The 52,532-nt window shown below is 65.8% G+C and carries 36 protein-coding genes, 2 pseudogenes and 1 other annotated feature (1 of these 39 running past the window's edge); of the genes and pseudogenes, 20 read left to right on the top strand and 18 right to left on the bottom strand.

Annotated elements, in window-relative coordinates:
* Nucleotides 1-82: 82 nt before the first annotated feature.
* From OKA11_RS02250 to OKA11_RS02230, 5 genes and pseudogenes are all read right to left on the bottom strand, one after another.
* Nucleotides 83-759 (bottom strand): annotated as a pseudogene (locus OKA11_RS02250) (DDE-type integrase/transposase/recombinase); the annotation flags it as partial.
* Between the two features lie 131 nt (nucleotides 760-890).
* A protein-coding gene (locus tag OKA11_RS02245; RefSeq protein WP_120249343.1) for an IS3 family transposase occupies nucleotides 891-2,119 on the bottom strand; the annotation gives its coding sequence in 2 pieces (ribosomal slippage) (nucleotides 891-1,831 and nucleotides 1,831-2,119; 1,230 coding nt in all).
* Nucleotides 1,722-1,838: a sequence feature (AL1L pseudoknot), on the bottom strand. Its footprint overlaps the gene before it by 117 nt.
* A 50-nt stretch (nucleotides 2,120-2,169) precedes the next feature.
* Nucleotides 2,170-2,754: a hypothetical protein gene (locus OKA11_RS02240; protein ID WP_267218599.1), complete on the bottom strand. Its 585-nt coding sequence runs from the start codon at nucleotides 2,752-2,754 to the stop codon at nucleotides 2,170-2,172.
* 524 nt (nucleotides 2,755-3,278) lie between these two features.
* On the bottom strand, nucleotides 3,279-3,530 hold the full coding sequence (locus tag OKA11_RS02235; protein ID WP_267218625.1) for a hypothetical protein: 252 nt from the start codon (nucleotides 3,528-3,530) through the stop codon (nucleotides 3,279-3,281).
* 16 nt (nucleotides 3,531-3,546) lie between these two features.
* A pseudogene (locus tag OKA11_RS02230) lies at nucleotides 3,547-3,951 on the bottom strand (transposase); the annotation flags it as partial.
* 203 nt (nucleotides 3,952-4,154) lie between these two features.
* Between OKA11_RS02230 and OKA11_RS02225 the strand changes: the two are divergent.
* The 4 genes from OKA11_RS02225 (at nucleotide 4,155) to OKA11_RS02210 (ending at nucleotide 9,776) form a co-directional block, all read left to right on the top strand.
* A complete protein-coding gene (locus OKA11_RS02225; RefSeq protein WP_267218598.1) occupies nucleotides 4,155-5,432 on the top strand; it encodes a phosphatidylinositol-specific phospholipase C1-like protein in 1,278 nt (425 codons plus the stop codon).
* A 333-nt stretch (nucleotides 5,433-5,765) separates the two neighbouring features.
* Nucleotides 5,766-6,974, top strand: a complete 1,209-nt coding sequence (manD, locus tag OKA11_RS02220) for a D-mannonate dehydratase ManD (RefSeq protein WP_267218597.1) — start codon at nucleotides 5,766-5,768, stop codon at nucleotides 6,972-6,974.
* A 126-nt stretch (nucleotides 6,975-7,100) separates the two neighbouring features.
* Nucleotides 7,101-7,853 carry a FadR/GntR family transcriptional regulator gene (locus tag OKA11_RS02215; protein WP_267218596.1) on the top strand — a complete coding sequence of 251 codons (753 nt, stop codon included), beginning with the start codon at nucleotides 7,101-7,103 and terminating at the stop codon, nucleotides 7,851-7,853.
* Between the two features lie 954 nt (nucleotides 7,854-8,807).
* On the top strand, nucleotides 8,808-9,776 hold the full coding sequence (locus OKA11_RS02210) for a glycoside hydrolase family 43 protein (RefSeq protein ID WP_267218594.1): 969 nt from the start codon (nucleotides 8,808-8,810) through the stop codon (nucleotides 9,774-9,776).
* 74 nt (nucleotides 9,777-9,850) lie between these two features.
* Here OKA11_RS02210 and OKA11_RS02205 read toward each other — a convergent pair whose 3' ends face one another.
* Nucleotides 9,851-12,733 (bottom strand): TonB-dependent receptor, encoded by a 2,883-nt coding sequence (locus OKA11_RS02205; RefSeq protein WP_267218593.1) that lies wholly within the window; start codon nucleotides 12,731-12,733, stop codon nucleotides 9,851-9,853.
* A gap of 331 nt (nucleotides 12,734-13,064) precedes the next feature.
* On the opposite strand from OKA11_RS02205, the gene OKA11_RS02200 reads away from it, so the two are divergent.
* The 6 genes from OKA11_RS02200 to OKA11_RS02175 all read left to right on the top strand — a co-directional run bounded on the left by OKA11_RS02200 (nucleotide 13,065) and on the right by OKA11_RS02175 (nucleotide 22,147).
* The gene (locus OKA11_RS02200; protein ID WP_267218592.1) at nucleotides 13,065-14,279 is read left to right on the top strand and encodes a rhamnogalacturonan acetylesterase; all 1,215 of its coding nucleotides are present in this window, start codon (nucleotides 13,065-13,067) and stop codon (nucleotides 14,277-14,279) included.
* 55 nt (nucleotides 14,280-14,334) lie between these two features.
* Nucleotides 14,335-15,822 carry a rhamnogalacturonidase gene (locus tag OKA11_RS02195; protein WP_267218623.1) on the top strand — a complete coding sequence of 496 codons (1,488 nt, stop codon included), beginning with the start codon at nucleotides 14,335-14,337 and terminating at the stop codon, nucleotides 15,820-15,822.
* 109 nt (nucleotides 15,823-15,931) lie between these two features.
* Nucleotides 15,932-16,225: an L-rhamnose mutarotase gene (locus OKA11_RS02190; RefSeq protein ID WP_379489415.1), complete on the top strand. Its 294-nt coding sequence runs from the start codon at nucleotides 15,932-15,934 to the stop codon at nucleotides 16,223-16,225.
* A 4-nt stretch (nucleotides 16,226-16,229) separates the two neighbouring features.
* Nucleotides 16,230-19,244 carry a glycoside hydrolase family 35 protein gene (locus tag OKA11_RS02185; RefSeq protein ID WP_267218591.1) on the top strand — a complete coding sequence of 1,005 codons (3,015 nt, stop codon included), beginning with the start codon at nucleotides 16,230-16,232 and terminating at the stop codon, nucleotides 19,242-19,244.
* 62 nt (nucleotides 19,245-19,306) lie between these two features.
* Entirely contained in the window at nucleotides 19,307-20,422 is a 1,116-nt protein-coding gene (gene bglB, locus OKA11_RS02180) for a beta-galactosidase BglB (RefSeq protein ID WP_142638489.1), read from the top strand.
* Nucleotides 20,423-20,572: 150 nt separating this feature from the next.
* On the top strand, nucleotides 20,573-22,147 hold the full coding sequence (locus OKA11_RS02175) for an MFS transporter (RefSeq protein ID WP_267218590.1): 1,575 nt from the start codon (nucleotides 20,573-20,575) through the stop codon (nucleotides 22,145-22,147).
* Between the two features lie 883 nt (nucleotides 22,148-23,030).
* Here the strand turns inward: OKA11_RS02175 and OKA11_RS02170 are convergent.
* Complete coding sequence (locus tag OKA11_RS02170) at nucleotides 23,031-23,813, bottom strand: IclR family transcriptional regulator (RefSeq protein ID WP_142638491.1); 783 nt, start codon at nucleotides 23,811-23,813, stop codon at nucleotides 23,031-23,033.
* Between the two features lie 135 nt (nucleotides 23,814-23,948).
* Nucleotides 23,949-24,809 carry a LysR family transcriptional regulator gene (locus OKA11_RS02165; RefSeq protein WP_267218588.1) on the bottom strand — a complete coding sequence of 287 codons (861 nt, stop codon included), beginning with the start codon at nucleotides 24,807-24,809 and terminating at the stop codon, nucleotides 23,949-23,951.
* A 91-nt stretch (nucleotides 24,810-24,900) separates the two neighbouring features.
* Between OKA11_RS02165 and OKA11_RS02160 the strand changes: the two genes are divergently transcribed.
* Nucleotides 24,901-25,905: a bile acid:sodium symporter family protein gene (locus tag OKA11_RS02160; protein ID WP_267218587.1), complete on the top strand. Its 1,005-nt coding sequence runs from the start codon at nucleotides 24,901-24,903 to the stop codon at nucleotides 25,903-25,905.
* Here OKA11_RS02160 and OKA11_RS02155 read toward each other — a convergent pair.
* The 4 genes from OKA11_RS02155 to OKA11_RS02140 are packed head-to-tail and all read right to left on the bottom strand — an operon-like array spanning nucleotide 25,896 to nucleotide 31,627.
* The gene (locus OKA11_RS02155) at nucleotides 25,896-27,197 is read right to left on the bottom strand and encodes a TolC family outer membrane protein (protein ID WP_267218585.1); all 1,302 of its coding nucleotides are present in this window, start codon (nucleotides 27,195-27,197) and stop codon (nucleotides 25,896-25,898) included. The two genes, OKA11_RS02160 and OKA11_RS02155, sit on opposite strands and share 10 nt — an antisense overlap.
* A complete protein-coding gene (locus OKA11_RS02150) occupies nucleotides 27,190-29,610 on the bottom strand; it encodes an ABC transporter permease (protein ID WP_267218584.1) in 2,421 nt (806 codons plus the stop codon). The genes OKA11_RS02155 and OKA11_RS02150 overlap by 8 nt, the downstream gene beginning before the upstream one ends.
* 11 nt (nucleotides 29,611-29,621) lie before the next feature.
* On the bottom strand, nucleotides 29,622-30,299 hold the full coding sequence (locus tag OKA11_RS02145) for an ABC transporter ATP-binding protein (RefSeq protein WP_267218583.1): 678 nt from the start codon (nucleotides 30,297-30,299) through the stop codon (nucleotides 29,622-29,624).
* A gap of 14 nt (nucleotides 30,300-30,313) precedes the next feature.
* Complete coding sequence (locus tag OKA11_RS02140) at nucleotides 30,314-31,627, bottom strand: efflux RND transporter periplasmic adaptor subunit (RefSeq protein ID WP_267218582.1); 1,314 nt, start codon at nucleotides 31,625-31,627, stop codon at nucleotides 30,314-30,316.
* A 24-nt stretch (nucleotides 31,628-31,651) separates the two neighbouring features.
* On the opposite strand from OKA11_RS02140, the gene OKA11_RS02135 reads away from it, so the two are divergent.
* From OKA11_RS02135 to OKA11_RS02125, 3 genes are all read left to right on the top strand, one after another.
* Complete coding sequence (locus tag OKA11_RS02135) at nucleotides 31,652-32,995, top strand: sigma-54-dependent transcriptional regulator (RefSeq protein ID WP_267218581.1); 1,344 nt, start codon at nucleotides 31,652-31,654, stop codon at nucleotides 32,993-32,995.
* A gap of 37 nt (nucleotides 32,996-33,032) precedes the next feature.
* Nucleotides 33,033-34,169: a sensor histidine kinase gene (locus OKA11_RS02130; protein ID WP_267218580.1), complete on the top strand. Its 1,137-nt coding sequence runs from the start codon at nucleotides 33,033-33,035 to the stop codon at nucleotides 34,167-34,169.
* A gap of 106 nt (nucleotides 34,170-34,275) precedes the next feature.
* A complete protein-coding gene (locus OKA11_RS02125; RefSeq protein ID WP_267218621.1) occupies nucleotides 34,276-35,613 on the top strand; it encodes an MFS transporter in 1,338 nt (445 codons plus the stop codon).
* A gap of 118 nt (nucleotides 35,614-35,731) precedes the next feature.
* On the opposite strand, the gene OKA11_RS02120 is transcribed toward OKA11_RS02125, so the two are convergent.
* Nucleotides 35,732-36,655, bottom strand: a complete 924-nt coding sequence (locus OKA11_RS02120) for a LysR family transcriptional regulator (RefSeq protein WP_267218579.1) — start codon at nucleotides 36,653-36,655, stop codon at nucleotides 35,732-35,734.
* A 26-nt stretch (nucleotides 36,656-36,681) separates the two neighbouring features.
* On the bottom strand, nucleotides 36,682-37,611 hold the full coding sequence (gene kdgD, locus OKA11_RS02115) for a 5-dehydro-4-deoxyglucarate dehydratase (protein WP_267218578.1): 930 nt from the start codon (nucleotides 37,609-37,611) through the stop codon (nucleotides 36,682-36,684).
* Nucleotides 37,612-37,961: 350 nt separating this feature from the next.
* On the opposite strand from kdgD, the gene OKA11_RS02110 reads away from it, so the two are divergent.
* From OKA11_RS02110 to OKA11_RS02090, 5 genes are all read left to right on the top strand, one after another.
* Nucleotides 37,962-39,113 carry a mannonate dehydratase gene (locus OKA11_RS02110; protein ID WP_267218577.1) on the top strand — a complete coding sequence of 384 codons (1,152 nt, stop codon included), beginning with the start codon at nucleotides 37,962-37,964 and terminating at the stop codon, nucleotides 39,111-39,113.
* A 64-nt stretch (nucleotides 39,114-39,177) separates the two neighbouring features.
* Nucleotides 39,178-41,961 carry a TonB-dependent receptor plug domain-containing protein gene (locus OKA11_RS02105; RefSeq protein ID WP_267218576.1) on the top strand — a complete coding sequence of 928 codons (2,784 nt, stop codon included), beginning with the start codon at nucleotides 39,178-39,180 and terminating at the stop codon, nucleotides 41,959-41,961.
* Nucleotides 41,962-42,240: 279 nt separating this feature from the next.
* Nucleotides 42,241-43,911, top strand: a complete 1,671-nt coding sequence (locus tag OKA11_RS02100; RefSeq protein ID WP_267218575.1) for an alpha-N-arabinofuranosidase — start codon at nucleotides 42,241-42,243, stop codon at nucleotides 43,909-43,911.
* A gap of 35 nt (nucleotides 43,912-43,946) precedes the next feature.
* On the top strand, nucleotides 43,947-45,107 hold the full coding sequence (locus tag OKA11_RS02095) for a glycoside hydrolase family 43 protein (RefSeq protein ID WP_267218574.1): 1,161 nt from the start codon (nucleotides 43,947-43,949) through the stop codon (nucleotides 45,105-45,107).
* A gap of 80 nt (nucleotides 45,108-45,187) precedes the next feature.
* A complete protein-coding gene (locus tag OKA11_RS02090) occupies nucleotides 45,188-46,183 on the top strand; it encodes an alpha/beta hydrolase (RefSeq protein ID WP_267218573.1) in 996 nt (331 codons plus the stop codon).
* A 313-nt stretch (nucleotides 46,184-46,496) separates the two neighbouring features.
* Here OKA11_RS02090 and OKA11_RS02085 read toward each other — a convergent pair whose 3' ends face one another.
* The 4 genes from OKA11_RS02085 to OKA11_RS02070 all read right to left on the bottom strand — a co-directional run bounded on the left by OKA11_RS02085 (nucleotide 46,497) and on the right by OKA11_RS02070 (nucleotide 51,381).
* Nucleotides 46,497-46,916, bottom strand: a complete 420-nt coding sequence (locus OKA11_RS02085) for a hypothetical protein (RefSeq protein ID WP_267218572.1) — start codon at nucleotides 46,914-46,916, stop codon at nucleotides 46,497-46,499.
* Between the two features lie 126 nt (nucleotides 46,917-47,042).
* Nucleotides 47,043-47,720: a DUF6250 domain-containing protein gene (locus OKA11_RS02080; protein ID WP_267218571.1), complete on the bottom strand. Its 678-nt coding sequence runs from the start codon at nucleotides 47,718-47,720 to the stop codon at nucleotides 47,043-47,045.
* Entirely contained in the window at nucleotides 47,717-50,494 is a 2,778-nt protein-coding gene (locus tag OKA11_RS02075; protein ID WP_267218570.1) for an exo-rhamnogalacturonan lyase family protein, read from the bottom strand. The genes OKA11_RS02080 and OKA11_RS02075 overlap by 4 nt, the downstream gene beginning before the upstream one ends.
* A 230-nt stretch (nucleotides 50,495-50,724) precedes the next feature.
* Entirely contained in the window at nucleotides 50,725-51,381 is a 657-nt protein-coding gene (locus OKA11_RS02070; protein ID WP_267218569.1) for a FadR/GntR family transcriptional regulator, read from the bottom strand.
* Nucleotides 51,382-51,531: 150 nt separating this feature from the next.
* On the opposite strand from OKA11_RS02070, the gene OKA11_RS02065 reads away from it, so the two are divergent.
* Nucleotides 51,532-52,532: the 5' portion of an ornithine cyclodeaminase family protein gene (locus OKA11_RS02065; protein WP_267218568.1), read on the top strand. The gene runs 4 nt beyond the window's last position; 1,001 of the gene's 1,005 nt are visible here — the first part of the coding sequence; it begins with the start codon at nucleotides 51,532-51,534; its stop codon lies beyond the right edge, outside the window.

Raw genomic sequence — 52,532 nt, 5'->3', positions numbered from 1 at the left:
AGCTTGTGCTTCCGAGCCATTCCATTCCTCCTTCGTGGTCCAGACTACGATAGTCGATGGGCCACTCAGAAGGGGGCAGATCATATTCCGCCAGTTTGCCGGCGATGTACCTGGGGCCATTATCGCTAAGCAGTCTGGGCTTGTGCAGCACCGTGGCGCTGTCGCAGCGGGAAGCCGCCAGGGCGAGGTCCAGCGTATCGGTGACATCCTCGGCCCGCATGTTGGTGCACAGCTTCCAGGCGATGATGTAGCGCGAGAAGTCGTCGAGTACGCCTCGAGATAGTGGTCATACCAGCGGTAGAAGGTCCGACGGGCGATGCCCAGCTTGTCGAGCGTCCGCTTGGCGGGCAGGTGCGACTGCTCGACGAACCGGATGATCTCGAGCTTCTCGGATGCGGGATACCTCATTCGTGGTCGCGCCCCTCCGTGATCACGCTTTTTTCTCAGCAGACGGTTTTCGAGCGTCAGGTCGGCAACGCATTCCTTCAGGGCACCGGCTTCGCGGCGCAGATCCTGCACTTTGCCGCTGGTCGCAGCACGGGCGGTGTCGCCAGCCAGGCGGCGCTTGCCCGCCTCCATGAACGCCTTCGACCAGGTGTAATTCAGGCTCTGGGCAATGCCTTCCTTGCGGCACAACTGCGCGATGCGGATCTTGTCCTCGGCCGAGAAATGCCGGCGGGTCTGCCGCCGGATGTTCCTCACCACCCGATCCGCAGAGGCCTTGGTTGCCGATTTTTTCAAGGAGGGTTGGGCCTTCATCTTCGTTCGTTCGTCACTACGACGAAGCCCCAACCCTCCCTAAATAACAACCTCAAATCTGTGCCACTGGGGCTGACGACGGACAGTTATCCTGAACCGCACCGGGTCTGCCGGAGGCATTGGGTTGTGAGTCACGCTGCCATATCGATGTTGGCCGCGGCAGCATAATATTGTTCTTCGGCTTCGGCAGGAGGGATGTTGCCGATGGACTCCAGCAGCCGACGATGGTTGAACCAGTCGACCCATTCGAGCGTGGCATATTCGACTGCTTCGAAGCTGCGCCATGGTCCACGCCTGTGGATCACCTCAGCCTTGTAAAGGCCATTGATCGTCTCGGCCAAAGCGTTGTCATAGCTATCGCCGACGCTGCCGACTGAGGGTTCTATCCCGGCTTCGGCGAGACGCTCGGTGTACTTGATGGAGACGTATTGCGACCCGCGATCGCTATGATGGATGAGGCCGCCCCGATGGGCCGGCCGACGATCGTGAAGCGCCTGTTCCAGAGCATCGAGCACGAAGCTGGCATGGGCCGTTCTGCTGGCCCGCCAACCTACAATCCGCCGAGCATAGGTATCGATGACGAAGGCAACGTAGACGAACCCCGCCCAGGTCGCGACGTAGGTGAAGTCCGACACCCACAGCATGTTCGGCGCTGGCGCGTAGAACTTGCGGTTGACGTGATCGAGAGGGCATGGCGCCGCCTTGTCACTGATAGTTGTGCGCACCGGCTTGCCCCGGATCACCCCTGCCAAGCCCATCTCCCGCATCAACCGCGCGACTGTGCAGCGGGCGACCGGAAAGCCTTCCCGCATCATCTGCCGCCAGACCTTGCGCACGCCGTAGACCGCGAAGTTCTCGGCGAATACGCGCGCGACCTCGGGCTTCAGGGCGACGTCCCGCTGCGCCCGCGCCGACAGGCGTGTCGGATCCTGCCGCTTTGCGACGCGCTCGTGGTAAGTGGATGGGGCGATCGGCAGGACACGGCAGATCGGCTCGACCCCATAGGCATCGCGGTGATCGTCGATGAAGGCGATCATCGCCGGAACGGGCGGTCGAGCTCCGCCTGGGCAAAATATGCCGATGCCTTGCGCAGGATCTCATTGGCCTGTCGCAGCTCGCGGACCTCGCGCTCCAGTGCCTTCATCTTGTCGGCTACCTCGGTCGGGACGCCCGCGCGCTTGCCGCTGTCGACCTCAGCCTTCTTCACCCACTCATGCAGCGTCTGCGGAACGCAGCCGATCTTCTCCGCAATCGAAACCACCGCTGCCCAGCGAGAGGGGTAATCACGTTCGTGATCGATCACCATACGCACCGCGCGCTCGCGGACTTCCGGCGCAAACTTGTTCGTTGTCTTGCTCATACAGGCTCCACCTTCTCAGGAGTTGGAGCCTCCGGCAAACCCGGGGCGGTTCATCCTGACACGCAATCGGCGAGCCTCTCAAAGGCAATACGCCCTTCATCGTTCACAGCAATCGTTTGAACCACCGCACTATCCGCATTCCTGATGGTCACGGTCAGGGCATTAGACAGCAGATGGGCAAGCCTTCGTCCCTCCTCATTGGGCATTATCCAAATGTACGTGTGGCCACCACGTTCAGGAAAGGGGAAAGCAACAACGTCAGAAGATAGATCGTTCGTCGTATAGTCTTGCATGAGTATTCTCATGTTCATGGAATTTGTTTCGTCAATAGGGGCGGTCGGAGACGCAAATGATAGAGATGTCATCTGCATCGTGCCCATAAACATAGTAATTATAGCTGGCTGGTTTTTGATGCCAATCATGGCGCTATAAGAAGAGAGTTTAGTGTATACGGAGCATTTTACTCCGCTGCCAACGTCTTTTTTATTCGAAATATGCTCACGCCCAACGGCCCAGCTATTTCCGAACCAAAATGGTTCTTCACTTTCCTGGGCTACGGCAAGCGTGCTAAGCCCGAAAAGAAAAAAGGCAATGAATAATCCCCAAAGTTTGCGCACTAAATCTCTCTCGGACATTAATACCAGATTATCTTATAATGTGTCCCACGTCGTTATCGGCCACTTCGCTTAAATTTAAGGTAGGTTGACAGAACGGCAGTAGGAATATCCATTGATGGGTTGCGGGCGCAATATAGTTTTATTTCCCCAAAAATTCCATTGGCGCTGGTGGTTGCGCCAACATCTACGCCAGGCAATGAATTATACGAGTTGGCTGCGTTAAATCCGCTCCAATATCCCAGAACGTACTGTCGTATTTGGTTGCTGTCATTGACATTGCTGGCTGTTAAATCAGCACACACAAACGTCTGCCCATTCTTCAAAGGGCTATAAACTATGGGGTCCTCAGCAATTGCGGACGAACCTATCAAACCCGCCAGAAGTGCTGCATATTTTAACATACTTCCCCCAAAGACAAAATCAGACGGCTCAGTTGCGACCGCGCAGTGCCAGCCTGTTACATGAGATTTCCTAAATATTTAATCGTAACGTCTTTACCGGCCAAAATCATGGTATGTTAACTGCCAACGAAAGAGCAAGGATCAATGCCGTGTGATATCGGGCAACACCTTGTCGGATTCTGCCTGGATAACCCGAGACCATAGCGCCGTCTTGGTGAACAGCTTTTCTGTCGGATTGGGCTTGCCGTGGCGGGTTTCGTCCAGCAATCCGAGCCAGCGTAACGGGCTTAGGACGTGAACGTACGCCAGCACATACGCGCGAAAGTCCTCCGGCCCAGCCCCGAACAGCACGTTGGCAAAACACTCGCCGGTCAGGCCGGTATGTGCCTCCACGTTGATGACTGCGTAATCGTGCCACAGTATCGTCCGGCCGGCGACTGACGTAGCGCACGCTCGTTCGATCCACGCCCAGAGCCTCGCAAGCCCGGCGCTGGCTCGCCTCGAAGACTTCCTGGAGGTGAGCCGCCGCCTGACGCTTCGCTCCAGGCGTCAGAACTTTTTCAGACCGATCGCCTTGAGCATGGCGTTATCAGCATCGCGTCGGCCAGAAGGCGCTTGAGCCGAGCGTTCTCCTCTTCCAGCGAACGCAGCCGCCGGGCCTCGGATACCTTCGGCCACCATACTTGGCCTTCCACGTGTAAAACGTCGCTGAGCTGACCCCGTGGCGGCGGCACACATCCGCCGTCGCTATTCCAGCCTCCTGCTCCTTCAACACCGCGATGATCTGTTCATCGCTGAACCGGCTCCGCTTCATATTCATCCGACTCCTGCAAGGGCCGGACTCTACTCAAACCTGGAGGAAATCCACGGGCTCAGGCCACGGAGAGACCGCCGGGGGCAGACCAGACCCGATGCAGATGCTGGCGATCGTGGCCGCCGGGCGTCCTGTCATCGCCGCGTCAAATAGTTCTGCCCTTCGGGTTCCACCATCGGGCACGCTATTACCGGAGTCGTTTCATGTCGCCATCCATCCGCACTTTGTCCCTCGTCCTGTTGCTGGCGGGGGCCGCCTTGCAGGCGGGAACGGCGCAGGCCGGTGCTGCCGCCTCGAAGCCCCGCTCCTGCCGCCTGGATGCGCCCGATGCCGCCTCTGCGGGTGAAGGCTGCGCCAGGGCGTGGATGGACCGCAATCTCAAGATGAACGACGTGACCACGGTGGGCACGCACAACAGCTACAAGCAGGCGATCCCGCCAGCGGACTATGCGCTCTTCGCCAAGGCCGCACCGAAGATCGCGCAGGAACTGGACTATGCGCACAAGTCCCTGACGGCGGAGCTGGACGCGGGCGCGCGCCAGTTGGAGATCGATGTCGTCTTCGATCCGCAGGGAGGGCGCTATGCCCACCCCGCAATCGCGCGCCAGACCGGCACGACGCTGCCCGCAGCTTGGACCCGGCTGATGGAACAGCCCGGCTTCAAGGTGCTGCACGTGCCCGATCTCGACTTCCGATCGAGCTGCGTGACGTTCCGTCGCTGCCTTGGCGAGATCAAGGCCTGGTCCAAGCGCCATCCCGATCACGCACCGATCATGATCCTCGTCAATGCCAAGGACGGCAATGCTGTCCCCGGCGGGGTGCCGCTGATCCCGTTCGACGAGGCCGCCTTCGATGCCTTCGACGCCGAGATCCGCTCGGTCCTGCCGGCGCACATGCTGGTCACGCCGGATGACGTGCAAGGCCGGTATCCCACGCTGCGCGAGGCGGTCCTCGCCGGGAACTGGCCGAAACTGGGCGAAACCCGCGGCAAGTTCTACTTCGCGCTCGACGAGAACGAGGCAAAGGTCGCGGCCTACCGGGGCACGCGCAAGACGCTCGAGGGCCGGGTCGCCTTCGTCAATATCGACGAGAATTCGCCCGCCGCAGCCTATCTGACGCTCAACAACCCGGTCACGCAGGGCGCGCGTATCGCTGCCGACGTCAAGGCGGGTTTCATCGTGCGGACGCGCGCTGACGACAGTACCTGGCAGGCCCGTTCGAATGACGTCGCCCATCGCGCCGCGGCGCTGGCCAGCGGGGCTCAGGCGGTCTCGACCGATTACTTGTGGGCCGATCCGCGCTTCCCCGGCGGCTTTGCGGTGCGGTTGCCCGGTCATGTGGCGGCGCAATGCAACGTGATGAGAACGGCAAACCGCTGCGCCGGCCTGCCGGTGGAGGAAGCCGGCGCCAGCGATCTGGCCGCAGCCCAGGCGGCACCGATGCTGTGGCCCGCGCCTCGCGTGGCCGAAAGGCAGCCGTGACCGGTTTTTCGGCGATCGTGTCGGAATAGAGATTGCTTGTATCCTCTCCCGGTCGCCCATTCATGCCGAAAGCGTTGCCGAACCATGTCGGGGCGCTTTGTCCATGTAGACTGACAATCGGCTTTTGCCGCTGCTTGAGGCAGCAGCGGGTCGTATTGCGATGGCTCCCTTGCGCGGGTGCAAGGTGGTGATGGATAGGATCGCCCCCTAAGGTTTACGCTTATGCGATTAAGTCATCTGATCTATTGCCATCATTTGGTAAGGCCAATAATACGGTCGCTGCAATGATAGAGCGGCGGGCGGGTGCCTGCAGGCCCCAAGGGAGATGAAGCCGTGAAGATTACTTCCGCCAAGGTTATCGTGACCTGTCCCGGGCGAAACTTCGTTACCCTCAAGATCATGACCGATCAGGGCGTGTACGGGATCGGCGATGCCACGATGAACGGGCGAGAAAAGGCGGTGGTCGCCTATCTCGAAGAGCACGTGATCCCCTGCATCCTCGGCATGGACCCGCGCCGCATCGAGGACATCTGGCAATACCTCTACAAGGGCGCCTACTGGCGTCGCGGACCGGTGACGATGCGCGCGATCGCGGCCGTCGACGTGGCCCTGTGGGACATCAAGGCCAAGATGGCGAACATGCCGCTCTACCAGTTGCTGGGTGGCCGAAGCCGGGATAGCGTCATGGTCTACGGCCACGCCAACGGCAGCGATATCGCTGAGACGGTTGATGCCGTGGGCCACTATATCGAACTCGGCTACAAGGCCATCCGGGCGCAGACCGGTGTGCCGGGGATCAAGGACGCTTACGGCGTTGGGCGCGGCAAGCTCTATTACGAACCGGCCGATGCCGCGCTTCCCTCGGTCACCGGGTGGGACACGCGGCAGGCGCTCAACTATGTCCCCAGGATGTTCGAGAAGTTGCGCGAGACTTACGGTTTCGGCTACCATTTGCTGCACGATGGCCATCATCGCTACACCCCGCAGGAAGCGGCGAACCTGGGCAAGATGCTGGAGCCCTACCAGCTTTTCTGGCTGGAGGACTGCACGCCAGCGGAGAACCAGGAGGCCTTCCGTCTCGTGCGCCAGCACACAGTTACCCCGCTCGCGGTGGGCGAGATCTTCAACACGATCTGGGATGCCAAGGACCTGATCCAGAACCAGCTGATCGACTATATCCGATGCACCATCGTCGGCGCCGGCGGGGTCACGCACTTGCGCCGTATCGCCGATCTCGCCGCGCTCTACCAGATCCGCACCGGCAGTCACGGCGCTACCGATCTCTCGCCGGTGACCATGGGGACCGCGCTGCATTTCGATACCTGGGTGCCCAACTTCGGGATCCAGGAGTACATGCGCCACACCGAGGAGACCGATGCGGTCTTCCCGCACGACTACCACTTCGCGAAGGGCGAACTGTTCTGCGGCGAAACGCCCGGTCACGGTGTCGACATAGACGAGCAGTTGGCGGCGAAGTATCCCTACAAGCCGGCCTTCCTCCCGGTCGCCCGTCTCGAGGACGGCACGATGTGGAACTGGTGAGGTCAGCGGGCGGTCTCTGGCGCGGCGCACTCTCGCCGTTGGATGGGCAGGTGATGCTGGGTTGGCATGGCGAGCAAATTGGTAAGGTGTCTTGCCGTTGCGTGCCGCTTGTGACAATGCCTTCGCATGACAGGGCGTGTAAAACTTTACCAGCGAGTGGCCTGCGAACTTGAGCAAGGGATGCGGGACGGGCAATTTTCGGCGGGTTCGCGCCTTCCACCGGAGCGGGACCTGGCAGAGCGTTTCGGCGTCAGCAGGCCGACCGTCCGGGAGGCGATGATTGCGCTCGAGATCCAGGGCCTCGTCGAGGTCCGTCATGGCTCGGGGGTGTTCGTTGCGGAGCATGTGCCCCTGTCCCGGCCCAAGGATGAGCTCGACGTCGGTGCATTCGAACTGATCGAGGCGAGATTGATGTTCGAGGGCGAGGCCGCCGCTCTCGCCGCAACCGTGATGAGCGATCACGAATTGGCCAATCTTGGGCAGCTTCTCGAACGCATGGAAGCGCTGGACCCGGCATCCCCCGCGGAACTGGATCTGGACCGGCAGTTCCACCTCGCCATAGCCGAGGCGACGCAGAGTTCTTTGGTTTTTCAGGCGATCGAACGCCTGTGGGACTTGCGGGAAAAGTCGCCGCTAAGCCGGCGTATGTTCGAGCAGGCGAGGCTAGCCGGGATCACCCCGCGGTCGGATGAGCACCGCAAGATTTATGATGCCCTGGCCGAGCGCAATGGAGAGCGCGCGCGACAGGCGATGCGGGCACACCTCATCCGGGTTTCGGAGGATTTGCTGGCCGTTACCGAACTGGAGTTGATCGAAAAGGCCCGGCGTGAAATTGGCGACAAGCGTCGCCGTATCGTCGGCGTGGGATCTACGACCTAGGGCGCGTGGACAAATTCGAGCGGCCGTTTACGCCGCTGTTGCGGACGTCAGAAACCAGCGGTAGCATCTGTCCGTGCAACCGTTCTATCTGCCAGCCTTCATGATGCTACAGGCAGTCCAACCATCGACGGCTGTCAATTGCATTGACCTCCCTGTGGCCACGGACCTACAAAATCGAGAAATCGAATTGGATGTCTCAGTAGTCCAGATCGGTGTTCACGACAGCATCGAAGTGCAGCAAGACGGCTGTAGTGTCCCGATCATCCTATATGAGGGTGGCCCGGCCTTGCTCGACCTTGCAGCCGCGTATGTAGATCGTGCTCGGGGTGCAGTTGCTCATGCACGCATCAGAGGTAGAATGGAAATACCTCAAGAGCCGCCATCTGGGGCACTGGCCAGTCATTTGAACTTCCGGCATATCAAAGTCGTTCGAGCGTGGAATGAAGCACCATCTCCGAACGGCAGCTAGCCATCCAAATCAGACCACGCCCGCTCAGCCTGAGCTTGTCGAAGGCCTGAACCGGGGCGCTGAGCCCCCATGCTTCGACAAGCTCAGCATGAGCGGGGTGGTTGGGGCAGCGTCCGCTTCCGCTTCCTCTTCCGCTTCCGCTTGCCACCCAACTAGGTCGCGCCGCTCCCCGCTGAATTTGTCCTCGCGACCTAGGTGTTCGGCCCCGGCGAGCGCGCTGCGGGGCGCTTGGCGATGCAGGCCTTGCGCGCGTCGCTTCGGGATTTCCCCAAGATGCTCCATCAATGCGCCAAGAGGCCTTGAATTATGGATATATTTCGGCACCTTCTTTCCCGGTGCTGTGTCAAGTTTTCCCAAGCCGCGATGGCAGCGATCGTGATACCACGACCAAAGTGATGTCCCGTGAGTAAAGATCGCGCTGCAGTGTCTGTAGACCCCGGTGCCCCGGCACAGGCCCGGCCCATGAACTCGACGGACGGACGGTGATGACGTTTTGCATTGATCGGCGTGCGCTTTGCCTTGGCGCGACGGCATTGGCGGGCTGTGCCTCCGCGCGTCTGGGCGCGCGGCCGGCGGATGGCCCGCTGCTCTTTGCCTATTTCAGCACCGGCAAAGGGGAGGCGGACGGGCTGAAGCTGGCGCTCAGCGATGACGGTTTCGCATTCAGGACGCTCGGCGGCGGCAGGCCCTTCCTGGTGCCGCATGTCGGCGAGAAAAACCTGCTGAGAGACCCCTTCCTCTGGCGCGGGGAGGGGGCTGATGCGCCTTGGCACTGCATCTGGACCACGGCTTGGCAGGGGGTGACGATCGGCCATGCGACAACCCGGGATTTCATCAACTGGACGCCGCAGCGGGCACTTCCGGTCATGGCTTCGGTGCCGGGCACGCGCAATTGCTGGGCGCCCGAAGCGATCTTCGATCCCGCTTCGCGCCGAACGGTGATCTTCTGGTCGAGTACCGTTGACGGCCGCTTCACGGAAACCGCGAGTACGTCGGAAGACGGGTACAATCATCGGCTGTGGTACACGACCACGGCGGATTTTAAGACGTTTGCTCCGCCGCAAGTGCTTTACGACCCCGGCTTTAGCGTGATCGACGGCACGTTTGCACATGCGCCCGATGGCGGGCTCTGGCTGGTTGTGAAGGACGAAACCGTCATGCCGCCCCGCAAATGGCTGCGTGTCGCTTCGGCGCGCAGTCCGCTCGGCCCTTTCGCACCGCCCGGTGCGCCATTCACGCCGTCCTGGGTGGAAGGCCCCATGACCGCGCGGATCGGTGATGAATTGATCTGCTATTACGATGTTTACCGCGACGGCCGCTGGGGCGCGGTATCGACACGCGACATGATCCATTGGCAGGATGTCGGGGAGCGCCTTGTCATGCCGCAAGGCGCCCGTCACGGTTCGCTCGTGCGCATTGCGCCCGATCTTGCCGCTTCGCTTGAAAAGGCCTGAAAAGACGGCTCCCGGATGGAGGATCCGGGAGCCGTGAGTGCCGGCGCGGGAGGGCCCCGCCGGGAACTTCGAGGTCAGAATTTCACATTGACGCCAGCCGAGATCGTGCGTCCGACGCGGGTCTGGAACAGGGTGTCCTGCCGCTGGCTGTCGGTGTAGAGGCTGTTCTGTTCGTCGGTGAGGTTGGTGCCTTCGACGATCAGCTTCACGTTGTCGGTGAGATTGTACGAAGCGGAGGCGTCGACAAACGTGGTTGCCCGGTTACCGACCAGATCACTGCCGGGCGAGGCAGGAATGCCGCGAATGAACGGTCCGCGGTAATTGATCGTGCCGCGGATCGAGAACTTGGCGTTCTCCCAGTAGAGCGTGCCCGAAGCGGTGTCCTTCGACAGGCCGACAAGGTCGTCCTTGGTCGTCACCGTGCAGACGCCGCCGGAACTGGTGAGGCAATAGTTGATCTTCGACATGACGTGCGTGTAGTTCGCCAGCACGCCGAAGTGGCTGAAGAAGCCCGTCATGAAGTTGAACGGGATCTGGGCGTTAAGCTCGATGCCCTTGAGCGGGCCGCCCGGCGTGTTGGTAGGGGTGGCGATGTTGAACAGTTCGTCGGGCGTGGTGTTGCTGCCGGTGAGCAGGGCATCGGGCAGGCCGAGCGAACTGAACGGCACGAGCGAGTTCACGCTCTGCACATATGTCTTGATGTCCTTGTAGAAGAACGCCGCCGACAGCAGGGCACCGGGGCGGAAGTACCATTCCACGGCTGCATCGAAGGTGGTCGCACGGATCGGTTCGAGCAGGGGATTGCCCAGCGATCCGGAGCGGGTCACCGGGTTGATCGTCACCGTTGGCGCCAGCGCGGTCAGCGCGGGGCGCGACATGACCTTGGCGGCGGAAAGGCGGACCAGGAGGTTCTGCATCGGTTCGATGACGAGGTTGGCGGAAGGCAGCCAGTCGTCATAGCTGCGCGAAACGGCGCGGAACTGGCCGGCCAGGCCGGTCGGCGAGGTCGCGTCGGCCAGGTTGAGGTAGCCGGTCGAACGCTGCCAGGTGTGGATGTAACGCAAGCCGACGTCGCCGCGCAGGCCAAAGCCCACCGTATCGCTGAAATCGAACGTGCCCATGAGGTAGGCGCTCGATTCCTCTTCCTTGACGCCCGGATTGATCTCGCCGCAGCCGGTGCAGGTGCGGGCGTCGAACAGGTTGAAGGTATCCGCAAGCTTGCGCCAGTCGAGCGTGGCCCAACTCGACGGAGCGCCATGGCCCCAGAGACTGTCCACACCGGTGATCTGCTTGGTGAGATCAGCCAGCGAAGTGCCGGCCGGCAGGTTTTGGACCAGTGTATCGGCCGTGTAATAGGTCGTCAGGCGCTGCTTGAAGTCGCTTGAACGGTATTGGCCGCCAAGATGAACCTTGAATGCGTCCGAGACTTCGTAATGCGCGTTGATCTCGCCCAATACGCCGTTGGTGGTGTTGGTGGCGGGTTTGCCCTGAAGGCTGAACCCGCCGGTGACGACGCCGGCGCCCGGCGAAACGCCGTAACGGAACTGCGTGGGATCGGAGACGTCGAAACCGAAGCCCAGGACCGGCGTCTGGCCGCCATCCCTGTAGTCGATCGAGAAGTTGTCGGTATCGAGCGCATCCATGTAGTACTGCATGCGGACCTTGTCGCGCCAGACGGAGCGGTTGAGGCCCACCTTGCCGTCCACCGTCAGTCGGTCGCCGAAGCGGTGCATGAAGTTGAGGTTGGCCTGCTTGAACGTGGTCGAGTATTCGGAGTGCAGGCCTTCCGAACGCACGTCGACGCCGTCGAGCAGGGCATATTCCACCGATCCCAGATCGGAAAGCTGGACATCCTTGAGCGACATCATCGGGTAGCCCTGGTTCGATGCCGAACGGCCGAACGATATTGCCTCGATGTAATTATCGTCGCGCGTGACGTTGAAGCGGGAATACAGCAGGTCGAGCGAGATGTCGGTGTCGTCGTCTGGCTTGTACTGCAGCGTCATCGTTCCGCCGATGCGCTCCTGCGACTGCTGCGAATTGATGTAGCGGGGAATGCGCGGGAAGAAGGCGCCGCTGCCGGGGGTATTCGGCAAATCGTCGCGGCGGGCGTCATAGACGGTCTGGTAGGCCGCAGGATCGCTGGTGCGCGGATTGCCGGTGGAGCAGTTCGCGGCGCTGGCGCCGGTCGTCGCACTCGTGGCCGGGGTCTGCGGGGTAAGGCCCAGCGGCGAGCAGAACATGCCGTTCTGGTTGGCCGAGAGAATGTCGACCGCCGAATAGCCTACTTCGCGCGTATGGCGTTTCTGGTAGGCGATCGAACCCAGCACGCCGAAGCCGCTGTCGCCGAACTGCTTGGAGACCAGCGCGGACGCGCGCGGATCGACCTGCTTCGACAATTCGTTCCAAACTCCGCGTGCGGTGGCCGAGAGGACGAAAGCCTTGGCGGAATCGAACGGCCTTGGCGCGCTGAGATCGACGGTCGCCCCCAGCGAGCCTTCCTCGACATCCGCCGATGGCGTCTTGCGCACGGTGAGCGCGGAGAAGATCTCGGTGGGGAAGACGTTGAAGTCGAAGCTGCGCCCATTGTTGCCGGCCCCGTAGATGTCCGAGCCGCCGGTCTGGGCTGCGGATTCCATGCCGTTGATGCGCACGCGGGTGAAGTCGGCGCCAAGGCCGCGCACGGAGATGTTCTTGCCTTCGCCGCCATCGCCGCGCTGGAGGGCGACGCCGGGAATGCGCTGCATCGATTCGGCCAGATTGGAATCGGGAAACTTGCCCAGGTCTTCGGCCTTGATCGTGTCGATGGCGGCAGTCTGATCGCGCTTGTCGGCCAGCGCCGCGTTCAGCGAGGCGCGGAAACCGGTGACTATGATGTCCTCGGCGCTGGGTGGCTGCTGGGCGGTACCGTCTTGCGCTGCGGTTTCCTGCGCACACGCCGGAAACGACACTGTCATCATCGCCGCCATCGCCAGCAGCGATGCCGACGCCTGGTTGCACCTGATGGACCTGGAGGTTGCCCTTCCCATTATCACACTCCCGTTATCGTTATATAATGTCCCATTATGTGGGATCACGTTTTACCATATATCCCAAGTTCGCTCATTTCCAGTCAAAATCGCTGCCGATCGATCTTCCTCGATAATTTCCCCGCAGAAACGGAGCGTCTCGTCGCGGGGAAACGATGTCACTTGGATTGACTTCCGTTCGTCCCGTTATATGCCTAAATGGTCCGTCATATGGGATTGGCCCGTTAGCAAGGCGGTTCACGAAACGGAGAGGATGACGATGTCCCTGACCACGGCGCTGGCATTGGCCGTCGCGTCCGCAACCAGCGGCGCGCCGATCGTCGACATCGATCTGGCCGGCAAGGCGCCCGAGGAAATACCCGGTTACCAGCCGGGCGGAAGCGGGGCCGAGCGGCGCGATCCTTCCGGTGAATTCCTGTATTCCGTGTCGCTGCCGCAGGGCACATACCGCGTCACCCTGACGCTTGGCGACAAGCGCAGCGCGGGCCGAACCACCGTCAAGGCAGAGAGCCGCCGCCTGTTCCTGCGTGACGTTGCGACCCGGCGCGGACAGTTGGTGACGCGTACGTTCCTCGTCGATGTCCGCGACGCCCGGCTGCCGCGCCAACCGGCTGGGGCACCCCGGTTCGGGCAGGCCGTACTGCTGGACGAGCGGGATCTCGCCAGCTTCAGTTGGGACGACAAGCTGACGTTGGAATTCCTTGGCCAGCCGCGCGTCGCAGCCATCCATATCGAACCCGCTGATGCGCCGCGGTTATTTCTTGCCGGCGATTCCACCGTGGCAGACCAGTATACCGAGCCTTTCACCAGTTGGGGGCAGATGCTGCCGGCAATGCTTGACGATCACCTGGTAGTGGCCAACCATGCCAAGTCCGGGGCGACGATGAAATCCTTCATCGCCCAGCTGCGCTTTTCCAAGATGTTGACCCAGATGCGGGCGGGCGACTGGCTGTTCATCCAGTTCGGCCACAACGATCAGAAGTCCGAATGGCCGATGACCTACCTCGATCCGGAGCTGACTTATCCCGCCTACTTGCGCAGTTACATCGCCGAAGCGCGCCGTCGCGGTGTGCATCCGGTGCTGGTCACCTCACCCGAACGGCGCAATTTCGACGATAGCGGCAAGATCAAGGACACGCTTGGCGCCTATGCCGCTGCCGTGCGCAAGGTCGCGGCGGATGAGAATGTCCCGTTGATCGACCTTAACCGCGACAGTATCGCGATCATGCAGGCGCTCGGCCCCGATGTCTCGCCGCAGGCCTTTGCCGATAACGGCAAGGACCGGACGCACAACAACAACTACGGCGCCTGGCTTTTCGCCGCGGCGATTGCGCGGCAGGTGGCCGAGAAGATCCCCGAAATCGCGCCTTACGTGGTGCTTCGGAATTTCGATCCTTCGCACCCGCCTTTGCCGGGTGCCGTGCCGATCGCGGCGAGCATTCCGCTGGATGAAGGCAAGCCGGAAGGGAGCTGACGCGGTGAATCTGCCTCGCCGCCGGTTTTGCGCGTTCAGCATGATAGGTTCCGTGATGCCGCGATCCGTGCTTGCCGCGCAAGGGCGCTTTGATGTTCGCCATTTCGGCGCCACCGGCGACGGCGTGGCCATCGACAGCCCTGCCTTCAACGCGGCGATCGCCGAAGCTGCGCGCGTCGGCGGTACGGTTGTGGTGCCGAAAGGGCGCTACCTGTGCTTCTCGATCCGCCTCAGGAGCCGGATCCGGTTGCTCTTCGATCATGGGGCAACGATCATCGCGGCCGATCCCGCGCTTCACGGCGGAAGCTACGACCCGCCCGAGTCCGCTTCCGGCCTCTATCAGGATTTCGGCCATAGCCACTGGCGCAACAGCCTGATCTGGGGCGAAGACGTGGAGGAGGTCACGATCGAAGGGCCAGGCCTGATCGATGGCCAGGGGCTGACCCGGGACGGCCCCGGCGCGCGCTGGCAGGCGCAGACCGGAGAGCGTCCGCTCTCCATGCAGGGCATGAGCGCGAGGGAAATCGGCCTGCTGGAACCCGCCATTGCGGCGATGGACGGCAAAGGCAACAAGGCGATCGCGCTCAAGCGCGGACGCAATATCCGTCTTTCGGGCTTCACCATAAGCAAGGGTGGGCACTTCGCGATCCTGGCCACGGGCACGCGCGGTTTGGTGATCGAAGACCTCACGATCGACACCGATCGCGACGGTATCGACCTCGACTGCGTGCAGGACACGCTGGTGCGCGGTTGCAAGGTCAACTCCCCCAACGATGACGGCATCGTCGTCAAGTCCAGCCTTGCATTGGGCGAGCCGATAGCCGCTCAAAACGTGGTGATCCGCGATTGCGCGGTGTCCGGCTACGATAGGGGCACACTGATCGACGGGACCCGGACAAGGACGCAAAAATTCGCGCCGGACCGCGACCGCGTGACCGGCCGGATCAAGCTCGGTACCGAAAGCAACGGCGGCTATCGCAACGTCAAGGTGCAGGACTGCAGCTTCACCCATTGCCGGGGCCTGGCACTGGAAACGGTGGACGGGGGCATGATGGAGAACATCGTCGCCACCCGTCTCACGATGCGGGACGTGACGACGGCCCCCTTGTTCGTACGCCTTGGTGACCGGCGGCGCGGGCCGGACGGTACCGGCATCGGCGGGGTGCGGGAGGTGCTTGTGTCGGAGATCGACGCGCGGGGAATCGATCCGCGCTTTCCTGCGGCCTTTGCCGGGCTGGCCGGTCGGCCGATCGAATCGCTGGTCATGCGCGACGTCTACCTGCTCTATGGCGAGGCAGGTGCGGCGCCGGGAAGCCCGCCGCAAGCCGCGGAAAACGTTGCGGAACTGGCCGGCACCTATCCCGAACCCAGCATGTTCGGGGTGCTCCCGGCCTGGGCGCTCTGGGCCCGCCATGTGGAACGCCTGACCGTGGACACGTTTCACGCGGAAACGCTTCTTCACGAGGCGCGTCGACCGATCCGGCTCGAAAACGTTGCATTTCCGGCCTTTTCGAACACCCCTTTGTATCAGAATGGCGATTGACGAGCGGGGTGGGATTGGCTACCAAATAACGGTATTGAAATCCATATAATGGAACATCGGGAGAGTCGTGGTGCCGGATAAGGGGATGGGGTCGATCCACGCCTTCAGGATGCAGTTGAAGCCCGGCACGGTCGATGAGTATCGCCGCCGGCACGATGCGATCTGGCCCGAACTCTCCGCACTGCTGACCGAGGCGGGCATTCGCGACTATTCGATCTTCCTCGACGAGCAGAGCCTCGCGCTTTTCGCGGTGCTGCGCGTGCGGCCCGGCAATACCCGCGATACCCTGCCCGATCACCCGGTGATGCGCCGCTGGTGGGACTATATGGCGCCGCTGATGGAAGTGGAGCCCGGCAACCGGCCGAAGGAATGGTCACTCCCGCTCATGTTCCACATGGACTGAGCCGATGAAGCGCGCTTTCCTTCTGGCCCTGCTTCTTTCCGCTGCTTCGCGGCCTGCACTGGCGCAGGACGCGAAGCCGACCGCCGACCTTTCCGCGCCGGTCCAGACTTTCGGCCGTGTCTCCTTCGATGCGCGCTCGCTGATGATCGACGGCAAGCGGCAGGTGATCTGGTCCGGCGAGTTCCACCCGTTCCGCTTGCCCAGCCCCGATCTCTGGCGCGATGTGCTTCAGAAGATGAGGGCCAGCGGGTTCAACGCGGTCGCGCTCTATTTCGACTGGGGCTACCACTCGCCCAAGCAGGGTGTCTACGATTTCAGCGGCATTCGCGACCTCGACCGCCTGCTGACGATGGCGGAGGAAGAGGGCCTCTGGGTCATGACCCGCGCCGGGCCTTACGTGAACGCGGAACTGTCGCGCGGCGGATTTCCGGGCTGGCTGGTCAACCAGAAGGCCCGCGCCCGTACCGACGATCCCGAATATATGGCCGCTGCCGACGAGTGGCTGACGCGGGTCAACGCGATCATTGCCCGCCACCAGATCAACGGCGACGGCAAGGGCCATAAGGGCTCGGTGATCCTTCACCAGATCGAGAACGAACTCGCCCTGACCACGCCCGCGCAGCGGCGCTACATGGATCACCTCTACGCCAAGGCCCGCGCCGATGGCATTACCGTGCCGATCTTCCACAACGATCAGGGCCGTAACGGCTACTGGGTGCCGGAAGGCTCGTCCGTCGACAAGGTCGTCCACGGCCCCAACGACATGTATGCGTTCGACGGCTATCCTGGCGGCACCTGCACCGTGGAAGGCAAGCCGACCCGCAGCGTGGCCGCGCCGGACTGGGGTTTCTACGGAACCGGCGGCGCCAGGGGCGGTGCCTCCGCTTCGCCGAAAACGCCCGGATTCCTGGCCGAATTCGGCGGCGGCTGGTTCGACTACTGGGGTTCCAACGGCGGCTACGAGTGCAACGCGGTCCAGCGCGGCAAGCGGTTCCAGCGGGTGTTCTACGGCACCAATCTGGCCAACGGCATCGGCATCCAGAGCTTCTACATGACCTATGGCGGCACCAGCTGGGGCTGGCTGCCCGCCCCGGTGGTGTTCACCAGCTACGACTATGGCGCCGCCATTTCCGAGGCGCGCAACCTGCGCGAAAAGGCGCTGGAAATGAAGCAGCTGGGCGGATTGATCGCCTCGGTCCCGGACCTTGCGGGCATGATCCCCGCAGGCGCGCCCGAGGTTTCTTCGCCCCATATTCAAGTCTACCACAACAAGAGCCCGGAGACCGACGCGCGTTTCCTGCTGGTGGCGCACAAGCCATCGAACGGGCAGACCGACGACAGCTTCACGGTGACCGCCGCGCTGCCCGATGGGCGCTACACTTTTCCGATGCGGCTCAATGGCTTCGATGCCAAATGGCTGGTCGCCGGGGTGAACCTTGGCGGGCAGCGGCTGGTCTATTCGACCTCCGAACTGCAATCCGTGTCCAAGGCCGGAAACGCCGATCTGCTGCTGCTCTACGGCCGCGGCGGGGAGCCGGGCGAGACCGTATTGCGCTATGCTTCCGCCCCGAAAGTCACGGTTCTGGAAGGCGCGGCAGAAACCGCCTTTAACGACACCAAGGGCGACCTGAAAGTCACCTACACCCATACGGGCCGCACCGTGCTGCGCGTGACCGGCGGCGGACGCGGTGACCTGGTCCTGATCCTTGCCGACGAGGCCGAAGGCACCCGCTATACCCGCGTGGAATCCTCCGCAGGCCCCGTTCTGGTGCGCGGTCCGCAACTGGTCCGTCACGCTTCGCTCAAATCCGGCGCGCTGGCGCTGACCGGTGACACCGGCGAAGCGGGCGGTCTCGAAGTCTGGGCGCCCGCCGCCGTTCGCGCGCTGTCATGGAACGGCGCGCCTGTCCCGGCCAGGTCCTCCACCGCGGGCAGCCTCGCTTCCACCGCGCCGCTGTCCGGTCCTGCCCCGGTTGCGCTTCCCGTCCTTAGCGGCTGGCGCATGGCCACGGGTTCGCCGGAGGCCGATCCGCAGTTCGACGACAGCGGTTGGCAGGCCGTCGGCGGCAATCGCCCCAATGCCACGATCACCCAGCGCCCGGACGGCCAGCCGAACTTGGCGATGGATGCCTATGGCTTCCACGAGGGCGACGTCTGGTATCGCGGCAGGTTCGAGGGCTCCCCCGGCGCCCGGACCGTATCGCTGTTCTACGGCGCCGGCGGCTCCGGCCTCGTGCAGGCCTGGCTCGACGGCAAGTTCATCGGTCAGGCCGAGACGCCGAGCGGCCTCCCCCGCCCGATCACCACCGGCACCGTCACGCTGGACCTTCCGGCCGAGGCGCAGGCGGGCGGCAGCCATGTGCTGTCGGTCATGGTCCGCAACAACGGCCATAACTGGGACCTCGATTCAGACGACTTCCACAAGGAAGCGCGCGGATTGATCTCCGCCTCGATTGCGCAGCCCGGCGGGCGTAGTTTCGCGGTGCCGATCGCATGGAAGATCCAGGGCCAGCGCGGCGGCGAGGACCTGACCGACCCCGTGCGCGGCCCCGCCAACAACGGCGGCCAATATGGCGAACGCATGGGCTGGCACCTGCCGCTGTTCGACGACAGCCGCTGGACCGCCGCGCAAGTGCCCGCGGCCAGCGCCGGGCCCGGCACGACATGGTATCGCACCCGGTTCGACCTTGCCGTGCCGAGCGGACAGGACGCCACCATCGCGCTGGCCTTCGGCGATACCGAGACCCCGCGCTCGGCCGCGAAGTACCGCGTGCTGATCTTCGTCAACGGCTGGAACATGGGCCAGTTCATCGCCCACGTCGGGCCGCAGCGCCTGTTCCCGATCCCCGAGGGTATCCTGAACCACCACGGCGCCAACCACCTGGCGCTGGCCGTCACCAGCGACGGCGCCCCCGGCGATGCGCTGGAGGCGGTGAAGCTTGTCACCCTGCACAATGTCCGCGGCGGACTGCCCATCCGCATGGTGCCCGCCCCGCAGACCCCGGCAGAGCTCAAATGAGCCGCCGCCCCGTCCTTCCGCGCTCCGCGAGCGCCCCCGAAACCATGACCAGGAGACCTTAATTGGCCGCGCTTACGCACGACATTCCGCGCGCGGAAGTCACCGACGCCATCGGCAAGCTGATGCACAACCTCGTTCACATCAAGGACGAGACCGGTGAGTTCCTGCTGCACCTCGACGATGGCCGCGTGATCGACACCAAGGGCTGGGCCGGCTGGGAATGGACCCACGGGGTCGGCCTGTTCGGCATGTGGCGCTATTTCGAGCAGACCGGCGACACGGCCGCGCTCGCCATCATCCGCCAGTGGTTCGCCGACCGCTTCGCCGAAGGCACGCCCACCAAGAACATCAACACGGTGGCCCCCTTCATCACGCTGGCCTACCTCTACGAACTGGACGGCGATCCCAGCTACATCCCCTATCTCGACACCTGGGCCGAGTGGCTGATGGCGCCCGACGGCCTGCCCAAGACCGAGGAGGGCGGCTTCCAGCACATCGTCTACAACGACGAGAATCCCGGCGAACTCTGGGACGACACGCTGATGATGAGCGTGCTGCCGCTGGCCAAGATCGGCCTGCTGCTGGACCGGCCGCAGTACATCGAGGAAGCCAAGCGCCAGTTCCTCGTCCACATCAAGTACCTCGCCGATCGCAAGACCGGCCTGTGGTTCCACGGCTGGGACTTCACCGGACGCCACAACTTTGCCGAGGCCCTGTGGGCGCGCGGCAATTGCTGGGTGACGATCGCCATCCCCGAGATCATCGAACTGCTCGATCTCGAACCGGGCGATGCCTTCCGCTCGTTCCTGATCGACACGCTGGCAGCCCAGGTCCGCACCCTGGCCGCCACGCAGGACGCCGAAACCGGCCTGTGGCACACCCTGATCGACGATCCGACCAGCTATCTCGAAGCCTCCGCCACGGCGGGCTTTGCCTATGGCATCCTGAAAGCCGTCCGCAAGGGTTACCTCCCGCGCGAATACGAGGCGGTGGGCATCCGGGCGGTGCGCGGCGTGCTTGCCAACATCGACGATGCGGGCGAGCTTCAGCAGGTCAGCTTCGGCACCGCGATGGGCGATACGCTGCAGTTCTACAAGGACATCGCGCTGACCTCGATGCCTTACGGGCAGAGCCTGGCCATCTGCGCGCTGGCCGAGTTCCTGCGGACCTACATCTGATGGAGTGGCCGGGCGGGCGGCAATGCTCGCCCGGCGATTACTCCGACAAAATACTGGTGAACCGCGTATCATTATTTAATATGACCTGAAAAACGAAAGAGCGCGTGCAAATCCGTCCGAAAACAGAGGCGGGTCACGTGCGGAAATACGGTGAAGGATCCTGCTGTGCCCGAACGCCAGACTCTGGCCCTGCGCCCGGTGCGCCTGAGAAACTACCTCGCCTATGGCTCCAACGATGTGCTCGGGGCCGGGTCGATGGCGGTCATCTCGGGCTGGGTGCTGATCTTCTACACCCAGTTCTGCGGGCTTTCGGCCGGGCAGGCAGCGCTGATCTTTGCGGTGGCGCGCGTGCTCGACGCCTTCGCCTCGCCGATGATCGGCTATATCTCCGATCATTTCGGCATGACCGCGCTCGGCCGCCGGTTCGGGCGGCGGCGCTTCTTCATTCTCGCCGCGATCCCGCTGCTGCCCAGTTTCGCCTTGATGTGGCTGCCGGGGCAGACCTTCTGGTACTACCTCGTCAGCTATGTGCTGTTCGAGCTGGTCTACGCGATGGAGATCATCCCGTTCGAGACGCTCGCCGCCGAGATGTCGAGCGACTATCGCACCAAGGCCAAGTTCGCCGGCTGGCGCATCCTGTTCGGGCAGGCTTCGGCGATCCTGGCCGGGTTCCTGCCGCTGTGGCTGATCGAGGCGCTGGGCCGGGACAGTGCCGACACCTTCTTCTACATGGGGCTGATCTTCGCGGCGCTGTTCATGCTGACGGCGGCGATGCTCTACATGTTCAGCTGGGAGCGTCACGGACCGGGCAGCGCGCCGCCGGCTGCGGGGCCGCGCCAGGCGGCCGGGCCGCTGGAGGCGCTGAAGGCGCTCTATCGCAACTTGTTCTCGACCATGCGCATCCGTGCCTTCCGCCTGCACCTCGGCATGTACCTGGGGGGCTACATCAGCCAGGACGTGTTCAACGCCGCGTTCACGTTCTTCGTGATCTTTGCGCTGGCGGGCAGCACGGCGATCGCCTCGGGCCTGCTCGGCACGATGTACATCGTTCAGTTCGTGGCGGTGATCATCGCCATCAACATGGCGCTGCGAGCCTCGCCCAGCCGCGCCTACCAGATCGCCGCCGCCAGCTTCGGCGCGGGCGCGCTGACGCTGATCGGACTGTGGATTGCCGGGATCACCGCCAGCAGCGCGATGATCTGGCTTCCCATCGGGCTGGCGGGGCTGGGCCGGGGCGCGCTCAACTACATCCCCTGGGCGACCTACAACTACATGGCCGACGTCGACGAGATCGTCACCGGCCGCCGCCGCGAGGGGGCGTTTGCCGGGGTCATGACCTTCGTGCGCAAGGCGACGCAGGCCGCTGCCGTCGCAGGGGTCGGCTTCGTCATGCAGGCGGGCGGTTTCGTCTCGGGTGCGGCGCGGCAGTCGCACGGCGCGGTTGTCACCATCGCGGTCCTGCTGGGGCTGGGTACGGTGGGCATGCTGCTGTTCGGCGTGCTGGTATCGCGCCGCTTCCGGCTCTCGCCCGCCACCCACGCGGTGCTGATGCGCGAGATCGAACACTTGCGCGCCGGCGCCCGCACGCCGAGCAGCCCGGAGGCCTGCGCCGTCGTCGAAGACCTGTCAGGCTGGCGCTACGACCAGCTCTGGGGCCGCAATCTGCTGGTCGAACAGGACGAGCGGAGCGGCGATCTGCGGCAACCGGTCAATGGGGTGAACTGAGCGAAAGCGCGCTTGCGGAGGGTCTGCTTAGGGTGGGAAGCGGACGTTCCGGCCCGCATGAACAACCGGCGGCTATCGGGTCGGCTGCCAACGGCACGCTACGACTGCAAAGTCGGGGGGGCGGACATCGCTTGCCTGCACCAAAGCACGTAAAGCGCCAGCAAGTTTTGACAGACGACTAGCAGGTGACGATGGGATTTGCTGAAGTAGGCACTGAGCCATCTAATATTGGTGCACACGTTGCTCTTATCTTTTCAGGTGGGCGATCTAGGCTATATTGGAATGAAATTGTGTGACATCCTTGGTCGTACCAATGCGCTTTCAAATCTTCGCCGCGCCAGTAAACTCCTGGCTTGGGCGCCGTCTTTTGCGCTTCGTTTTTCTGATGCGAGGGTGGAAGGTTATAGACGCCGATTAGGATTTTTTCGGTCGAGAACGCCCACCCTTTAGAGATAACTGCATAAGTCCGTTCGTAACATGTTATCATTCCCGCTCCTGGGGGAAGTTGTACGCGCCGTTCCGCATCAGCGACATATCTTTCTTTCTGTTCGTTAGTCAGTTGATCGCTGCAGCCAGATACAAACAGCGTTAGCGTCACGGCGCAAAGTATCCTCATTCGCAATATTTGCCATCGACCTGAAACGTCCGCAATGTCGGCGTGTCCGGAAAGGCTGCTTTCGGAGCAAAAAGTTAGGAAGCTGCCCTTCCGAGCTCTTCCGTCCAACGTCAGCAACGGGGCGTAACCTGCCGTTCCGCGGCTAAACCCAAACCCGCTCAGGCTGAGCTTGTCGAAGCCCGCACGCGGTGCGTGACCATCCGCTGGTCGGCCTGAGCGGGATTGCGAGGTAAGCAAGGGGGCGTTCTGATCGCAGACCCCGAACGTTCACCCCCGCGGCGCGCGGTAGCCGACGGCCTCGCCGATCTCGCCCGCCGTGGCGACGATCGCGGCGACGAGGTCGTCGACGATGTCGTCGGTCAGGTAGTGCGCGGCGCTGGCGATGGAGAGGGCGATGCAGATCTGGCGGCGGGCATCGCGGATCGGCGCGGCGATCGAACGCACGCCGTCGCCGAGTTCGCTGTCGTGCAGCACATAGCCCCGCGCCTTGTGCACGCGCATCTGCGCCACATAGTCCTTCATTGCCCTGGCCGAGACCTTGCCGCCGCTCGCCTGGCGGTAGAGGTCTTCCCAGACCTCTTCCGGCTCGTCGAGCAGCAGCGCCTTGCCCAGGCCCGTCTCGGCGATCGGGCGGCGGTCGCCCGGGGCGGTGGCGACGCGCAGGCGCTGGCGGCCGGTCACGCGGTCGAGGTGGCGGGACCAGTCCCCCTCGCGCTTGCCCACGAAGACGCAGAAGCCGGTGTCCTCCGACAGCTTTTCCATGAATGGCCGCGCCACGCGCACGTAGTCGATCTGCTGGGTGGCCATGACGCCCAGTTCGAGCAGCTTGGGGCCGAGCCCGAAGCCATCATTGGTCACCGAGAGATAGCCGCGCGATTTCAGCGCCTGGGCGAGGCGATGCGCGGTGGTCTTGCTCATGCCCAGCTTGCGGGCCAGATCGGCGGCGCGGATCGGCCCGTCGATCACTTCATCCATGATGTCCAGCGCACGCATCAAGGTCTGCGTGCCTTTCACTTCGACATCGGCCTTGTCTTCGCGCTGTGCCGTCATAGTTCGTAATCCGTTCATTCGCCCCACTTAGAGGGACGCTTACCCACCCGTTCCACATGATCTAGTGCCTGCGCCGCCAAGGTCAACCGCATTGCACGGCCGCCGCCATCCCGCAGCGCCGCAGCGATCGCTGCTTCACACCGCCCATTGCAGCATCGTCGCGATCAGGCCGTCGGCGGCAGGATTGCCCGGTCCCGGCCCGATCACGACGAATTCGACGTCCGGCAGGGCAGGCAGGGTGGCCCCCGCCGGGACGACCGCCAGCCCGCGCGGCATCAGCCGTTCCGAATGGGGCATGATGCCGATCCCCGCGCGTGCCGCCGCGCTGAGCCCGGCGAGGCTGGCGCTGGTGAAGGCGATCCGCCAGTCGCGGCCGCAGTACTCCAGCGTTTCCAACGCCTTGGCGCGGGTGACGCTGGGCGGGGGGTAGAGCAGCAGCGGCAGCGGAGCATGGGCATCGACGTGAAAGTCGGGATGAGCGATCCAGCGGATCGGCTCCTGCCATGCGGTCGTGCCGCGTCGGTCGCCGGCCCGGCGCTTGACGAAAATGACGTCGAGCCGCCCGGCGTCGAAGGCATCGTAGAGGTCATGGCTGAGGCCCCCGCTCAGTTCCAGATCGACCTCGGGATGGCGCCGCGCGAACGTGGCGAGCACGTCGGGCAGGGCAGACAGCACGAAGTCCTCCGAGGCCCCGAGCCGCAGCCGCCCGCGCAGGGGCGCTTCGGACAGGGTCTGGCCCAGCCGGATATGCGAATCGATGATCGCGCGGGCCTGGTCGAGCAGCCGCTCGCCCGAGGGCGTCAGCGCCATGCGGTGCGTGTCGCGGTCAAGCAATCGCCGCCCGGCCAGCGTTTCGAGACGCCCGATCTGCTGGCTGACGGTCGACTGGCGCAGGCCGAGTGCGCGGGCCGCGCGGGTGAAGCTGCCGGCGTCGACCACCGCCACGAAAGTCTGGAGGAGATCGACCGGAATGAGGTTCGGAACGGACATGGACATCACTATTCATGATAATTGTTATCGTGGCTATCGGGATTGTCGATCATTGGCCGCAAGCGCACATGGGCCGTCTTCCCAGACGAGACTTTCCATGACCCTGCTGACGACGATCCGTTCCCGCCTCGATCCTTACCTGCTGCTGCTGATCGGCACCGTTGCGCTTGCCGCGCTGCTGCCTGCCACCGGGCGGGCGAGCGGGGTGGTCGATCTGGCGGTCAACCTTGCCGTCGCCCTGCTGTTCCTGCTCTACGGGGCGCGGCTGAAACCGCAGGCGATCTGGTCGGGACTGTCGCACTGGCGGTTGCAGGCGCTGATCTTTGCCAGCACCTACATCCTGTTCCCGCTGATCGGCATCGTGCTGACGTGGCTGCTGCGCGGCCACCTGCCGGGCGATATCGTCACCGGGCTGCTGTTCCTCTGCCTGCTGCCCTCGACCGTGCAATCCTCCATTGCCTTCACCGCGATCGCGCGCGGCAACGTGCCCGGCGCGCTGTGCAGTGCCTCGCTGTCCAACGTGCTGGGCGTGTTCCTGACGCCGATCCTCGTCTCGCAGTTGCTGCCGGCGGCCAGCGGCGGCTTCTCGCTGCAGGCGCTGGAGGACATCGCGCTGCAGATCCTGCTGCCCTTCGTGGTGGGACAGGCCCTGCGCCCGTGGATCGGCGCCTGGCTCGCCCGTCATGCCCTGCTGACCGCGGTCGTCGATCGCGGATCGGTGCTGGTGGTGGTCTATGCCGCGTTCAGTGCGGGCATGGTGGCCGGGATCTGGCACCAGCTTTCACCCGCCAGCATCGCGCTGGTGCTGCTGATCGACCTGGCGGTTCTGGCGCTGGTCCTGCTTGCCACCACCTGGGCCAGCCGGGCGCTCGCCTTCGCGAAGGAGGACGAGATCGCCATCGTGTTCTGCGGATCGAAGAAGAGCATGGCGGGCGGCATCCCGATGGCGGCGATCCTGTTTCCCGGCCATGCCGTGGGCCTGATCGTGCTGCCGCTGATGCTGTTCCATCAGGCCCAGCTGTTCGTCTGCGCGGGGCTGGCGCGGCGCTATGGCCGGCGCCAGGAGCCCGCGTCGGAGAGAAGGCCGCTGGCTTATTCGTAGGCCGTGCGCCCCAGCTTTCCCACGGCCCGCAGCAAGCCGGCCTCCGCCACCAGGACGTCCGATTTCGCGAGCGCGACGGCCAACTGGGCGGCGCGCAGGCTCTGGTCGGCGACGAGAATGTCGACGGTCGAACGCAGGCCGAATGCATATTCCGCCCGCACCCCCTTGAGCGCAAGGTCGGCGGCGGCCAGCCCCTCGGTGTTGGCGCGCAGGCGGGCCCCGGCTGCAGTCAGCGCAGCCCAGGCGGTGTCGGCGCCGCGCATGGCGTCGCGCTCGGCGGCATCGGCCAGAAACCGCTCGGCACGGGTGTTCGCTTCCGCCTGACGCACCCGCGACGCGACGAGGCCGCCGGTCAGCAGGGGGACGCGCAGGGTGATCCCCACCGATGCGGCATTCTCGAAATCGTCGAGCCTGCCGTCCGCCCAGCGCTCGCCCCGTCCCAGGGAACCGCCGAGATCGACCGAAGGGGCGCCTTCCGCCCGCGCCCGGTCGACCCGCGCCGCCGAAGCGTCCACCGCAAGGCGTTGCTGGAGCAGGGCGGGATTGGCGTCTTCCGCCGCGCGCCGCGCCTCGTCCCTGCTGGCCGGGAGCGCCGCCGGGGTGGGCACATCGGCCACCAGCGTGCCCGCATCGTGCCCCACTGCCGCGCGGTAGGTCGCCTCCGCCGTGGCCAGCGCGCCTTCGGCATCGGCGAGGTTGGCGACGACGGTGGCGCGCTGCGCCTCGAGTTGCGCCACGTCGGTGCGGGTCGCCTGTCCGAGATCGTAGCGGGCGCGGGTCTCGGACACTTGCATGTCGAGCCGCTGGATGCCGACACGGGCCACCTCCACCGCCTGCTGGTTGTAGAGCAGCGCGGCATAGGCGGAGACGACGCCCTGCAGGATGGCGGCCTCGCTGTCGCGCAGGCCCTGCTCGCCGGCGGCGACGTCGCCGTTGGCCGCGCGCAGGGCCGAGGACACGCGGCCGCCGGTCCAGATCGGCAGGGCGAGGTTCGCGGTGAGCGAGGCCGCCTTGCCGTAGCCCTGCCGGTCGTACCCGCCATTGCCCTCGACCGACAGCGTGGGCCGCGCCAGCGCGCGTTCCTGCTCGGGCGTCTCGGCAAGCGCTTCCTGCCGGGCGCGGGCGGCGGCCAGTTGCGGGTTGGTCTCGTATGCCGCGGCAATGGCATCGCCGAGGGTCTCGGCCGAGGCCCGTGGGATAACCTGCGCGATAACCGGCGGGATGAGCGGCAGGAGCAGCAGCAACAGGGCGACATGCCGGGCCGCCCTGCAGGACCGGGCGCTCCTACTCATGGCGCAGCGCCCAGGCCGGAGCCGCGCGGCTGGCGCGCAGCGATTGCCCCAGCACCGTCAGCACCGCGATCACCGTCGCCGCGGCAGTGCCGCCGATGAAGAACAGCGGCGAGAGCGCCACATGGTCGTCGAAGCCGGTCAGCCATGTCCGCATGGCGACAAAGGCCAGCGGCCAGGCCACGAGATTGGCGAGCAGCACGGGCCGCAGGAACTGGCCGACCAGCAGCCGGGCGATGTCGGCCGAGGAGGCCCCCAGCGTCTTGCGGATGCCGATTTCCCTGATCCGCATCTGGGTATTGTACGAGGCCAGCCCCCAGAGCCCGACGCAGCCGATCAGCACCGCCAGGCCCGCACCGATCGCGAAGAGCCGGGTCGCCCGGTCGTCGGCCTCGTAGAACTTGGTAAGCTGGGTATCGGCGGTCGCCGCTTCGAACGGCACTTGCGGCACGCTGCGCTGCCAGATCGTGCGCAGGGCATCCATCGTCACCCGCGGATCGCCGGTGTAGCGGATCGAGACGACCGCCGTGAAGGCCTTCTCCGGCTGGCTGTAATAGACATAATAGGTCGCGCTGTTGGGCTGGCGCGGGGAAAAGAAGCGCATGTCCTCGACCACGCCGATGATCGTGCGCGGGCGCTTGCCGCCGACGGTCTTGCCGATCGCCTCCTGCGGCGAGCGGAATCCCAGCGTCGACACGGCCTGGCGGTTGATCACGATGTTGATGCCGCTGGCCATGTCGCGCGCCAGTGCGTCGTCGTCGCGGTGCGCCGCGTCGAACACGCGCCCGGCCAGGACGCGGGCGCCGTAGACCTTGAAGAAGTCGGGCCCGGTGATGATCCAGCGCAGCGACGGCCCGTCACCGGCGACACCGGGGAGAGGGACGTTGTCGGCATTGTCCTCGCCGCTGCCGCCCGCCGCATTGTTGCCGATCGCGGCGCTGCGCACCGAGGGCAGCTCGCGGATCGCGGCGGCGATCATGCGGGTCCGGTCCGCGCCGACCAGGCTGTCGCGGGTTGAGAGCAGCATCATCAGCCCCTCGCGCTGGAAACCGAGGTCGGACTGGCGGACATGGCGGGTCTGCGCGACCAGCACGGCGGTGCCGACCATGAAGGCGATGGCGAGGCCGAACTGGAGCACCACCAGTCCCTCGCGCACGCGGGTGCCGACCCGCCCGCCACCGGGCGAGCGGGCGGAAGCCAGCACGCTCGCCGCCGGATAGCGGGAAAGCAGCAGCGCCGGGTAGAAGCCCGCCAGCAGGCCGACGACCAGCGTCAGCGCCATCAGCGCGGGCACCACCAGCGCATAAGGGATGGTCAGGGAGAGGCCGCCCGCCGCATTGACCAGCGGCAGGCTGAGTTCGGCGAGAATGAGGCCGAGCAGCGCGGCGACGCCCACGGTCAGCACCGCCTCGCCGAGGAACTGGCGCACCAGGGCCAGCCGGTCCGCGCCCAGGACCTTGCGCATGGCCACTTCGCGGGCGCGCACGTTGGCGCGCGCGGTCGCCAGGTTGACGTAGTTGACGATCGCCACCAGCAGGGTGAGCAGGCCGACGATGGCCAGCGTCACCACGGTGATCTTGGCGCTGGCGCTTTCCGAACCGGCCGGTTCCAGGTGCATCCGGGTGAGCGGAAGCAGCTTGATCTGCTGGATCCTGGAGGCATCCTTGCCCATGTCGGCAAGCCCGCGCCGGTCGACGAACGGGGGCAGCTTCTGCTCGAAGGCGCGTGCGGCCTGCGGCGTGTCGAAGCGCAGGAAGGTCTGCAGCGAGGAGCTGCCCCAGTGGAACCATTGCTCCGAGGGCGGCGCGGCGGGCAGCGGCACCAGCACTGAAATCCTGAAGTCGCTGTTGGCGGGCAGGTCGCGGAAGACACCGGCGACGCGGTAGTTGACGGCCTTGTCCACGGCGATGGTCAGGGTCTGGCCGATGGGATCGCTGGTGCCGAAATACCGGCGCGCCAGCGTCTCGCTGATGAGGACGTTGGCGGGCTGGCGCAGCGCGCTGCCGCTGCCGCGCACCATCGGCAGGTCGAAGACATCGAAGAACGAGGCGTCGACCTGCGCGATGTCGGCCGATGTGGCGACCCCGCCGCGAATGACCGTGCCGCCGTTCCGGCCGCCCCGGATGCGGGTGCCGACGACCCCGGGAAAGTCCTCGCGCAGCTGTTCGAGCAGGCCGCCCATCGTGTAGGGATAGGCGCCGTTGAACGGGCTTTCCGGCAGGTTCCAGACGGTCTGCGCCACGTAGACGCGGTCATGGCGGGGCAGCCATTTCTCGTAGCTGGTCTCGAACCGGGCATAGAGCCCGAGGACCAGGAACACCGCGATGCCCACCGCCAGTCCGCCGACGTTGAGGGTGGCATAGAGCTTGTGGCGGGTGAGCGAGCGGTAGAGTGAAAGCAGCGCGAAGCGGTTCATGGCAGGCCCCTTCAGATCGCGCGCATGGCCGAGGCGACGATGCGCCCGTCCAGCATGTCGATGCGGCGCCGGGCCATGTCGGCGTGGCTTGGCGAGTGGGTGACCATGACGATGGTGGCGCCTTCCTCGTTGAGCGCCTGCAGGATGTTCATCACCTGCTCGCCGTTGGCCGTGTCGAGATTGCCGGTCGGCTCGTCGGCCAGGATCAGCTTCGGATCGCCGACGATGGCGCGGGCGATCGCGGCGCGCTGCTGCTGGCCGCCCGACAGCTGGTGCGGGAAGTGGCGGGCGCGGTGGGCGATGCCGACTTTGTCCATCGCCTGCGAAACCCGCGTGCGGCGATCCCCGCCGTTGGCCCGGTAGGCAAGGCCGAGGGCGACGTTTTCCTCGATCGTCAGCTCGTCGATCAGGTTGAAGCTCTGGAACACGAACCCGAGCATCGCCCCGCGGAACCGGGCGAGCGCCTTTTCCCCCATCGCGGCCAGGTCCTGATCGCCGAACAGGTAGCGTCCCGAGGTCGGGCGGTCGACGGTGCCCAGCGTGTTGAGCAGGGTGGACTTGCCGCAGCCCGAGGGCCCCATCACGGCCAGGAATTCGCCGGCGGAGACCGCGAGGTCGATGTCGCGCAGGGCCGTCGTCTCGACTTCGTCCGAGACGTAGCGGCGCTGGATCTGTTCCAGTCGGATCATGGGGATGTTTCCTGTTACCGAAGATTGAGGATGTCGCCGGTGATCGACGAGGTGTTGGAGGTGACGATGCGCTCGCCCGGCTGGAGGCCGGACAGGATCTCGACCTGTTCGGGATTGCGGCGGCCGGTCTTCACGGTGCGGCGGCGGGCATGGGCACCGTCGGCGTCGAGCACGAAGACCGAGGTGCCGGCGCCTGCCTCCAGCCAGCCGCCGACCGGGGCGACCAGCGCCGGGGCGGTGCTGCCCAGCGTGATGCGGATGTCGACCGTCTGCCCCCGGTTGAGCCCGGCAGGCGGGGCGCCGGCGAAATCCAGCTCGGTGCGGAAACGCCCGTCCTTCACGGCGGGCAGCACTTTCGAGACGGTCAGGCGCGCGCCTTCGGCAACCGCCTTCTGGCCCGGGGCCACGCGGCGCAGGTAATATTCGTCGACATCGGCGGTCAGCTTCCAGGAGCCTTCGCTGTCGACCTGCCCGGCCGGATCGCCCGGCTTCAGCGCCTGTCCGGGCTGGATCGTGAAGTTGGTGAGGCGTCCGCCCATGGGCGCGCGGATCGTCAGCGCATCGAGGCTGGCGCGCACGGCGGCAAGATTGCTTTCAAGGCGCGCGCGGGTGTCGTTGAGGCGGGCGCCCTGGGTGGCGGTGATCCCGGCCTCGCGCGTGCTGCCCGATTGCAGCTGGGCCAGCCGTTTCTGCTGGTAGGCGGCCTCTTCGGCGTAGCTGCGCACCCCCGCGTCGGAGAGGTAGCCCTGATCGTAGAGCTGCTGGCGGATGGCCAGTTCGCGGCGCGCCCTGATGAGGTCGTAATTGGCCTGGGCGACCTGCCCGGCGCGGTCGATGCGGTTGCGCTCGATCCCCAGGTTTTCGCCCGCCACGCCGCCCAGCTGGCTGGCGATCTGCGCCTCGCGGGTCAGCACGTCGAGCCGCAGTTCGGGGTTGGCCAGCACGGCCAGCGGCTGGCCTGCCGAAACCATGGCGCCGTCCTGCACCAGCAGTTTCTCGACCTGCCCGCCCGAGAGCACGCCGACCAGCGTCGTCACTTTGGGAGCGACCGTCGCGCGCACCGGCAGGTAGTCCGCGAAAGGCGCGCGGGTCGCGGTGCCGATCTCGATCTGGGCGGCATCGATGTCGGTGGATCCGCTGGCCGGCAGCATGCGCCACAGCAGGAGCGCGGCAACCGCACCCCCGGCGATTGCCAGCACCATGGGCCGCCGCCACAGCGGCGGCCGGCGGCGTTCGACCTTGCGGTCCATCAGCGCGCCGGGCGCCGCCTCGGGGGAAACAGTTGCATGTGCGGGCTGTTCGGTCATCATGAGGACAGTGTCACCCAACTCTGCTTGAAAGCCTAAACATCGATGAATGCTGGACTTTTTGAAGGGCGCAGCGCCGATGACCGTCCGCAGGCGGACACGGTGTCCGCAAATGGACAGGCCGGCGGGCTGTCAAGCGACAGCGCGATCCTGCTGGTCGATGACAATCCTGCCGTGGCGGGCGCCATGCAGATCGCCTTTCGCGTGGCGGGGCGCCGGATCGAGACCGCCAGCGGGCCGGAAGAGGCGTTGTCGCGCCTCGCCAGCCGCCGCTTCGATGCGATACTGCTCGACATGAATTTCACCCCCGGTCAGTCCAGCGGGGAGGAGGGGCTGGCCCTGCTCGCGCGGATCATGGCGGACGATCCGGGGGCATGCGTGCTGGTCATCACCGCGCATAGCGGCATCCGCATCGCCGTCGCGGCGATGCAGGCCGGGGCGCGGGACTTCGTGATGAAGCCCTGGCGCAACGGCGACCTCATGGCCAAAGTGGAGGCCGCCATCGCGCGCGGACCTTCGCTGGGGCCGGGCGCGGTAGCAGGCATGGCGGTAGGCGGGGATGCCAGTTCCAGTTCCGGTTCCGGTGGGGCCGGTCCGGTCGGGCTGCTGGGGGAAAGCGCGGCGATGCAGGGCCTGCGCGATCTGGTCCGGCGGGTCGCGCCGACCCCGGCCGGGGTGACCGTGACCGGACCCTCGGGCAGTGGGCGCATGCTGACCGCGCTGGCGGTCCATGCCGCCTCGGCGCACGGCGGCGGTGCGCCGAGGCGGATCGACGTGCGCGACGGGAGCGCCTGGGCCGGTCTGCCGCAGGGCCCGGGAACCGTGATCCTGCGCCATCCCGACCGGCTGGGCGAAGTCGATCAGGCCCGTCTGCTTGACCGCCTGGTGCCGCAGCTGCGCTGCATCGCCATCGTCGACGACCTCGGCGCCCTGACCCCGGCCATGCGGCGGCGGATCGCGACGGTCGAGATCGCGGTTCCCCCGCTGGCGCAGCGGGAAGGCGACGCCGTGCTGCTGGCGCGCCATTTTGCGCGCCTGGCCGCGGAGCGTTTCGCACGTCCGTCCCCCCGGCTGACGGCGGCGGCCGAAGAGGCGATCGCCGCGACACGCTGGGACGACGAGGTGCGCGGCCTGGCGCTGGCGATCGAGCGGGCGGTGCTGCTGGCCGAGGACGGGACCATCGATGCGGCCGCACTGGCCGCACCGGCGGCGCCGCGGCGTGCAGAGGGCACCGCGAGCGCCGAGGCCAGTTTCGACCTGACCGATGCCGAACGGGCGATGATCGAGGCCGCCTTGCGCGAGCATCGCCACAACGTCACCCACGCTGCCGCCGCGCTGGGGCTCAGCCGCGGCGCGCTCTATCGCCGCATGGCGCGCCATGGGCTCTAGGCCGGTCCTGCAGGCCCCGCCCGGATGGCGGGCATTGGTGAGCGGGATCGGTCTTGCCCTCAGCGGCGCGGCGGCCTGCGAGGCCTGGCACCGGGCGATGTGGGGCAGCTTGACCGGCGCGGGGCTGGTCGCGGCCTGGATCATCCTGTTGCAGGTCTGGCGAACCAGGCGCGGCAAGGTGCCCGCAGCGGCGGCGGAACTCGATGCGGAGGCCGGGGAGGCGGGATTGCATCGCCTGCTGCTCGATGCGGCGCCGACCCCGATGCTCGCCATCGAGGGGGAGGCGGCGCGCGCGCTCAACCGGGCGGCCCGGCGTCTCTTCGCGACAGACGACAAGGTTCTGCCGATGCCCGCTGCGCTTGCCGATGGCGCGTGCGGCCACTGGCGCCACGCGGGGCGCAACTGGCGGCTGGACCGGGTGGTGCTTCCTGCCGAAGGCCGCACCGTCGTCGCCCTGATCGACATCGAACAGGAGGAAAACGCCGCCGAGGCGCGCGCGACCGCCGAGATGATCCAGGTCCTGGGTCACGAACTGCTGAACGGCCTGGCGCCGATCGTGTCGCTGGCGGACAGCGGCGTCGCCGCGGTCGATGGCCCCGCTGCCGATGCGGCGCTGCTGCGCGAAATCCTCGGCACGCTGGCCCGGCAGGCGGAAGGGTTGCAGCGGTTTGTCGAAGCCTACCGCATTCTTGCCCGTCTGCCGCTGCCGCAGTTGCGCCCGGTGGCGCTCGATCAGCTGCTGGAGGACCTCACGCGCCTGTTTGCCGGACGCTGGCCGCACGTGGCGTTCCGCGTCGATGCCGCGCAGGGGCTTTGCTGGCCGATGGACCGGGACCAGATCAGCCAGGCGCTGTGGGCGCTGATCCAGAATGCGGTGGAAGCCGCCCTTGCCGATCGCGGCGAGCATGCCCGGGTCGGCCTCGTCGTGAGCCGCTGCGATCGGGGGCTCTGCCTGGAGGTGCGGGATAATGGCAATGGCATCGCCCCGCAGGACGCGGCGCATGTGTTCCGGGCGTTCCATACGACCAAGGCGGATGGGACCGGCATCGGCCTCAGCCTCGCGCGCCAGATCGCGCACGTTCACGGCGGCACACTGTCGACCTATCGCAGCGATCTGACGGTTTTCCGGCTGATTCTGCCAGAGCCGCGCGGGAGCAGCCAATTTCTGGCTTGATCGCTGCGGCATTCACGATGGACTTGCCGCCCCGCATTCCCTAGCCCCTCACGCCTGACCGGGAAACGATTGCAAGTCCGGCGGGAGAGGGGTTTGCGTGAAGGAAATGCAGAGCATCGCCGCGTCCGAGGTGGATGTGCCGCGGCTGGAAAAGCCAACCCGGGTCCGTCAGCGGATCATTGCGCTGATCTTTCTGATCACCACGATCAACTACGCGGACCGCTCCACGTTTTCCATCGCCGGTAGCGAGGCTTCGCGCGAGCTGGGGCTGGATGCGGTGCAGACCGGCTTCATCCTGTCCGCATTCGCATGGGCCTATGTCGCGGCGCAGATCCCGGCGGGCCTGCTGCTGGACCGCTTCGGAACGCGCAAGGTCTATACCATCGCGATCGCTTCGTGGTCGCTGCTGACCATGCTTCAGGGCTTTGCCGGGCTTTTCGCGCTGCATGTCTTCGCGATGCTGTTCGTCATGCGCCTGCTGGTCGGCGCGGCGGAAGCGCCGTCGTTTCCGGGCAATGCGCGGCTGGTGATCGCCTGGTTCCCCGGCAGCGAGCGCGGGACGGCCTCGGCCATCTTCAATTCCGCGCAGTATTTCTCGCTGGTCGCCTTTGCGCCGCTGATGGCCTGGCTGGTCCATTCCTTCGGCTGGCGCAGCGTGTTCTGGGTGATGGGCGGAATCGGCCTTGCCGGTGCGGCCATGTTCTGGCGCTATATCCGCAGCCCCGTCCGGCACCCGGCGGTGAACCGCGCCGAACGCGACCTGATCGAGCAGGGCGGCGGCCTCATCCACATGGACGAAGGCGGCCGCGCGGCGCGTGCGCCGAGCCTGCGCGACATGCGCCGCCTGCTCGCCAACCGCATGCTCGCGGGGATCTATTTCGGCCAGTACTGCATCAACGTGCTGACCTATTTCTTCGTGACCTGGTTCCCGATCTACCTTGTGCGCGAGCGCGGCATGAACATCGTCGAGGCCGGCTTTGCCGCCGCGCTTCCGGCGCTTTGCGGTTTTGCCGGCGGACTGGTCGGCGGCTATGCCTCGGACGCGCTGCTGAGGCGCACCGGCTCGCTGGACATTGCCCGCAAGGGGCCGCTGACGGTCGGCATGGTCATGGCCAGTGCGATCATCGCCTGCGCTTTCGTGGAGGCGCAGTGGCTGGTCATCGCGCTGATGGCGCTGGCCTTCTTCGGCAAGGGCGTGGCCTCGCTCGGCTGGGCGGTGATGTCCGATGTCGCCCCGCGCGAGCAGTCGGGCGTGGCCAATGGGCTGTTCAACATGTTCGGCAATATCGCCGGGATCGTGACGCCGATCGTGATCGGCTACATCGTGGCGACCACCGGTTCGTTCGACTGGGCGCTCGGCTTCGTCGGGTTGCACTGCCTGCTGACGATCGTCGCGTTCCTGGTGATTGCCGGGCCGATCCGCCGGGTAACGCTGGCGGATTGAAGCGCGTTTTGGAAATGCCCCCGAGGGGGCATTTCGTTAGCGGCACCGGCTCACTTCCCCTCCCGGATCACGGGGTGAGGAGTGGGCCGGTGCCGCTAAATTCTCCAGCGGCGAATTTTCAAAGCAAGGTTTCAAAGCAGAGCTGGCGCATCACATCGAGTGCGGGGTTCTCGTTCTCGCGGTGCCAGGCCAGCAGCAGTTCCGCCGGGGCCTCGGGCGTCGTGCGGATCGTGCGCAAGTGCACGTCGGTCATGTGCAGGCTCTTGGCCGCTTCCGGCACGATCGCGGCGGCAAGCCCTGAGCGCACGAGCCCGAGCATCGAGTGGATCTGCGTCACGTGCTGCACATAGCTGGGCGTGACGGAAGCCTCGGCGAACAGTTTCACCAGCATCTCGTGGAAGTACCCGGCGCCCTGGCGGCTGTACATGATGAGCGGCTTCTCGTCGAAGTCCGAGAGGTCGAGCGCCGCCTTGGCCTGCCGCGGATCGCCGGAGGGCAGGGCGGCGAGCATCGGCTCGCGGTGGATCAGCACATGGTCGAATTCGGCGCGGTCGATCGGCGGGCGCACGAAGGCGAGGTCGATCAGGCCCGTCAGCAGCGCGTCGAGCTGTTCCGAGGTCACCATCTCGCGCAGTTCGAGTTCGATGTTGGGCAGCTTGGCCAGCGCCTGCGCGACGATGCGCGGCAGCAGGTCGTAGCCCGAGGCCGCGGTGAAGCCGATCACCACGCGCCCGGCATCGCCCTTGGCAATGCGCCGGGCGGCGAGCGCGGCGCCTTCGGCAAGGCGCAGGATGCGGCGGGATTCGATCAGGAAGGCACTGCCGGCAGGTGTCAGTTGCACCTGCCGGCTGGTCCTTTCGAGCAGGGTGACGCCGAGGATCCGCTCCAGAAGCTGGATCTGGCGGCTGAGCGGCGACTGGGTCATGTTCAGTCGCCGCGCGGCGCGGCCGAAATGAAGCTCCTCGGCGGCCGCAACGAAGCAGCGCAATTGGCTGAGATCGAACATCGCCAACCGACTAGGCCATCCGATCTGGCCTGTCACCCTGTGACACTCATGCGGCTGGCCGGTCAGGCAGCGACTGGCGCCGCGTCCGCTACGCGCGCGATCAGGGCGGCCAGTTCCTCATGCTCGGCGGCGGTGAGGTCGGCGAGCGGCGTGCGCACCGGCCCGGCATCGCGGCCGACCGCGCGCATCCCCGCCTTGACGATCGAGACCGCATAGCCGCGCCCGCGATTGCGCAGGGCGATGTAGGGCAGCACGAAGGCATTGAGCTGCTCGACGACGAAGGCATGGTCGCCCGCGCGCACCGCTGCGTAGAAGCGCAGAGCCCATTCGGGCAGGAAGTTGAAGATCGCCGAGGAATAGGTCGTCACCCCCATCGCCAGATAGGGAGTGGCGAAGGTCTCGGCGGTGGGCAGGCCGCCGATATAGGTGAGGCGGTCGCCCATGCGGGCCTGGATGCGGGCCATCAGCTCGATGTCGCCGACGCCGTCCTTGAAACCGACGAGGTTGGCATTGCGCTCGCACAGGCGCGCCAGCGTCTCGTCGTTCACGATGCCGTTGTCGCGGTTGTAGACGATCACGGCGAGCCCGGTCGCGCGGCAGACGGCCTCGATATGGGCGGCAAGGCCGTCCTGGTTCGAGCCGATGAGGTAGGGCGGCAGCAGCAGCAGGCCGTCGGCCCCGGCCTTTTCGGCCTTGCGGGCGATGTCGGTAGCGATCGCGGTGCCATAGCCGCAGCCCGAGATGACCGGGATGCGCCCGGCGGTCTCGGCAACGGCGGCGGCGACCACCTGGCCCACTTCGTCGGGGGTCAGCGAGAAGAACTCGCCCGTACCGCCCGCGGCGAACAGGCCGGCAAGCTCATGCTCCAGCATCCATCCGCAGTGCGCGCGATAGTCCGCTTCCAGGAACCGACCCTCGGCGTCGAAATGGGTGACGGGGAACGACAGCAGGCCGGTCCCCAGCTTCGATCCGACTTCCACGGGGCTAAACATCGTGAACTGACCTCTTCCAAAACAGTAAGGCACACCTTTGTGCCAGTGGGCGTTATGGCAGGGGGTGGATCGGGTCCAACCCAATTAGGCAATCAATCGATGCCCTTGTTGGCTGGATCGACATTCTTCACCGCAAGTAATTGCCTGGAATGCCCGTGTTGACGGGCCTTGTGGCTCCGCTCCGTCAGGCGGGCAATCGATTGTCAGTGTGCGTTTCGCATAGATCAAGCCAGAATTGGCATTGGTATTTATGCGGCAAATCCCGCAATGAGCCTTTCGCCGCCAGCACGGCGGCACAAAGCAAAGAGCAGGCCGGACGATCAGCCGGCCGCCAATCGCGGGGAGTGACGATGGATCGCAGGAACTTCATGCTGGCAGCCGGTGCAGGTGCATCGCTGACGCTGGCCGGTGGGGCTCAGGCGGTCTCGGCGCGCTCCGCGAAGCCCGGTGCGCCTGCCGCTTCGGGTCGCAAGCCCTATCTCATGAAGCTCGGCTGCCAGAGCATGCCTTCCAGCGAGGCGCACTTCGCCGATTTCGCGCGTTTCGGCGTCACCAATATCTGTGCCCGCGCCGCGGTGGCGGACGGGCGGCTCTATCCGACCGTCGACGAACTCTCGCGCCTGCGCGACATGGCGCAGCGCCACGGCCTCAGCCTCGACATGCTGGAGCCGGACCTCTTGGTATCGACCCATATCGACCGCGAGAAGCACCCTGCCATCATGCTGGGCGACGGCGCCGAGCGCGACCGCGACATCGAGGCTTTCGCGACCACGCTGCGCAACTGCGCGGCGGCGGGCATCCCGGCGGTGAAGTACAACATGAGCCTGCTCGGCGTGCTGCGCACCGCGCCTGCCGAGGGGCGCGGCGGTTCGCACTACTTCGCCTGGGACTTGTCGAAAGCGAAACCGGCGACCCCGCTGACGCGGGCCGGTGTCGTCGATGCCGACCTGTTCTGGGAGCGCATCACCTATTTCCTCGACCGCATCGTGCCGGTCGCCAACGAGACCAAGGTGCGCATCGCCTGCCACCCGCAGGACCCCGGCACGCCGCCCGGCGGCTATCAGGGGGTGACCAATGTGCTGGGCACGGTGGAAGGCTTGAAGCGGCTCGTCCAGATCAATGAAAGCCCCTATCACGGCCTCAACTTCTGCCAGGGCTCGGTCTGCGAGAACCTGACCGATCCGGCCAACCAGATCTTCGACGTGATCCGCTGGTTCGGCAGCCGCAAGAAGATCTTCAACGTCCACTTCCGCAACATCCAGGGCCACCGCGACCGCTTCAACGAGAGTTTCCCGGACGAGGGCGACATCGACATGGTCCGCGCGCTCCAGACTTACGCGGAAGTCGGCTACGACGGCATGATCATGCCCGATCACGTGCCCGGCATGGACGATCCGCAAGTGGTCGACGGCAAGCCGGTATGGACGCCGCGGGCCGAGAATTTCGCCTTTTGCTACGGCTACATTCGCGGCCTGCTGCAATCGGCGCAGCGTTTGACCTGAGAATACAAGCACGACGCCCGTCGGGCGCTACAGACAAGATCCTTTGGAGGGGAGTTTTCCAGAAATGATGAAGCGGTTTACCGTTCTTGGCGGGGTGTCGGCGCTCGCCCTGTTCACGCACACGGCAGCAATGGCGCAGGATGCCGCTGCCCCCGCTGCGGATACTGCAGAGGCGCAGGATTCCGGCCAGGCCGTCACCACCGAGGACATCGTGGTGACCGGCAGCCGCATTCCGCTGTCCGGCTTCAACCGCCCGACGCCGGTGACGGTGACGAGCGCGGCGCAGCTCAATGCCGCGGCCCCCACCACGCTGGGCGATGCGCTCAAGCAGCTTCCGGCGCTCTCGTCCTCGGCAGGCCCGCGCGGTGCGCAGACCTCCAGCGGGCAGGGCGGCGCCTACCTCAACTTGCGTAACCTCGGCACCACCCGTACGCTGACGCTGTTCGACGGCCGCCGCTTCATTCCCAGTGACGGCAGCGGCCAGGTGGACACCAACATGTTCCCGCAGGCGCTGGTCGAGCGCGTGGAAGTGGTGACCGGCGGCGCCTCGGCGGCCTATGGCTCCGACGCGGTGGGCGGCGTCGTGAACTTCATCATCAACAAGAAGTTCACCGGCCTCACCGGCAACATCCAAAGCGGCATCACGACGTACGGCGACAACGACGAGCAGAAGATCGAGCTGGCCTACGGCACCCGCTTTGCCGACGATCGCGGGCATTTCCTGATCAGCGGCGAGTATTTCCGCAACGCGGGCGTCGATGACCGCCTGGCGCGGCCGTTCTCGCAGAAGAGCTGCCAGCCGATCTCGCTGCCTTCGGGCTCTGCCACCAAGCGCGATTTCGCCTGCGACGTGCGTGTCGCCAATGCCAACTTCGGCGGCCTCATCACCAGCGGTCCGCTCAAGGGCACGACGTTCGATGCCGAGGGCAACCCGGTTGCATTCAACTACGGCACCAGCGTCACCGGTTCGACGATGGTCGGCGGCGATGGTCCGCGACCGCAGTTCGCGCCGCTGATCGCCGGGCTGGACAAGAAGATCGTCTATTCGCGCCTTGCCTTCGATGTGAGCGACAGCTTCACCGTGTTTGCCGAGGGCAATTACGGCAAGACCAGGAACGAGTACCAGGTCGGCTCCTACTCGAACCAGCTTGGCACCACGGCGCTCAAGCTCACGCGCGATAACGCCTATCTGCCCGACGCTCTGGCCGAGATGATGGACGATGCGGGCGTCACCACGATCACGATGGGCCGCTATGACGACGACCTGCCGCGCACCCGCGTCAAGGTCGCCAACGAGACCATTCGCGGCGTGCTGGGCGCCGAAGGCACGGTGCTGGGCGGGCTCAAGTGGAACGCCTATGCCGAAGCCGCGCGCAACACGCGCAATCTGGCACTGCACCACGATCTCATCCAGGCCAATTACGTCAATGCCGCCGATGCCGTGGTCGATCCTTCCAGCGGCGCCATCGTCTGCCGGTCCTCGCTGGCCAATCCGGGCAACGGCTGCGTTCCGGTGAATGTCTTCGGCACCAATACCGTTTCCAAGGATGCCCTGAACTACGTGACCGGCACCAATACCGCCGATCAGAAGTTCCACGAATTCGTTGCCGCCGCCTCGATCGCCGGCGCGCCGGTCACGCTCTGGGCGGGTGACCTCGGCTTTGCCGCCGGTGTCGAGTACCGCCGCCAGAGCTTCAACCAGGTCGTCGATCCCTTGTCGGAGGCCTACAACCCGATCACCAATGCCGAGGGCGCCTACCGCGTCGGCAATGCCAAGGCGCAGAGCGGGCGCTACAACGTCAAGGAAGCCTTCCTCGAACTCGATGTGCCGCTGCTCAAGGACCTGCCGCTGATCCGCGCGCTGGACTTCAACGGCGCGGTCCGCCGTACCGACTACAGCACCAGCGGCGCGGTGACGACGTGGAAGGCCGGGCTTACCTGGCAGCTCTACGACGACCTGCGCCTGCGCGTCACCCGTTCGCGCGACATCCGCGCGCCCAGCCTCTACGAACTGTTCCAGCGCGGCACCACCAGCTATCAGCCGCAGGTCTACGATCCCTTCACCAACACGACTGCGACCAACGTCCGCTCGGTGGTGCGCGGCAATCCCGACCTGCGTCCGGAAGTGGCCAATACGCTGACCTTCGGCGCGGTCTATTCGCCCTCGTTCCTGCCGGGCTTCAACGTCTCGGCGGACTATTACGATATCAAGATCCGCGATGCGATCGCCTCGCTTTCGTACCAGCAGGAAATGGATGACTGCTACAACGGCAGCGCCTCGGCCTGCGCGCTCATCAGCCGCGATGCCAACGGGGTGCTGACGCAGATCGACATCGTCACCCAGAACCTGGCCTCGTTCAACACCCGCGGCATCGACTTCGAGGCGGGCTACCGTTCGAACCTGCCCTGGCTGGCCAAGGACGCGGCGATCTCCACGCGCCTGCTCGGCAACTATATCGACAAGTACGAGCAAAGCTCGCCGGGCGTTGCCGCGATCGACCGGGCCGGCCAGATCGGCACCGCGCCGCACTGGCGCCTGACCGGGCAGGCGGACTTGCGCATCGGTGCGGTCTCGCTGTTCAACCAGGCCCGCTTCATCGGCGGCGGCGCCTACGACAAGAGCACGCTCGCCAGCGATCTGCCGCAGCGCCATTTTGCCGGACAGGTGCTGTTCGATACCCGGATTTCGGCAAAGCTGCCGGTCGATCACGACTGGGAGGCCTATCTGAGCGTCACCAACGTCTTCAACCAGCTGATCAATCCCTATGTGGCCAACGGTCCTTCGGGCATCTCGGACTTCGACGCGATCGGCCGCACGTTCCGTGTCGGCGTACGCTTCACGATGTGACGGCGGGATAAGGGCGGTCTGGATGGAGGGTGCCATCCAGGCCGTCTGGCTTCCGGCTCCCTTCCCGGCCCGAAATATGATCGCTCGTCCCGAAATGTGGTTGACGGGTGCGAAATGAGGCATCATCTCTAGCCCGGCAACTGGAGCGTTTTCCAATCCGGTGGAATCACCTGATGACCCGGAAAACGCGTAAAACCATAATTGTAGAGCAGTGGAGCCTGAGCGTTCCAAGCTGCTGATGCGTCAGCATCGCCGCAGCCTGGTATAAAAGGAGGGGAGATGTCACGATCACGCCGGAGCCTGGCCTGCGGGCTTGCGCTGCTGCTGGCGGCGAGCGGCATGTCGTCTCTCGCCAGTACCACTGCCAGTACCACTGCCAGTACCGGAGGCGAGGTCGGGGCAAGGTCCGCTCCGGGCGCGCGCGCCATGCTCCAGTCGCGCGCGCGCGTATCCGTGGAGGCCGGTGGCCCCACCATCGATCCGAACATCTACGGCCAGTTCGTCGAGCATCTCGGGCGCGGCGTCTACGAGGGCATCTGGGTCGGGCCGGATTCGCCGATCCCCAACGTGCGGGGCATCCGCTCCGACGTCGTCGCCGCGCTGCGGCGGGTCAGGGTGCCGGTCATCCGCTGGCCGGGCGGCTGTTTTGCCGATGGCTACCATTGGCGCGACGGCATCGGGGCGGCGGGCAAGCGGCCGCGCGGGATCAATTCCGCATGGGGCAGGACGCCCGAGACCAATGCCTTCGGCACCCACGAATTCATGGATTTCCTGGGCCAGATCGGGGCGAGCGCGTTTGTCTCGGTCAACCTCGGCAGCGGCAGCGTGCGGGAGGCGGACGACTGGCTGCGCTACATGACCGCGCCGCAGGACAGCGCGCCGGGGCAGGAGCGGGCGGCCAACGGCCATCCCGCGCCCTGGCAGGTGCCCTACATCGGCGTGGGCAACGAAAGCTGGGGCTGCGGCGGTAACATGAGCGCTGACACCTACGCAGCGGCATTCCGCCACTACGCGGCCTTTCTGCGCACCTATTCGGGCCCGCGCGCAAGGCTGATTGCCGTCGGCGCCGATACCGACGACTATGCCTGGACCGAGCGGGTGATGGCGCAGGCCATGCTGTGGCGGCCGGAACCGACGCCGCTTGGTCTCACCAGCGACACGCCCTTGATGTGGGGGCTGTCGCTGCATTTCTACACGTTTGCGGGCAACGACTGGCACGCCAAGGGCCGCAACGTCGGGTTCGACGAGAACGGCTGGGCGGCGGCGCTGGCCCGGGTCGCGCTTACCGACGAACTGATCCGCCGTCATGCCGCGATCATGGACCGCTACGATCCCGGCAAGCGGGTCGCGCTTGCGGTGGATGAGTGGGGCGGCTGGTTCGAGAGCGAGAAGGACGCGCCGTCCCAGCTCTATCTCGAAAGTACCCTGCGCGATGCACTGATCGCGGCAAAGAGCCTCAACATCTTCAACCGTCACGCCGACCGGGTCAGGATGGCCAATCTCGCGCAGATGGTGAACGTGATCCAGTCGCTGGTCCTGACGCGCGGGAGCGCGATGGTCGTCACCCCGACCTACCATGTCTTCGACATGTACAAGGTGCATCAGGGCGCCGAGGCGCTGCCCGTGCAGGTCGAGACGCCCGACTACGTCCATGGCGATGTGCGGCTGGCCGGCATCGACCTGTCCGCCTCGCGCGATAGCGCCGGCAAGCTGCACGTCACCATCGCCAATCTCGATCCGGCAAGGGCGAACCGCCTGCGGATCCATCTGGACGGTGGCCGCTGGCACCGCGCGGGCGCGCAAGTGCTGACGGCGGACGCCATCGACACCCGCATCACCTTCGACAAGGCCGATCCTTTCGTGCCGCGCCCCTTGGCCGTGCATCTGTCGGGCGGCGAGGTGGAACTGGTGCTGCCGTCGAAATCGGTCACCGTGCTGGAAGTCGAATGAAAGGCCCGGGACGACCGGGCAAGGGGAGAGTGCAAATGAAGGCAAGGGTTGTCGGTCTGATGGTGGCGGGATTGGCTGCGCTTTGTGGTTCGCCCACGGTCGGCGGCGCGCAGGCCGCAGGCCCCGCCGCTGCCCCTGCCCCTGCCTCTGCAGCTACCGGGACCGCACGGCAGCTCGAGATCGTGCCGAGCCTTGCCGGGCAGAAGGCGGCGCCGGTGCCCTCGGAGCGGGCGCTCACCGCCTATCTCTTGGTCTATTTCCGGGACGAGACCCATTCGCTGCACATCGCCGTCTCGCGCGATGGCTACAGCTTTACCGACGTCAACGGCGGCCAGCCGGTGCTCAGCGGCCGGGGCATCGCCGAACAGCAGGGCATTCGCGATCCGCACATCGTGCGCGGACCGGACGGCGCGTTCTATCTGAGCATGACCGACCTGCACATCTATGCCCAGCGCGAGGGCCTGCGCCATACCGAATGGGAACGCCCCAAGGCGACCCACGGCTGGGGCAACAATCGCTCGCTGATCTTCATGAAGTCGCGCGATCTGGTGCACTGGACCCATGCCATCGTCCATGTCGACCGGCTTTTCCCCGAAACCGCCAATCTGAGCGCGGCCTGGGCCCCGGAGACGATCTACGACCCCAAGGCGCGCAAGATGATGGTCTATTACACCACGCGGAACGGTGCCGGGACGGAACACATGGTCTATTCCTACGCCGACGATGCCTTCACCACGCTGACCCGGCCGCCGCAGGCCCTGTTTGCCTATCCCAGGCCCAACGTGGGGTCGATCGACGGCGACATCACCCGCATCGGCGGCAAGTTCCACTTGTTCTACGTCGCGCACGAGCGGCCCGGCCATCTGCGGCAAGCGGTTTCGGACAGGATCAACGGCGGCTATGCCTTCGATCCCACCCCCGTCGATCCCGAGACGGTGGGCACCGAGGCGCCCAACCTGTGGCGCCGCGCGGGAACGAACAAGTATGTGCTGATGTATGACGTGTTCGGCGCGAAGCCCAACAACATGGGCTTTTCCGAAACCAGCGATTTCAAGCATTTCCGCAATCTCGGCCGGTTCAACGAACCGGGTTCGCCGATGAAGGCGACCAATTTCGCCGGGCCCAAGCACGGTGCGGTCATGCCGATCACCCCGGCGGAAGCCGAGCGGCTGGAGCGGCATTTCGCCGCGCCCTGAGCCGGGCGACCGCCGCCTTACCCGCCGGCTTACCCGCCGCCCTCAAGCCCCGCATCCACGCCATTACCGGGAGAGTGCCCATGCCGAGTGACCGCCGCCTGTTCCTGACCTCGCTGGGCGCGCTGGCCGCCGCGCCGCTGCTTCCGGCCCGCGCGCTGGCGCAGGCGCAGGCGGGCGAAGGCCCTGCGTTCGAGCGTTTCCCGATCTGGCCGGGTTCGCCGCCGGGGCTGCCGAAGGGCGGTGTCCGGGAAGAGCGGGTGCTGCGCTCCAACAAGAACAATCCCGACGATTTCGCCTGGCCGCATGTGGCAACGCCGATGCTGACGGTCTGCCCGGCGACCAAGCCGACCGGGGCGGCCGTGCTGATGTTTCCCGGCGGCGGCTATGCCCGCGTGGCGATGGGCACGCGGCCGTCCGCGATCTCGCGCTGGTTTGCCGGGCAAGGGGTGACGGCATTCGAACTGCTCTACCGGTTGCCGCATGATGGCTGGGCGGCCGGGCCGGACACGCCTTTGCAGGATGCCCAGCGCGCGATGCGGGTGATCCGCGCCAACGCCGCGAAGTGGCGCGTCGATCCGGCCAATGTGGCGACCATCGGCTTTTCGGCGGGCGGACACCTCTGCGGCAGCATTGCCACGCGCTTTGCGGCCAAAGTCTACGATCCGCTCGACGCCGCCGATGCGCAGGATGCGCGGCCTTTGGTGGCGGGCATGTTCTTCCCGGTCGTGAGCATGATGCCGCCGCTCGCCCATGGCCAGTCGCGCAGCGAACTGCTGGGGCCGAACCCTGGCGAGGACCTGTCGCGGCGCTATTCGCTGCAACGCGATGTGCCCGCCGCGACCCCGCCCATCCTGCTTGGCCATGCGGCGGACGATACCGTGGTCGATTGCGGTAACAGCCTTGCCATGTTCGAGGGATGCCGGGCAGCAAAAATTCCGTCTGAGCTTTATGTGATCGAGAAGGGCGGCCATGGCGCCCCGCTGTTCGAGCCGGACGGCCGGGCGGGCCTGTGGCTGACGCGCTTTGCCCGCTTCGCCGCGCGGCACGGCCTGCGGATTGCGTCCGACGGGGCGTGAGGCAGGAGCCCGCTTTTCTCACAAGGTGGCGAGAGGGAAGCGGGCCCCACCTGCGCAGGGGCGAGGAGGGAGTAGAGCGCCGGGCGTGTCGAGAGGAGCCATCGTGCGGCTCCTCATGCGGCGTGGACACATTCAGCGGGGAGCGGAGCGACCGAGTTGGGTGGGAAGCGGAAGCAGACGCGGACGCTGCCCCAACTACCCCGCTCATGCTGAGCTTGTCGAAGCATGGGGGCTCAGCGCCCCGCTTCGGGGCCTTCGACAAGCTCAGGCTGAGCGGGTTTGGTCTGTTTTGGGTGGTGAGCGGACCTACAGCTTACCGGAAGAACTCGAAAAATTCGCCGTCGATGAGTATCTTGCGAGGAAAGCCGCGTTCAGAAATTCTGATCTCCGTAAAGCCTTGGTGTGCAGCAGCTTCATTGAGCGAACTGAGGAAGAGGCGATTATCTTTTATCATTAAATTCACGCCGTCTGGCTTATACTGACCAATGTAATGGCCGCGAAAAAATATCAAAACTCTCTGGCCGCCGTGAATTGCGCAATCTTTGCAGGTGTCGGCTAATCTATATTTATAGTCATAAATAAAATACTCATGACGTTGAGTGCGAAGTGAACCGATTTTGCGAATGGATAGTTTGTCGCTTTGACAGTCTACCGAACCGGAAAACCCGCCTGAGACCAGCGCTTCTTTAAGTCCGTGAAGGCAATCATGCGCAGGAAGCTGCCCACCGCTCAACGTGAAGCTAAGAAGGCCGCATAGAGCGAAAAGCAAGGCTTTATGGCATCGCATAGTTGCATGATGAATTATGGGGAGGATGTCCGCAACGGGGCGTAAACGGCCGCTCGAATTTGTCCACGCGCCTTAGTGCCCGGCTCCAAGCGGAACGATCCGGAAATTGCGGATGCGCAAGTGGCTCCTGGTGGTGCGCAGGGCGAACCAGCCTCGGGCGTAGGGCGCGGCATCGGTCATCGTGAAAAGCCGCTTGCCGCCGAAGTCCACGGTCACTTTCGTGCCATCGGCGGCAAGCCGCACCGGCACCCAGCGATTGGCTACCAATAGCGCTGCGGGATCCGTCCGGTCGTGCTCGGGCAGCAGCGGGCGATTGCCCGGTTCACCGACGTAGCGGCGCATTCGGGTCGTGGTGTTGCGATTGCCGCCGATGCCCAGGTAATAGGTCTTTAGCGTGTCGTAGGCCTGGAATGCCCCGCCGCGGGGGCGGGCCAGGGGCGATCCCTCCGCCGCCGCCGGGTCGGTGGCCATCCAGAAGGCGTTGACGTCGCTCACCGCATCGTTCGGCCCGCCCGCCGACACGGCCATGACCTCGTATTCGATGGCGACGGGCGCGCGCAGTTCCTCGCCCCACCAGACCGAGATGCCTTCGGGCGCATCGATGTCCATCACGCCGCCCTTGGCGGTGACGCGCGAGGGCGCTTCCGCCTCGACGCGCCAGTGCGACAGGCCGTGGCGCAAGTCGTCCGTTTGCGGAGACGCCGCCGCCGACAGAAGCACAGGCATCAAGGCGGCGGCGAGGCGTTTCACTCCAGCGCATCCCCGATCAGCGTCAGGTTCACGGTGGCGGCGATGCCCCACTGCGCGGCGTCGTTGGTGGAGACTTCGGCGATCTCGTCCACCGGCTTGAGCACCGCGGCCCCGGTGACCTTGTGCGCCCCGCGCGACTGGTCGCGGCCTTCGCGGTCGCCCGCGCCGAAGAATTCGCCCCAGGCACGCCTGACCAGTTCCGGCTTGCCGAGTTGCACCCCGGCATAGGCGGTGTAGCGCGAATGCGCCTGCGTCAGTGCGCGGCCCTTGCCCGATGCGCCGGTGCGGGCGCGGAACTCCGCCTCGGGGGCGTTGTAGAGCTCGCAGTATTCCAGCCAGGTCTTGCGGAAGGCCGGTTCGTCCACGAGTTCCAGCAGTTCGGCGGTGATCTCGAACACGCCGAACACGCCGTTGAGGTGGCTCATGTTGACGTCCTTGCCGCCCCCCACGAAGCGGCCGGAGGCGAGATCGAACGCGCCGCCGCCGGCCAGCCAGCCTTTGGGCAACGCGGCAATGGAGCGCATTCCGGCCACGATGCGGTCGCGCCAGCGGGTGTCGCGCGTGCGCTCCCACTCGGTCAGCCAGGCGCCCAGCAGCGAGCCCCAGACGGTGCCGAACTGCATGAAGATCTGGCCCTCGGGCAGCGGCTGGTCGGCCACCACCGCGCCGGTGCCGGCGAGCGGTTCGGCCCGGTGCAGCACCTTGCGGCCGATGTCGACCGTCTTGAGTGCATGATCGCTGTCCACCAGGGCGCGCATCAGGTCGCCGCAGCGCTCGTCGGTGGTGAGGTAATAGTAGAAACGGCGATAGGCGGCGTTGGAGATGCGCGGCTGCTTCGAACTGTCCGCCCAGTGCTGCACGCCGTGGCGGGTGCCCAGGCCCTTGAAGCGGCCGGCATGGTAGACGTCGACCTCGCCGGTGTGGCGGGTCATCGCTTCGGCAAGCCGGAACACGTCGGCGCGGCCGCTGCGCAGGAAGCCGTACCACAGCCACATGTCGGTCGACAGTTCGCTGTTGTCCCAGGCGAATCCGCCGATGTCGTAGCGCCACACGTGCCGCTCGTTGTCATAGCTGTGCATGACGTCGCCGTAGTTCCAGAAGCCGTACCAGCGCCGCTGTTCGACTTGCCCGATGTAGAAATCGAGTTCCTGTTTCGCGCGCGTTTCGATCTTGCCGCGCAGCGCCCTGCCCGCGGCGATCGGGCTCCATGGGCCGAACAGCCCGGCCGCGTGGACCCGCGCGACATTGGGAACGAGGCGCGGCGGGGTGGCAAGGCCCTTGCCCATCTGCGCCAGCCGTTCGCGCGGCGGCGTGGCGGGCAGTGCCCAGATGCGGAATTCGGTGGTCCGCGCGATCCCGGAGGCGTCGCCCCAGCCGGGTTCGTAATCCTCGTAAGTCACGTCGAGGCCGCGGTTCTGCGCCTCGTAACTCTCCATGCCCATGACCTCGTGGTAGAAGCGCAGGTCCATCGCCGGGGCATCGGGGGCGTGGTACCAGATCGTGAAGCGCGCGGTGTCGGTGGCGGCATCGGCGATGTCGAGGCCGACCGGGCAGCGCTGCCAGAAGTCGTGCATGCCGAAGGCGACCCCGCCCGAGGGGCTGCCGACATAGCCCAACCCCGGTGCGCGCCCGGCGGTGTCGACGTCGATCCAGCCGCAGCCCGGCCGGGTGCGCTTGACGATGGAAAAACCGTCCGAATTGGGCTGGCGCAGGCGGAAATCGCCCCAAGCGGGGATATATTCGATGTTCTGGCGCACCGCGGTGCCCATCTGGTCGAGCGGAGGGACGGCCTCGCCCGCCACTTGTGCGTCGCGGAACGCCTTGCCGGGATCGCGGCGCAGCCCGGTCAGCGGACGCACCGCCTCGCCCCAAAGCCCGCCATTCTCGCCCGCGAAACGGACGTGGCGGTCATGCAGGGCGCCGCGCATCGGTACGCCGCCCTCCAGGCCCAGTCCGCGAATGAAGCGTTTGGCCGGGTCGCCGTCGAAGATCATCGAGTGGACCAGCCGCACGCTGTCCGATCCGGCGTGGAAGTAGAGGCGGACGCAGAAGGGCATCCAGTCGCCCGCACTTTCGCTCGCCTCACCGCGATGGCGGCCCTCGAGCTTGATGACGGCGCGGATCGGGCCGCTCTGTTCGACCGTCGCGCTGTCGATGCTGCTGGTCCAGCGGGTCAGCTCGGGGGCGCCGTCCTCGTCGTCGGCACGGTCCTGCGCGCGGGCGAGCAGGCGCACCGAGTGCAGCACTTGCGCCGAACCGACATTCGCGGAGCGGATCAGCGCCTCGCCCGAACGGCCGACGGTCCAGACGGTCTGGCCCACGGTGACGGTGATGGCATCGCCTGCCTCGCGCAGGGAAAGCGTCTGCGCGGGCCGGGCGCTGCCGGGCGCGACGCGCAGGGAACCGGCGCGGGCGCCGTTGGCGGCGGCGGCGTGCCCGGTCCACTTGATCGAGCCGTCCGGCCACCAGGCCATCGGCCATGTCTGCAGTGCCTCGCGTGTGCCGCCTGCGCCTTCCAGAACGTAACCGCGCTTCTCGAACCGGGTGCCGCGCGGCCAGGGCTGGCCCCATGACTGGCCTTCGTGGGCGGAGGGCGCGCTGCCATCGAGCCATACCACGTCGTCGCCCGGCGCGATGCCGGAATCCAGCGGCTCCTGTGCGCCTGCGGGAGCGGCCTTGGCCTGCCCGGCGGTGAGCGCCATCGACGAGACGGCGGCCGAGGTCGCCAGACTTTGCGCCAACATCTCGCGGCGGCTCCAGACCAGCTTGCTCATGCACTCTCCCATTTTGAGCGACGTCTTATGTGGGATGGTATTTCATCATGTGGTCTTTATCGTCAACCGCTGCGGAAAGAAAAAAGTGGCCCCATGCGGCGGGGCCGGACCCCGTGCGCGCTTGTCCCGGCAGATCTTGCCGCGATTGCCTTCGGGAGGCGGTGCGCGATGCAAATCGATTTGCATTGATGCACTCAATTTTGCCGCGCGAAGCGCTGGGGCGGGGCGCTTTAGCGTAATCCGAACAGCTTGGCGCGCAGTGCCCGCAAGTGTTCGCGCATGGCGGCTTCGGCCGCTTGGGGGTCGTGCCTGCGGATCGCATCGACGACCTTGTGGTGCTCGTCGTCGGTGTTTTCCTTCGGGCCGGGTTCCGCCCCGAAGACCTGGTCGATCCGCCGGTCGAGCGTGAACTTCATCTGGGAGCGGAGCGTATCGTAAAGCGTCACCAGCAGGACGTTGTGGGTGGCCTGCGCGATCGTGCGGTGCAGCTTTTCGTCCAGCCGCTTCCACTGCAGCATCGAGTGCGACAGTGCCATTTCGGCCAGGCATGCGTCCATCGCGGCGAGATCTTCGGGCACGGCGTGGATGGCCGCTTCGGCCGCCAGCTGCGGTTCGAGCACGCCGCGTGCATGCAGGATATCGTCGACGCTGAAGTTCGCCGCTGCGGCAAGGGGTTCGATGACCTGCCGCTGGCCGATGAACGTGCCCTTGCCGACATGGCGCCAGATCGCGCCCTCGTTCTCGAGGTGCCTGAGCAGGGTTCGCAGGCGGCCGCGGGTTACGCCGAGTTCCTCGCTCAGACGCGGTTCGGGCGGCAGGCGCTCCTCGCCGCGCTCGATGGTTTCATCGAGCAGGGCGCGCAGCCGGACTAGGTCTTGATCGGACACGGAAAGCTCCTTTGCGGCCGAGGTACCACAATGCCGGATGACTGAGGATAGCAAATCAATAATCACATTGACACGCATCAATAGTGAAATTATTCGACTCGAAAGTGACGCGGGCCATGGCCATGCGGCGCACGGCCGGGAGAGGGCATTATGCAGCGTGAAGTGTACGAGACCCTGGTCCTGTCGGATGACGAGGTAAGGGCGGTCTTCGATTGGGCCGGGGCGGTGGCGGCGCTTGGCGCGGCCTATGCAGCGCCCCTGGCGGAGGCCGGGTTTCCGCCGAGGACAATGGCGCGCGGAGAAGGGGTGTGGCTGCGTTCGCTGACCGGGGTCATGCCGGGGCAGGCGGTCATGGGGGCTAAGCTGATCGCCGCTTCGCCCGTGGCCGGGGCGGCGTCCTACCTCATTTCGCTGTTCGACGGGCAGACGATGGCGCTCGATGCCTTGCTCGACGGCAATGCCATCACCGGCTTTCGCACGGCGGCAACATCGGCCCTGGCCGCGCGGCGGCTGCTTGCCGAGGCGCAGCCGCGCGTGGCGGTGATCGGCTCCGGCTTCGAGGCGCGGACCCATCTCGAGGCGTTGGCACAGTCAGGACCGCTTGCGCAGGTTCTGGTCTTCAGCCCGCGCGAAGCCAGCCGCGCCGCGTTCTGTGCGGCCATGGCGGACAAGGGCATCGCGGTGACGGCGGCCGCCAGCGCCGAAGCGGCAGTGGCGGCCAGCGATCTCGTGATCTGCGCGGCGCGTTCGCGTGACGAGACGCCGACGCTGCTCGGCCGCTGGCTGCGCCCGGGCATGACCGTTGTCTCGATCGGTTCGACGCTGCCCGAGCAGCGCGAGATCGATTCCGAGGCGGTCGCGCGCGCCGACCTCATCGTGGCCGACATGGTCGAGGAAGTCGCCCATGACACCGGCGACATGATCGCCGCACGCAGCCAAGGCGTGGCCTTTGCCGAAAAGCTGGTGTCTCTCGCGGAGGTGGTCGGCGGCCGGCACCCCGGTCGCGGCGATGCCCGCCAGATCATGCTCTACAAGTCGGTGGGCGCGGCGATCCAGGACCTCGCCGTGGCCAGGATGTGCGCCGCGCGGGCCCGGCAGCTCGGGATCGGTTCGACCATTCCAGCACCGATCCGTCCCGTTTCGAAGGGCAA

It is taken from the genome of Novosphingobium clariflavum (assembly GCF_026420865.1).
Lineage (GTDB): Bacteria > Pseudomonadota > Alphaproteobacteria > Sphingomonadales > Sphingomonadaceae > Novosphingobium > Novosphingobium clariflavum.
This window is presented reverse-complemented; position numbering and strand designations above follow the sequence as displayed.

Excerpts from the sequence above, each read along its gene's own strand:
- OKA11_RS02165 (WP_267218588.1), bottom strand. The coding sequence starts at position 24,809 with ATGTCCATGTCCGTTCCGAACCTCATTCCGGTCGATCTCCTCCAGACT.
- OKA11_RS02125 (WP_267218621.1), top strand. The coding sequence starts at position 34,276 with ATGCAGAGCATCGCCGCGTCCGAGGTGGATGTGCCGCGGCTGGAAAAG.
- OKA11_RS02205 (WP_267218593.1), bottom strand. The coding sequence starts at position 12,733 with ATGACAGTGTCGTTTCCGGCGTGTGCGCAGGAAACCGCAGCGCAAGAC.
- OKA11_RS02215 (WP_267218596.1), top strand. The coding sequence starts at position 7,101 with ATGACAGGGCGTGTAAAACTTTACCAGCGAGTGGCCTGCGAACTTGAG.
- OKA11_RS02190 (WP_379489415.1), top strand. The coding sequence starts at position 15,932 with ATGCAGTTGAAGCCCGGCACGGTCGATGAGTATCGCCGCCGGCACGAT.
- OKA11_RS02090 (WP_267218573.1), top strand. The coding sequence starts at position 45,188 with ATGCCGAGTGACCGCCGCCTGTTCCTGACCTCGCTGGGCGCGCTGGCC.
- OKA11_RS02240 (WP_267218599.1), bottom strand. The coding sequence starts at position 2,754 with ATGTCCGAGAGAGATTTAGTGCGCAAACTTTGGGGATTATTCATTGCC.
- OKA11_RS02145 (WP_267218583.1), bottom strand. The coding sequence starts at position 30,299 with ATGATCCGACTGGAACAGATCCAGCGCCGCTACGTCTCGGACGAAGTC.
- OKA11_RS02210 (WP_267218594.1), top strand. The coding sequence starts at position 8,808 with ATGACGTTTTGCATTGATCGGCGTGCGCTTTGCCTTGGCGCGACGGCA.
- OKA11_RS02150 (WP_267218584.1), bottom strand. The coding sequence starts at position 29,610 with ATGAACCGCTTCGCGCTGCTTTCACTCTACCGCTCGCTCACCCGCCAC.
- OKA11_RS02135 (WP_267218581.1), top strand. The coding sequence starts at position 31,652 with ATGAATGCTGGACTTTTTGAAGGGCGCAGCGCCGATGACCGTCCGCAG.
- OKA11_RS02170 (WP_142638491.1), bottom strand. The coding sequence starts at position 23,813 with ATGACGGCACAGCGCGAAGACAAGGCCGATGTCGAAGTGAAAGGCACG.
- OKA11_RS02225 (WP_267218598.1), top strand. The coding sequence starts at position 4,155 with ATGTCGCCATCCATCCGCACTTTGTCCCTCGTCCTGTTGCTGGCGGGG.
- OKA11_RS02160 (WP_267218587.1), top strand. The coding sequence starts at position 24,901 with ATGACCCTGCTGACGACGATCCGTTCCCGCCTCGATCCTTACCTGCTG.
- OKA11_RS02185 (WP_267218591.1), top strand. The coding sequence starts at position 16,230 with ATGAAGCGCGCTTTCCTTCTGGCCCTGCTTCTTTCCGCTGCTTCGCGG.
- OKA11_RS02200 (WP_267218592.1), top strand. The coding sequence starts at position 13,065 with ATGTCCCTGACCACGGCGCTGGCATTGGCCGTCGCGTCCGCAACCAGC.
- OKA11_RS02075 (WP_267218570.1), bottom strand. The coding sequence starts at position 50,494 with ATGAGCAAGCTGGTCTGGAGCCGCCGCGAGATGTTGGCGCAAAGTCTG.
- OKA11_RS02100 (WP_267218575.1), top strand. The coding sequence starts at position 42,241 with ATGTCACGATCACGCCGGAGCCTGGCCTGCGGGCTTGCGCTGCTGCTG.
- OKA11_RS02095 (WP_267218574.1), top strand. The coding sequence starts at position 43,947 with ATGAAGGCAAGGGTTGTCGGTCTGATGGTGGCGGGATTGGCTGCGCTT.
- OKA11_RS02110 (WP_267218577.1), top strand. The coding sequence starts at position 37,962 with ATGGATCGCAGGAACTTCATGCTGGCAGCCGGTGCAGGTGCATCGCTG.
- OKA11_RS02195 (WP_267218623.1), top strand. The coding sequence starts at position 14,335 with ATGCCGCGATCCGTGCTTGCCGCGCAAGGGCGCTTTGATGTTCGCCAT.
- OKA11_RS02105 (WP_267218576.1), top strand. The coding sequence starts at position 39,178 with ATGATGAAGCGGTTTACCGTTCTTGGCGGGGTGTCGGCGCTCGCCCTG.
- OKA11_RS02155 (WP_267218585.1), bottom strand. The coding sequence starts at position 27,197 with ATGAGTAGGAGCGCCCGGTCCTGCAGGGCGGCCCGGCATGTCGCCCTG.
- kdgD (WP_267218578.1), bottom strand. The coding sequence starts at position 37,611 with ATGTTTAGCCCCGTGGAAGTCGGATCGAAGCTGGGGACCGGCCTGCTG.